At 68.2% G+C, this 56,552-nt stretch carries 42 protein-coding genes and 1 pseudogene; 18 read left to right on the forward strand and 25 right to left on the reverse strand.

All coding sequences use genetic code 11. The features are described 5' to 3' along the window. Positions 1 to 189 precede the first annotated feature (189 nt). On the reverse strand, positions 190 to 2,862 hold the full coding sequence (plsB, locus tag EX88_RS0109540; RefSeq protein WP_036148469.1) for a glycerol-3-phosphate 1-O-acyltransferase PlsB: 2,673 nt from the start codon (positions 2,860 to 2,862) through the stop codon (positions 190 to 192). Positions 2,863 to 3,231: 369 nt separating this feature from the next. After that, complete coding sequence (locus tag EX88_RS0109545; RefSeq protein WP_051884836.1) at positions 3,232 to 4,311, reverse strand: hypothetical protein; 1,080 nt, start codon at positions 4,309 to 4,311, stop codon at positions 3,232 to 3,234. A gap of 325 nt (positions 4,312 to 4,636) precedes the next feature. On the opposite strand from EX88_RS0109545, the gene EX88_RS0109550 reads away from it, so the two are divergent. From EX88_RS0109550 to EX88_RS0109565, 4 genes are read left to right on the forward strand one after another with little or no spacing between them, the layout of a single operon-like run. Continuing rightward, the gene (locus tag EX88_RS0109550) at positions 4,637 to 5,137 is read left to right on the forward strand and encodes a Csu type fimbrial protein (RefSeq protein WP_031371773.1); all 501 of its coding nucleotides are present in this window, start codon (positions 4,637 to 4,639) and stop codon (positions 5,135 to 5,137) included. A gap of 14 nt (positions 5,138 to 5,151) precedes the next feature. Beyond that, positions 5,152 to 5,904: a fimbrial biogenesis chaperone gene (locus EX88_RS0109555; RefSeq protein WP_031371774.1), complete on the forward strand. Its 753-nt coding sequence runs from the start codon at positions 5,152 to 5,154 to the stop codon at positions 5,902 to 5,904. Positions 5,905 to 5,908: 4 nt separating this feature from the next. Further along, on the forward strand, positions 5,909 to 8,236 hold the full coding sequence (locus EX88_RS0109560) for a fimbria/pilus outer membrane usher protein (protein ID WP_031371775.1): 2,328 nt from the start codon (positions 5,909 to 5,911) through the stop codon (positions 8,234 to 8,236). After that, positions 8,233 to 9,246, forward strand: a complete 1,014-nt coding sequence (locus EX88_RS0109565) for a Csu type fimbrial protein (RefSeq protein ID WP_031371776.1) — start codon at positions 8,233 to 8,235, stop codon at positions 9,244 to 9,246. The genes EX88_RS0109560 and EX88_RS0109565 overlap by 4 nt, the downstream gene beginning before the upstream one ends. Before the next feature lie 259 nt (positions 9,247 to 9,505). On the opposite strand, the gene EX88_RS0109570 is transcribed toward EX88_RS0109565, so the two are convergent. From EX88_RS0109570 to EX88_RS0109590, 5 genes are all read right to left on the reverse strand, one after another. Beyond that, positions 9,506 to 10,423: a 5'-nucleotidase, lipoprotein e(P4) family gene (locus EX88_RS0109570; RefSeq protein ID WP_031371777.1), complete on the reverse strand. Its 918-nt coding sequence runs from the start codon at positions 10,421 to 10,423 to the stop codon at positions 9,506 to 9,508. A 123-nt stretch (positions 10,424 to 10,546) separates the two neighbouring features. Next, on the reverse strand, positions 10,547 to 11,017 hold the full coding sequence (locus tag EX88_RS0109575) for a RidA family protein (RefSeq protein ID WP_031371778.1): 471 nt from the start codon (positions 11,015 to 11,017) through the stop codon (positions 10,547 to 10,549). 75 nt (positions 11,018 to 11,092) lie between these two features. Further along, entirely contained in the window at positions 11,093 to 11,593 is a 501-nt protein-coding gene (locus tag EX88_RS0109580; RefSeq protein ID WP_031371779.1) for a GNAT family N-acetyltransferase, read from the reverse strand. Positions 11,594 to 11,716: 123 nt separating this feature from the next. Then, entirely contained in the window at positions 11,717 to 12,742 is a 1,026-nt protein-coding gene (locus EX88_RS0109585) for a DUF4272 domain-containing protein (RefSeq protein WP_031371780.1), read from the reverse strand. 357 nt (positions 12,743 to 13,099) lie between these two features. Beyond that, positions 13,100 to 15,082, reverse strand: a complete 1,983-nt coding sequence (locus EX88_RS0109590; protein ID WP_031371781.1) for a UvrD-helicase domain-containing protein — start codon at positions 15,080 to 15,082, stop codon at positions 13,100 to 13,102. A 132-nt stretch (positions 15,083 to 15,214) separates the two neighbouring features. Between EX88_RS0109590 and EX88_RS25870 the strand changes: the two genes are divergently transcribed. The 3 genes from EX88_RS25870 (at position 15,215) to EX88_RS0109605 (ending at position 17,618) form a co-directional block, all read left to right on the forward strand. After that, the gene (locus EX88_RS25870; protein ID WP_051884838.1) at positions 15,215 to 16,012 is read left to right on the forward strand and encodes a sel1 repeat family protein; all 798 of its coding nucleotides are present in this window, start codon (positions 15,215 to 15,217) and stop codon (positions 16,010 to 16,012) included. Positions 16,013 to 16,102: 90 nt separating this feature from the next. Further along, positions 16,103 to 16,879, forward strand: a complete 777-nt coding sequence (locus tag EX88_RS0109600) for a sel1 repeat family protein (protein ID WP_152566193.1) — start codon at positions 16,103 to 16,105, stop codon at positions 16,877 to 16,879. 112 nt (positions 16,880 to 16,991) lie between these two features. Then, complete coding sequence (locus EX88_RS0109605) at positions 16,992 to 17,618, forward strand: thymidine kinase (RefSeq protein WP_031371784.1); 627 nt, start codon at positions 16,992 to 16,994, stop codon at positions 17,616 to 17,618. A 161-nt stretch (positions 17,619 to 17,779) separates the two neighbouring features. On the opposite strand, the gene EX88_RS0109610 is transcribed toward EX88_RS0109605, so the two are convergent. Further along, the gene (locus EX88_RS0109610) at positions 17,780 to 18,607 is read right to left on the reverse strand and encodes a nucleotidyltransferase domain-containing protein (RefSeq protein WP_031371785.1); all 828 of its coding nucleotides are present in this window, start codon (positions 18,605 to 18,607) and stop codon (positions 17,780 to 17,782) included. A gap of 146 nt (positions 18,608 to 18,753) precedes the next feature. On the opposite strand from EX88_RS0109610, the gene EX88_RS0109615 reads away from it, so the two are divergent. Further along, on the forward strand, positions 18,754 to 19,296 hold the full coding sequence (locus tag EX88_RS0109615) for a GNAT family N-acetyltransferase (protein ID WP_031371786.1): 543 nt from the start codon (positions 18,754 to 18,756) through the stop codon (positions 19,294 to 19,296). 10 nt (positions 19,297 to 19,306) lie between these two features. Beyond that, positions 19,307 to 19,924 carry a YiiX family permuted papain-like enzyme gene (locus EX88_RS0109620; protein WP_031371787.1) on the forward strand — a complete coding sequence of 206 codons (618 nt, stop codon included), beginning with the start codon at positions 19,307 to 19,309 and terminating at the stop codon, positions 19,922 to 19,924. Here the strand turns inward: EX88_RS0109620 and EX88_RS0109625 are convergent. The 6 genes from EX88_RS0109625 to EX88_RS0109650 form a co-directional block, all read right to left on the reverse strand. Continuing rightward, entirely contained in the window at positions 19,834 to 21,189 is a 1,356-nt protein-coding gene (locus EX88_RS0109625) for a hypothetical protein (RefSeq protein ID WP_051884842.1), read from the reverse strand. The genes EX88_RS0109620 and EX88_RS0109625 overlap by 91 nt on opposite strands. 24 nt (positions 21,190 to 21,213) lie before the next feature. Further along, positions 21,214 to 21,843 (reverse strand): DUF938 domain-containing protein, encoded by a 630-nt coding sequence (locus EX88_RS0109630; RefSeq protein WP_031371789.1) that lies wholly within the window; start codon positions 21,841 to 21,843, stop codon positions 21,214 to 21,216. After that, positions 21,840 to 23,138, reverse strand: a complete 1,299-nt coding sequence (locus EX88_RS0109635; protein WP_161786097.1) for an McrC family protein — start codon at positions 23,136 to 23,138, stop codon at positions 21,840 to 21,842. Before EX88_RS0109635 ends, EX88_RS0109630 begins: the two co-directional genes overlap by 4 nt. Beyond that, complete coding sequence (locus tag EX88_RS24465) at positions 23,135 to 25,183, reverse strand: McrB family protein (protein WP_051884844.1); 2,049 nt, start codon at positions 25,181 to 25,183, stop codon at positions 23,135 to 23,137. The genes EX88_RS0109635 and EX88_RS24465 overlap by 4 nt, the downstream gene beginning before the upstream one ends. A gap of 99 nt (positions 25,184 to 25,282) precedes the next feature. Next, a complete protein-coding gene (locus EX88_RS0109645; RefSeq protein ID WP_031371792.1) occupies positions 25,283 to 26,740 on the reverse strand; it encodes an Hsp70 family protein in 1,458 nt (485 codons plus the stop codon). Between the two features lie 327 nt (positions 26,741 to 27,067). Further along, positions 27,068 to 28,684 carry an N-acetylmuramoyl-L-alanine amidase family protein gene (locus EX88_RS0109650; RefSeq protein ID WP_152566195.1) on the reverse strand — a complete coding sequence of 539 codons (1,617 nt, stop codon included), beginning with the start codon at positions 28,682 to 28,684 and terminating at the stop codon, positions 27,068 to 27,070. Positions 28,685 to 29,134: 450 nt separating this feature from the next. On the opposite strand from EX88_RS0109650, the gene EX88_RS0109660 reads away from it, so the two are divergent. The 4 genes from EX88_RS0109660 (at position 29,135) to EX88_RS0109675 (ending at position 33,868) form a co-directional block, all read left to right on the forward strand. After that, positions 29,135 to 31,546: a DEAD/DEAH box helicase gene (locus EX88_RS0109660; RefSeq protein WP_430536903.1), complete on the forward strand. Its 2,412-nt coding sequence runs from the start codon at positions 29,135 to 29,137 to the stop codon at positions 31,544 to 31,546. Then, on the forward strand, positions 31,543 to 32,745 hold the full coding sequence (locus EX88_RS25195; RefSeq protein ID WP_235186229.1) for a ribonuclease H-like domain-containing protein: 1,203 nt from the start codon (positions 31,543 to 31,545) through the stop codon (positions 32,743 to 32,745). The genes EX88_RS0109660 and EX88_RS25195 overlap by 4 nt, the downstream gene beginning before the upstream one ends. A 276-nt stretch (positions 32,746 to 33,021) precedes the next feature. Continuing rightward, the gene (locus EX88_RS23665; RefSeq protein ID WP_051884848.1) at positions 33,022 to 33,342 is read left to right on the forward strand and encodes an I78 family peptidase inhibitor; all 321 of its coding nucleotides are present in this window, start codon (positions 33,022 to 33,024) and stop codon (positions 33,340 to 33,342) included. Positions 33,343 to 33,460: 118 nt separating this feature from the next. Continuing rightward, on the forward strand, positions 33,461 to 33,868 hold the full coding sequence (locus tag EX88_RS0109675; protein WP_051884850.1) for an I78 family peptidase inhibitor: 408 nt from the start codon (positions 33,461 to 33,463) through the stop codon (positions 33,866 to 33,868). Between the two features lie 94 nt (positions 33,869 to 33,962). On the opposite strand, the gene EX88_RS0109680 is transcribed toward EX88_RS0109675, so the two are convergent. Further along, positions 33,963 to 34,163 (reverse strand): KTSC domain-containing protein, encoded by a 201-nt coding sequence (locus tag EX88_RS0109680; protein WP_031371798.1) that lies wholly within the window; start codon positions 34,161 to 34,163, stop codon positions 33,963 to 33,965. A gap of 245 nt (positions 34,164 to 34,408) precedes the next feature. Between EX88_RS0109680 and EX88_RS0109685 the strand changes: the two genes are divergently transcribed. Further along, positions 34,409 to 34,903, forward strand: a complete 495-nt coding sequence (locus tag EX88_RS0109685) for a ribonuclease domain-containing protein (RefSeq protein WP_031371799.1) — start codon at positions 34,409 to 34,411, stop codon at positions 34,901 to 34,903. Then, positions 34,900 to 35,340 carry a barstar family protein gene (locus tag EX88_RS0109690; RefSeq protein WP_031371800.1) on the forward strand — a complete coding sequence of 147 codons (441 nt, stop codon included), beginning with the start codon at positions 34,900 to 34,902 and terminating at the stop codon, positions 35,338 to 35,340. Before EX88_RS0109685 ends, EX88_RS0109690 begins: the two co-directional genes overlap by 4 nt. A gap of 177 nt (positions 35,341 to 35,517) precedes the next feature. Here the strand turns inward: EX88_RS0109690 and EX88_RS0109695 are convergent, their stop codons facing one another. Beyond that, on the reverse strand, positions 35,518 to 35,754 hold the full coding sequence (locus EX88_RS0109695) for a hypothetical protein (RefSeq protein ID WP_031371801.1): 237 nt from the start codon (positions 35,752 to 35,754) through the stop codon (positions 35,518 to 35,520). 69 nt (positions 35,755 to 35,823) lie between these two features. Beyond that, positions 35,824 to 37,089, reverse strand: a complete 1,266-nt coding sequence (locus EX88_RS0109700; RefSeq protein WP_031371802.1) for a TCR/Tet family MFS transporter — start codon at positions 37,087 to 37,089, stop codon at positions 35,824 to 35,826. Positions 37,090 to 37,601: 512 nt separating this feature from the next. Between EX88_RS0109700 and gltB the strand changes: the two genes are divergently transcribed. Further along, positions 37,602 to 42,071: a glutamate synthase large subunit gene (gene gltB, locus EX88_RS0109705; RefSeq protein ID WP_031371803.1), complete on the forward strand. Its 4,470-nt coding sequence runs from the start codon at positions 37,602 to 37,604 to the stop codon at positions 42,069 to 42,071. A gap of 253 nt (positions 42,072 to 42,324) precedes the next feature. Beyond that, positions 42,325 to 43,854 (forward strand): FAD-dependent oxidoreductase, encoded by a 1,530-nt coding sequence (locus tag EX88_RS0109710; RefSeq protein WP_031371804.1) that lies wholly within the window; start codon positions 42,325 to 42,327, stop codon positions 43,852 to 43,854. 225 nt (positions 43,855 to 44,079) lie between these two features. Here the strand turns inward: EX88_RS0109710 and folE are convergent, their stop codons facing one another. The 8 genes and pseudogenes from folE to EX88_RS27405 form a co-directional block, all read right to left on the reverse strand. Further along, on the reverse strand, positions 44,080 to 44,673 hold the full coding sequence (gene folE / locus EX88_RS0109720; protein ID WP_031371805.1) for a GTP cyclohydrolase I FolE: 594 nt from the start codon (positions 44,671 to 44,673) through the stop codon (positions 44,080 to 44,082). Positions 44,674 to 44,874: 201 nt separating this feature from the next. Further along, positions 44,875 to 45,216 carry a hypothetical protein gene (locus EX88_RS0109725; RefSeq protein ID WP_051884852.1) on the reverse strand — a complete coding sequence of 114 codons (342 nt, stop codon included), beginning with the start codon at positions 45,214 to 45,216 and terminating at the stop codon, positions 44,875 to 44,877. A 155-nt stretch (positions 45,217 to 45,371) separates the two neighbouring features. Further along, the gene (locus tag EX88_RS0109730) at positions 45,372 to 47,054 is read right to left on the reverse strand and encodes a GGDEF domain-containing protein (protein ID WP_031371807.1); all 1,683 of its coding nucleotides are present in this window, start codon (positions 47,052 to 47,054) and stop codon (positions 45,372 to 45,374) included. A gap of 653 nt (positions 47,055 to 47,707) precedes the next feature. Continuing rightward, positions 47,708 to 49,159: an efflux transporter outer membrane subunit gene (locus EX88_RS0109735; RefSeq protein ID WP_031371808.1), complete on the reverse strand. Its 1,452-nt coding sequence runs from the start codon at positions 49,157 to 49,159 to the stop codon at positions 47,708 to 47,710. Further along, a pseudogene (locus EX88_RS23670) lies at positions 49,152 to 52,224 on the reverse strand (efflux RND transporter permease subunit). The gene EX88_RS0109735 and the pseudogene EX88_RS23670 overlap by 8 nt, the downstream one beginning before the upstream one ends. Before the next feature lie 231 nt (positions 52,225 to 52,455). Then, entirely contained in the window at positions 52,456 to 53,670 is a 1,215-nt protein-coding gene (locus EX88_RS0109745) for an efflux RND transporter periplasmic adaptor subunit (RefSeq protein ID WP_051884854.1), read from the reverse strand. Further along, positions 53,667 to 54,608: an SDR family NAD(P)-dependent oxidoreductase gene (locus tag EX88_RS0109750; RefSeq protein ID WP_051884856.1), complete on the reverse strand. Its 942-nt coding sequence runs from the start codon at positions 54,606 to 54,608 to the stop codon at positions 53,667 to 53,669. Before EX88_RS0109750 ends, EX88_RS0109745 begins: the two co-directional genes overlap by 4 nt. Further along, positions 54,605 to 55,042, reverse strand: a complete 438-nt coding sequence (locus EX88_RS27405) for a DUF2798 domain-containing protein (RefSeq protein WP_081930810.1) — start codon at positions 55,040 to 55,042, stop codon at positions 54,605 to 54,607. Before EX88_RS27405 ends, EX88_RS0109750 begins: the two co-directional genes overlap by 4 nt. Before the next feature lie 249 nt (positions 55,043 to 55,291). Here EX88_RS27405 and EX88_RS0109760 point away from each other — a divergent pair, with 249 nt between their 5' ends. Further along, the gene (locus EX88_RS0109760) at positions 55,292 to 56,443 is read left to right on the forward strand and encodes a LysR family transcriptional regulator (RefSeq protein ID WP_081930812.1); all 1,152 of its coding nucleotides are present in this window, start codon (positions 55,292 to 55,294) and stop codon (positions 56,441 to 56,443) included. Positions 56,444 to 56,552: the final 109 nt, after the last annotated feature.

A 56,552-nucleotide genomic window follows, 5' to 3' on the forward strand; every position in this document is an offset into this window, starting at 1 on the left:
AAAAACGGCGCACGTCCTGTGCGCCGCCCTCCGGGTCTCCAGGTGTTCTCGCGAGTCCGGTACTGCGCCAAGCTCATCACGGCAACGGCAACGGCAACGGCAACGGCAACAGCAACCGCGTCGCGGCTCACGCCGCTCCTACAGGGGGAGCGGAATCCAAAGGGACATGCAAGAGAACCAGTGGCGGACTCAGGCGTCCGCCGAAGTCTTGGGCTCCGGCTTCGCCGCCATCTCCGGGCTGATCTTCTCGATCGTATGCCGCAACTCGCGGCCCAGAATGACCTTGGCGTCCTTCGCCCAGGCATCCAGGCGCTGGTCGAAGGCGAGCTTGCCTTCGCTGTCGGGCCAGACCAGGCGGAGCTCGCGCAGTTTCTGGATGAAGCCGCGGAACAAGGTCTTGTCGAAGAACTCCGGCGCGGCCGGCGCGTACAGCAGCGACAGGCGCTGAGCGGCGAGCTGGCACAGGCTTTCGAGTTCGCCGGCCGACATGGTGCCGGGGCCGTTCTTCACCAGCACCGAAATGGCGATGTAGTAACGCTCGAAAGCTTGCTGCAAGGAGTGGCCGATCGCACGCAGGCGGAACACTTCGTCGGTCTGGCCGGCGTTGCGGGCGAGGATGCCGCCGTCGTCTTCGCTGACGCGTTCGAGCAAGCCGGAGCGGACGAATACGTCGACCGTGCGCACCAGGCGCTCGGCGAATTCGTCCTCGCTCCACGGCAGGAACAACTCGGCCTGCAGGAAGGGGTACACGCTGCGGCCCAGGCGCAACACGCCGGCCAGGCTCATGCGGCGGTTGTGCTGGAAGCAGCAGGCGATCCACGAAGCCGCGGTGAACAGGTGCAGGACGTTGTTGCGGAAATAGCTCAGCAGCACCGCCTTGTCGTCGCCGTCGACGCCGAGCACGTCGCCGAGCGGATGGGCGATGCGTTCGAGCACGTTGATCTCTTCGCCGTGGGCGACGATTTCCTGCGGCGTGTGCGGGGTGACGGTGACACGGTCGGAATACGGCAGCTCGGCCAGTAAGGTCTTGGACAGGGCGATCTGCGCGAGCAGGTCGGCCTCGCCCATCGCGTGTTTCGGCGTCGACAGCAGGGCCAGGGCGAGCAGGTTGATCGGGTTGACGTCGGCGGCGCGGTTGACGTTGACCTGGATCTGTTCGGCGACCGCATCGACCGTCGCCGACAGCCAGCTCGGCTTGTCTTCCTCGTCGAGCGGGCGGCCGTCCCACTCCGGGGCGTGCTGGGCGAGCATGTCGTTGAGCCGGATCGGCTCGCCGAAGTTCACCACCACCTGGCCGTAGTTGGAGCGCAGTACCTTGGGAATGCCCCACAGCAGCTGCCAGATCGATTCTTTTTCCTTCGGCTTGCCGGACAGCTCGTCGAGGTAGCTGTTGCCCTCCATGAGCTTCTCGTAGCCGACGTAGATCGGCTGGAACAGCACCGGCCGGGTCGGCTGGCGCAGGAAGCCGCGCACGGTCATCACGATCATGCCGCCCTTCGGCGGCAGCAGACGGCCGGTGCGCGAGCGCCCGCCTTCGATGAAGTACTCGATCGAATAACCGCCCGAGACCAGCTGGGCGACGTATTCGCTGAGGATCGCCGAGTACAGCGCGCTGCCGCGGATGCTGCGACGGATGAAGAAGGCGCCGCCCTTGCGAAGGATGGAGCCGACCACCGGCAGGTTGAGGTTGATGCCGGCGACGATGTGCGGCGGCACAATGCCCTTGGTGTAGAGCAGATAGCTCAACAACAGGTAGTCCATGTGGCTGCGATGGCAAGGCACGTAGACGACTTCGTGGCCGGGCGCGTCCTGCTTGAGCTGGTCTAGGTGATGCACCAGCACGCCGCGGTAGATGCGGTTCCACACCGGAGTCAGGATGAAGCTCAGCGAGCGCACCACCGGATGCGAATAGTCGGCCGCGATCTCGTAGGCCATGGCGTGGGCTTTCTTCCACGCTTCGGTGCTGTTGCTGCTGTCGCGACGGGCCTGGTCGGCGATCGCGTCCTTGACCGGTTCGGAAGCGAGCACGCGGTCGATCAGCATGCGCCGGGTCGACAGGTCGGGGCCGATCACCGCCGCGCGGATGCGGCGGAAGTGGGTGCGCAGCACGCGCGAGAGTTTGCGCACGGTGCGTTCGGACGGCAGGCCTTCGTCGACGATGCCGCGCAGCGACACCGGCGGCGAGAACCGCACCGTGGTGTGGCGGCCGTTGAGGGCGATCGCGAGCAGGCGGCGGAAGCGGCCGACCAGGGTCCAGTTTTCCGAGAACAACACCGAGAACCAACCGCTGCTGCGGTCCGGCGCGCGGCCGACGAAGATCGATACCGGCACCAACTGCACATCGAGCGCGGGGTCGTTGCGATGCGCGTCGAGCAGACGCGCGAGCGAACCGGAGTGAGTCTTGGCCGAGGGCGGACCGGACGGCGCCAAGGTGCCGGCGTGGCGCCGCGACAGCGCGACATAGGCGCGCTTACGGCCGAGCGGGTCGCCCGGCAACGGCTGCAGCGGCGACGGCAGGCCGCTCTCGCGGCAGGCGCGTTCGAGGATCAACGCATTCGACAGACCGTAGTCTTCGAGCACGTAGCAGACCGGGCGGCCGTGCCACTCCTCGGCGATATGTTCGGACGGCGCCTTCGGCTCGATGGTCAGCGACACCCACGGCGCCATGATCTTGCCGAGCAGGCGCGCCCACCACGGGCGATGCGCCGGCGGCGCGCCCGGACGCGACTCGCCCGCAGCCGCAGGCGGCGCGGCGATCGGCAGTTCGGGCTGATCGGGCTCGGGCTCGGCGGGCGCAGGCGAAGCGGCGAGCGCAGGCTCGGGCTGGATCTCGTCGGCGGCTTCGGCGACGCGCTCGCTCATGGATTCGGCTTCGACGGCAGGTTCGACGGTGGACTCGACCTCGGGCTCGAACGCAGGTTCGGCGAGTTCGTCGGCGATCGCACTCGCGCGCTCGTCGGACGCGGCGGCCGCTTCGGCATCGACCGGCCCAGCAGGCACGTGTTCGGCGGAAGGATCGGCGGCAGCGGCCGGGTCCGAGGCGTCGACCGGCGTGCGTGCGGAGTCGGCCGAAGCGGCGTCGGGGAAAGGCAGGGGCGTTTGTTTCGGCATCCCGATCATTATGCCTATTCGGCTTCGGCGCGCGCCTGACCTATCGGGCCGCCTGAACCGGGCCGTTCGAACCGGCCCCGCAATTACGCCGGCCGCCGCGAAACCCAGGCGGAGCCAGGCTCAGCGCGCCGGCGCGGGTGCGGCCGGAGCGGTCGCTGGCGCCTGTTTGCTGTTGGCGGGGGCGGTCGCCTGCGACGGCTTGCCCTTGACCGGGGCGGTCGCCTGCTGCGGCTTGCCCTTGGCCGGAGCATTCGCCTGCGACGGCTTGCCTTCGGCCGGGGCATTCGCCTGTAGCGGCTTGCCTTCGGCCGCCGCCGGCGGCTCCACCCGCGTCGGCTTCGGCGGTGCCTGCGCTTCGGTCTCGGCGTGACGCAGCACGTCGCTGAGGTACCAGCGGCCGTCGCGGCGCTCGACCAGCACGTAGGCATCGACCGCTTCGCCGGCGAGTTCGTAACGCACCCGCACCCGCGCGGTGTCGCCGGTCTGCTCGGCCAGGCTGGTCTGCACGCTGGCGAGAGCGGCGTCGAGGTCGAGGCCGTAGCCGTTCACGACCTGCTTGAGCCGCTCGACGAAGGGCCCGAGCCGACGCAGGCTGCGGTCCATGCCGGTGCGGGCGAAGGCGTCCGGCGCCGCCAATCCGGTCGCGCGCGCGGCCGATACCAACTGCGGAATCGCCACCCGCGCCCGCACCGAATCGCCCAGCGGCGCGCCCTGCGCCCAAGCGCTCATCGCCGCGATCAACTGGGCATGGTGGTCGCGCTCGGTGTCGCTGTAGCCGGCCTCGCTGCGCACGTACTGAATCGCGAACAGGCCCATGGTCTTGGCCGCCGAATGCAATTCTTTGTCGGCGCCGGCGAACTGGCGACGATAGGTCGCGACCAGGGTGCGCTCGGCGTCCTGCGCGGCCAGCGCGGCGATGAAGCTCGGGAACCGGTCGTCCAGCGGCAGCTCGGTCAGCGGCCAGACCGTGCGGCCTTCGCGCCAGGCCGTCTCTAGGCGGGCATGCAATTGCGGCGGCACGGCATGGCGGGCGTAGGCGGCCAGGTCGTTGCGGCGCAGATCCGCGACCAACTGGGTCACGGCCTGTGCCGGCAGGGTCGGCACCGGATCGGCGGGCGGCGCTTCGCGCTCGCAGCCGGCCGCCGCCAACAGGGCAACGGTCGACAACAGCGCGGTGCAGGCGCGTCGGACGATGGACATCGGGTGCGGCTCCCCAGTCGCGGACGGGCATCTTGGCGGCGCACTCCGGCCGACACAAGCCGTTCACCCGGGCACCACCAAGAAAGCACACTAGTTGACGCATTACGTCGACTAGCGCTCATTTTCGGCGTGACGATAAAACCGTGATTTACATCACAAAAATAGATCTGAATGGGCCTTAGCACATATTCGTGACTGCGATCACTCTGTGTCCGTTTATGTCCGACTACTGTGCCCTGAATGGCATGTTTTATGCGTTCTTAACAGGCAGATCCGGCAAAAACGCCGGACCGTCAGAGCGCGATCAGCGCAGGAGCATCGATCCATGCGTCTTTCCCCGACCCGTCTGCTCGCAGCCATCCTCGTAGCCGGCATCGCGCCGGCCTACGCCGCCGATGACACCACCCAGTTCGACGTCACCATCACCATCACCAGCACCTGCGACATCCACACCGTCGCCGCCACCGACGTCAATTTCGGCACGGTCGCCTCGACCGCGACCAACGTCGACCAGCAGGGCCAGCTGACCGTGAACTGCACGCCGGGCACGGCCTATACGATCGCACTCGACAACGGCCAGAACGGCGCCGACGTCAACAGCCGCGCGATGAGCGACGGCACCAATGAAGTGCCCTATCAGCTCTATCGCGCCGCCGCGCGCGGCGCCGGCGACGTCTGGGGCAGCACCACCGGTGGCGGCGGCAACGTCCTTGCAGGCAGCGGCACGGGTGCGGCCCAGAACCTGCCGGTCTACGGCAGGGCGCCGAGCGCCAACTTTCCCGCTGCTACTTACAATGACGTGGTAACCGCCACGGTGACCTACTGACCGGACAGGGAGAGATGAGCGGCCGCCGGCTCCTGCATGCCGTCCGTGCCGCTCTCGCCGTCGCGGCCGTATGGGGCGTGCTCGCGATGGCACCGGCGGTTGCGGCCGGGCTCCAGGTCACGCCCACCTCGCTGACTCTGCAGGCCAAGCAGAGCGCCGACGGCCTGTGGCTCAGCAACACCGGCAGCAAGCCGCTGCAGGCCCAGGTCCGCGTGTATCGCTGGATCCAGGAAAACGACGAGGAACGGTTCGAAGCGACGCGCGCGTTGGCGATCAGCCCGCCGATGCTGGAACTGGCGCCGGGGGCGCGGCAGTTGGTGCGGGTGATCCGGCTCGGTGCGCCGCCCACCGCCGAAGAAAGCTACCGGCTGATCGTCGACGAACTGCCGCCGGGCGATCAGGACCGCCCGGCCGGCCTGCAATTCGTACTGCGCTATTCGGTCCCGGTGTTCCTCGCTCCGGCGGGGGACGCGGCCCTCGCACCCGAGCTGCGCGCGCAACTGAGCTTCGAAGGCGAGCAAGCGCGCTTGAGCGTGCACAACCGCGGCGGCCAGCATGCGCAGCTGGCCGATCTGGTATTCGTCGATGCGCAGGGAGGCCGTCATGCGATCGGGTCGGGCCTGTTCGGTTATGCCCTGGCCGGCCAGCGAATGCGTTGGCCGTTGGCGGCACCGACCGAGTTGCTGCGCGGTCCGGGCACGTTCAAAGCGAGGATCAATGGCGAATCGACCGAGCGGACGCTGGCGCTGGACTCGCCGGCTCGCTGAAGCCATGTCCGCCGGCCTGCTCCTGGCATCGCCTGCGAGCCATGCGGCGGAGCTGCCGCCGTTGATCCTGGCCCGCGCCGGCGAGAGCAATGCCGCCAGCGCACCGCTGCAGCTCTATCTCGAAGTCAGCCTCAACCACACCGCCTACGGCACGCCGCAACCGTTCGAGTTGCGCGAGGGCCGTTTGTTCGCCAGCGTCGCCACCCTGCGCCAGATCGGCTTCGTCCTCGACGGCCGCGGCGAGGCCGAATCGCTCGCGCCCGACAGCCTGGACGGCGTCAGCGTGCGCTACGACGCTTCGCTGCAACGCGTGGCGATCGATGCGCCGCTGTCGCTGCTGTCGTTGGCGACCACGCGCCTCAACGCACCGGGCACCGACATCCCCACTGCCAGCGCCTCGCCCGGCCTGTTGTTCAACTACGATCTTTACAGCAGCCGCGACGACCACAGCGACAGCACCAGCGCCTTCGCCGAACTGCGCCTGTTCGGGGCCGGCCGCGGTGTCTTCAGCCAGACCGCGGTCACCCGCAGCCAACGCAACGAGGACGAACCGCGGCGGACCGATTCGGTGCGCCTGGACAGCAGCTGGCGCTGGTCCTCGCCGGCCTCGATGATCAGCGTCAGCGTCGGCGACGTGATCAGCGGCCAGCTCGACTGGACCCGGCCGCTGCGCCTGGGCGGCGTGCGCATCGGCCGCGACTTCGGCCTGCAGCCGTACCGCATCACCACCCCGCTGCCGACCTTCGTCGGCGAAGTCGCGGTGCCGTCGGCGGTGGACCTGTACGTCAACGGCATCCGCCAATACAGCGGCGAACTGCCGCCGGGGCCGTTCCAGCTCGCGACCATCCCCGGCATCACCGGCGCCGGCAACGCGCAGTTGGTCGTGACCGACGCCTTCGGCCGCACCCGTCAACTCGACTTTCCGTTCTATGCCGCGCAGCAACTACTCGCCAAAGGCCTGTCGGATTGGTCGCTGAGCCTGGGCCTGGCGCGCGAGGACTACGCATTGCGTTCGTTCTCCTACGGCAGCGAACCGCTGGCCAGCGCCGACCTGCGCTACGGCGTCAGCGACGCGTTCACCGTCGAGGCGCATGCCGAAGGCGGCGACAGCGTGGTCAACGGCGGGCTCGGCGCGATCTGGTTGCTCGGCGGCGCCGGCGTGTTCAGCGCTTCGCTCGCGCACGGCCAGGACCGCAGCGACTCCGGCTGGCTGTACGCCGCCGCCTACAACTGGAGCAACGGCCGCTTCAACATCGCCGCCGACACCCAACGCACGCATGGCGAGTACCGCGACGTCGCCTCGCGCTATGGCCAAGCCCCGGCGCGGGTCAGCGAACGCGCGGTGGCGAGCTGGAACGACACCCGCCTGGGCAGCCTGGGCCTGAGCTACGTGCGCCTGATCTATCGCGACGAAACCCCGGCCCGCTACGCCAGCGCGACCTGGAGCCGCAACTTCAAGAGCGGCGCCTCGCTGAGCCTGTCGTACAACCAGAACCTGGACCGCTCCGAGGACCGCAACCTCTATCTCGGCTTCTCGATGAACTTCGACCGCAGCCTGCAGCTCAGCGCTTCGCTGCAACGCAACCGCGGCCGCGACCAGGCCGTGCTCGACCTGAGCAAGCCGCTACCCGGCGACGGCGGCTTCGGCTGGCGCCTGCAGGCGCGTGGCGGCGACGGCGAGGAAGGCGGCCTGGCCGAAGCCGGCTGGCTGACCGGGTACGGACGCTACAGCCTCGGCTACGCGCGCCAGGGCGACATCGACTACGGCTATGCCAGCGCGAGCGGCTCGCTGGTGTGGATGGGCGGCCATGTCTTCGCCGCGCGCAACGTCAGCGATGCGTTCGCGGTGGTCTCGACCGATGGCCGCGCCGACGTGCCGGTGCTGCTCGAAAACCGCCCGATCGGCCGCACCGACCGCGACGGCATGCTGCTGGTCACGCCGCTCAATGCCTGGCAACGCAACCGCATCGCCATCGACCCGATGGAACTGCCGGCCGACCTGCGCCTGGACCGGGTCGAAGTGCAGGCCACGCCGCAGGACCGCTCCGGCACGCTGGTGCGTTTCGCCATCGAACAAGTGCGCGCCGCGGTGCTGGTGCTGCACGACGCCCGCGGCGAAGCGTTGCCGGTCGGCAGCCGCGTGCACCTGGATTCGGGCGGCAACGCGGTCGTCGGCTACGACGGCGAGACCTATCTCGACAGCCTGCAAGACCTCAACACGGTGCGCGTCGATACCGCCGACGGCCCCTGCAGCGTGCGCTTCGAGTATCCCGCCGGCGGCGGCGTGCCGCGCATCGGCCCCTTGATCTGCCAGACGCAGGTATCACCATGAATCGCCTGCAGCTCGCTGGGTTGTGCCTCGCCTTGATGTTGTCGCTGTTCGCGCGTCCTGCATCGGCGGCGACCACCTGCACCGGAACGATGACCAATCTGAATTTCGCACCGATGACCGGCGGCGTCATCGATGCCACTGCATCTTTCAGCGTTACCTGCTCGACGTTCGGCTTGGCCGTGCTCGGGAACGCCAAGGTCAACATGTGCGTGAGCATCCGCAGCGGCACCGACGGCGGCAGCACGCTCAACCCGCGCCGCCTGATCAACACGTTCAACGACCCGATGAACATGCAGCTCTACACCGACGCCGCTCGCAGCGCTATCTGGGGCTCGCGCGGCAATGCCACCGTGCCCAATCCTTTGCTACTTCAATTCAATTACTCCGTGCCGGTACTTGGTGGAAATCAGACCCTAAACGCGACCTTGTATGGTCGGATTCCGGCCCAAACCGGGCTCAACGCGGGCACCTACATCAACCGCTTTACTGCTGCGGCCGACACGCTAATCGAGTTCCGCTACGATGAATCAATAATCGGCGGTGCCACCATGCCGACCTCATGCACCTCCGGCGGCAGCGGCGGCACCTCCAGCCAATTCCCCTTCACCGTCAACGGCTCGGTGCCGGACAGCTGCACGCTGACGCCCAAGCCCGTGCCCAACATGGCCTTCGGCAACGTGCCGGGGCCGATCACCTCGAACCTCGATCAGACCACCTCGATCGGCCTGGTCTGCAGCGGCCGCACCGCCTGGCAGATCGGCCTCAACAATGGCCTATACGCCAGCGGCGCGACCCGACGCATGCGCAACGGCGCCGGCCAGTTCGTGGTCTACGAGTTGTATCGCAACAGCCCGCGCACGCTGCGCTGGGGCAACACCCTCGGCAGCGACACCTTGACCGGCACCGGTACCGGCACGTCGCAATCGCTGCCGGTCTACGGCCGCGTCGGTGCGCAAGCGCCGAGCATCGGCAGCTACAGCGACACCATCACGGTGACGGTGACCTACTGATCGCGTCGCCTGTCGATCGCGAGGCAGGCACTTCGCGATGCGTGACCGCAAAAGTGCATCAAGGAAAAAGAAAAAGGAGGCGCGAGGCCTCCTTCAAACCGGCTTGCGCCGGAAGATTACGAGTTGTGGCATGGCCCCGGCTGGCACCGGGATGGGCGCAGCCTAACGCCGCGCCAAAGTTAATGCAACACCTGAAGTATTACGATGTAACTTATTGATTTTTATCGACCGATATTCGCCAGTACGCCTGAGACTGCGGTCACGGCGCCAGATCGAGCGCGGCGCGCTTGGCCTGGCGGCGGGTGTCGCGCGGCTGGCTGAAGTCGTTGTTGAAGGTCATCGCTTCCCACGAGCCGTAGCTCGGGTTCGGCAGCATCCACCAACGTTCGCCGAACCAGTCGTGGTACTGCTGCAGCAAGGCGTCGCGGCCTTCCGGGGTGTTGGCGACGACCTGGACGAAGTCGCCGAGCTGATCGCCGAACTGCATCAGCACGCGGTACTGGCGCCCGGCCAACAAGCGGCGGCAGTTCTTCTCGCTGCCGTTTTGTTCGCAGCCTTCGACCACCGTGCCCAGGCCGAGAAAAACCTGATCGTCGGCGACCGGCAAACCGGCGCTGCGCAGATTGGCCAAGGTGGCCTCCTTCAAGTGCACGGCGCGGTTGGACAGATACAGAATCGTGATGCCCTTGGCCTGCGCGGCCTTGGCGAAATCGACCACGCCCGGCAGCGGCTTGGCCTTTTTCTCGGCGACCCAGGCGTCCCAGGTGACCTCGTCGTATTCCTTGCCGTCGCGCACCAGGCGCGCCTGGTAGGGCGAGTTGTCGAGCACGGTTTCGTCGACGTCCATGACCACGGCCGGCTTGAGGCCCTTGACCGGGTTGCCGCGTTCGTCGGGCACCAGCGCGTCCCAGTTGGGCTGCTTGAGCGCGGTGTCGAGCTTGTCCGCGGCGGCGCGGTAGACCGTTTCGGTCGCGGCGCGGTATTCGACCGAGCGCTGCATCCACAGCACCGCGTTGAGGTTGTCGTCGGCGCTGGACGCGGCCGGCGCGGCGGCCGCGGCGGCCTTCGTCTCGGCCGGGGCCGCGGGCGCCGGCGCGGCCGGCGGGGCCGCCGGCTTGCAGGCGCTCAGGGCGAGCGCGCAGGCGAGGACGGTCAGGGGCAAGGCGCGGGTCTGCATGCGCGGGCGCTCGGTCGTGGGAAGGCGGGGAGTGTAGGCCCCGCGGCAAAACCCTGTCGATTGCCGGCCCGACCGCGCCGCTTCAGGGCGCGGCGGCGGCCTGCGCCCACGGCGCCCGGCGTGTCAGCGGCGCTCGCGCGGCGGCGCCTGGGCGATGCATTCGACTTCCACCTTCGCGCCCAGGGCGAGCCCCGACGCGGCCAAGGCGCTGCGGGCCGGGAACGGCGCGCTGAAATGCTTGCGATAGACCTCGTTGAAGGCCGGCCACTCGGCGATGTCGGCCAGGAACACCGTGCATTTGACGACGTCGCTCATCGAAGCGCCGTGGCGTTCGAGCACCTGGCGGATGTTGCGCAGGGTCTGTTCGGCTTCGGCGGCGATGCCGCCCTTGGCCAGCGCGTTGTCGCCGCCGGGCACGGTGCCGATCTGACCCGACAGGAACAACAGGTCGCCGCTGCGCACGGCTTCGGAGAACGGCAGCTTGGCCGCGGCCGGATCGGGCGAGCGCAGAAACTCGGGCTTGCGCGCTTCGCCGGCGATGGCGCCGTGTGCGGCGAAGGCGAGTAGCAGCGATATCGACAGGGCCATGCGCATGAGCACTCTCCAGGATTCGTTCGGTGTCGGAATTGCGGTCGGGGATTCACTGCCGGGATGAGCGATGCCGCGCCTTTACGCCGGCACCGGCGCGACCTGCAACGAAACTTGCTTGCTGTTGCCGGCCACCCATTGCGTGCCGACTTCGCCGAAACCGTAGCGCGCATGGAACCGGCTGGAGGCTTCGTTGAACGGCACGATGTAGAACTCGCAGACGACCTGGGCGAAGCCGCGTTCGCGGGCGAACGCGAACAGATCGTCGTAGAGCAGGCCGCCGAGCTTGCGTCCGCGGTGGCTGGCGGCGACGGCGATGCGGTCGACGTACAGGAAAGTCGGATAACGCTCGGAGAACCACAGGTAGTTCGGGCTGTCGTAGTCGGCGCCGTCGCGAAACGCAAGCAGGAACGCGACCACGCTGTCGCCGTCGCAGACCACCCGGTGATACACCGACTGCCGGTCCAACTCGGCGAGCCGCTGCGCATCCAGCGGGCTCATCAAGGCCTCGGATTCGAGGTTGAGCGCGAGTACGGCCGTGTGATCGGCGGGGGTGACGTTGCGGACGATGAGGGAAGGCATTCCGGTTCTGACCCGAGTCTGAGAGAGGTTAGGAATTAGTAACCAGGAACTAGAAGTCCGCAAGCAACAGCGAGACGTCAGCACTCCCACTCGTTACTCACTCCTCTTAACTCACTTCTCGCTTCAAGTAGGCGTGCCGACCTCGTCCCACTCTTGTTCGTCGAACCGCAACAGCCAATTGAGCGCGTAATGGCGCTCGTAGACGATGCTCGGATGCAGATCCGCCGGCGGCGATTTTTCGTCGAGACGAGCCTGGCGGACCAGCCAATGACGGCGATAGACCGCATCGAGGGCGTCGAGCAATTCCGCCACCGGACGCAGTCGCGCCGCGGCGATGTGGGTTTCGTCGGCATGTTCGATTGCGGTCAGGGCGATCTCGCCGGCGTCGCAGATCGCGGTCGGCGGCGGCAGCGCCTCGGTCAGGCCTAGCGCCCATTGCAGCAGCGCCGCGCTTTCGTAGCGCCAGCCGTGGTTGGCCCAGGTTTCCTCGTCGGGTTTTTCCGCATCGATGAAGGCGCGTTCGGCCGGCGTCAGCGCGGCGACGCCCGGGCCGAGCTTGAGTGCGATCTCCTGGGTCGACAGCGGGTCGCTGCCCAGCGATTCGGCGCGCACCGCGACCGCGGTCAGCGCCAGCATGCGCCGCATGGTTTCTTCGGGCGTGCGCAGACGCACTTCGCCGGCGCCGAGCACCGGCGGCAGATGCGCCGGTACGTTCGCACCGAGCGCCTGCAGTTCGGCTTCGCTGCGCGCCTTGCGCTCGCGCGCGTCGGCCGGATACGGCAAGGCCGAATCGGCATCGACCGCCGGCTCGCCCTGGCTGACCAGCACTTGCCCGTCCGGGTCGCGCACCGAGCCGTCGGGCAGGAAGCAGACCGCATTCGCGGCCTGCGCCCACGAGGCCAAGGCCTCGAACGCGCCGTCCTCGACCTCGAAGCTGTAGTGGCTCTGGACCCGCTGCAGGTGGCGGATCACCGCGAAGGTGCGCGCGTCCATGCCCTCTGCGACCGTGCCGAGCACGTAACCGACGAAGCCCTGCAGATGCGGCACCAGTTCGGCGTCGCGGCGGTCGCGATAGGCGGGCGGCGCCTTGAGGAAATCCGGCGCCGGCGGCGCGGCGAGCGTGGAGTAGGCGTTGATCAACAGGGCCATGTCGTTGCGCGTTCGTGGACGAGTGCGGCAAGACTAGCCGATTCGGCTCGAGGGGGCGCGGCGACGGTTTGCGGTTTGCGCAGGCGGCCGGGGTGTTGCGCGCAAGAGCAAATCCCCCGGCGCAGCGGCCAACACGGCTGCGTTGGCGCGACGCCGGCGCCTGCCCCCTTTGTCAAAGGGGGCAAAGTTCTGCGCCTTCTGTAGTTCCGGCGTTACATCGGCTTGGTGTTGGCGCTGGCGTTGTGGCAACTGCCTGCGCCACATCCAATCCCAGCCGAACTATTCCCCCCTTTGGAAAAGGGGGCAGGGGGGATTTGCTCTTGTCTGCTGCAGAGCCCGCCCAACCCGAAATCCCGCTCAGCCGTTCTCCAGCAACGCCTTGATCGCCGCAAAGCCTGCGTTCGCGCGCTCGTGCTTGCGCGCCGCATCCGCGACCGGATCGGCGCCGTCGCGCTGCAGTTCGGCCGCGGGCAGTTCGTCGATGAAGCGGCTCGGCTTGAGGCGGATGCGTTCGCCCCAGCGCTGGGTTTCGCGCGCATGCGACAGGTACAGCGCTTCCTTGGCGCGGGTGATGCCCACGTACATCAGGCGCCGCTCTTCGTCGAGACGGCCTTCGTCGAGGCTGGCGTCGTGCGGCAGGTTGCCGTCTTCGACGCCGACGATGAACACGTAGCGGAACTCCAGGCCCTTGGCCGCGTGCAGGCTCATCAGCCGCACCTGGTTGCCGGCCTCGCCCTTGTCGGCATGCGACAGCAACGCCAGCTGCGCGGCCAGTTCGCCCGGGCCCGCGCCCTTGCCGCCGTCGAACCAGCCCGACAGTTCGCCGAGGTTTTCCTTGCGCCGCTGGAACGAAGCCTCGTCCTTGCACTGGGCGCGGATCGAAGCCAGCAGGCCGCTGCGTTCGGCCAGCACGCCGACCAGTTCGCCAGGGCTGATGCGCTGCGCTTCGTCGCGCAGGAAGCGCACGATCTGCACGAAGCCGTCGAGCGCGGTGCCGGCGCGCGGGCTGAGCTGTTTGATCGCGTTGATCGATTCGGCCATGCGCGACATCGGTAACTGCGCGTGCTGGGCCATCTCGGCCAACTTGGCCAGAGTGGTCGCGCCGACTTCGCGCTTGGGCGAGGTCACCGCGCGCAGAAAAGCCGCGTCGTCGTCGGGGTTGGCGATCAGGCGCAGCCAGGACAGCGCGTCCTTGACCTCGCCGCGCTCCAGGAACGCGGTGCCGCCGCTCAGGTGATAGGGCACCCGCAACAATTGCAGCGCCTTCTCCAGCGCGCGGCTTTGGTGATTGCCGCGGAACAGGATGCAGAAATCGGCCCACATCGCCTGGTTCTTCTGCGCCAGGTACTGGATTTCGGCGGCGACCTTCTCGGCCTCGTGGGCGCTGTCGCGGCATTCCCAGACGCGGATGCGCTCGCCGTCGGCCTGGTCGCTCCACAGGGTCTTGGGATGTTCGTGCGGGTTGTTGGCGATCAACGCGTTGGCCGCGCGCAACACGCGGTTGCTGCAGCGGTAGTTCTGTTCGAGCTTGATGATCTCCAGGCTCGGATAGTCCTTGCCCAGTTCCAGCAGGTTGTCGGGGTTGGCGCCGCGCCAGGCGTAGATCGACTGGTCGTCGTCGCCCACGCAGGTGAACAGGCCGCGCGGGCCGGCCAGGGCCTTGAGCAAGCGGTACTGGGCGTCGTTGGTGTCCTGGCACTCGTCGACCAGCAGGTAGCCGATGCGTTCGCGCCAGGCCAACTGCACCTCGTGGTCGGCTTCGAGCAACTGCACCGGCAAGCGGATCAGGTCGTCGAAGTCGACCGCGTTGAAGGTGGTCAACCGCGCCTGGTACATCTCGTACACCGTCGCCGCCTCGATCTCGCGCGCGCTGCGCGACTCGCGCATGGCTTCGGCGGGCGACAGGCCGGAGTTCTTGGCGCGCGAGATCAGGTTGCGCATCTCGTCGATCACGTCGGGCTTGCTGCCGGCCGGCAGCAGGTCCTTGATCTGGGCGTTGCTGTCGTCGCTGTCGAACACGCTGAAGCCGCGACGCAGGCCGAGCTTGGCATGTTCGAACTGGAGGAATTTCAGCCCCAGCGCGTGGAAGGTGCAGATGGTCAATCCGTCGGCGCCGTCGCCGCGGATCCGCTTGGCCACGCGCTCGCGCATTTCCTTGGCGGACTTGTTGGTGAAGGTGATCGCGGCGATGCGCTTGGCCGGCATGCGGCCGGACGCGATCAGGTGGGCGATCTTCTCGACGATGACGCGGGTCTTGCCGCTGCCGGCGCCGGCGAGCACGAGCAGCGGCCCTTCGGTGTTCAAAACGGCGGCGCGTTGGGGGGGATTGAGACCGTGCATGGAATGTCGGATCGCCGGCAAGGGCCGGTCAGGCCGCACAGTCTAACCGCCACGCCCGCGCCCGGACCGGGCGGCTGGAGTAGGCTAGGCGCCGCAGGCCCGGACCGCGCCGGGCCCTCGTCGGAGGTCGCCATGGAACGTGGTCTCGTCGTCCTGCTGGCTAGCGCCGGGCTGGCCCTGGCCGCCCTGGCCGGCTCTGCATCCGCCGCCGACCCGGCCACCGCCGCGCCGACCGCGGCCACGCCGGCCGAGGCGACGCCGGAGCAACTGGCCAGCGCCGAAACCGACCGCATCGGCCACCGCGATTTCGACGCCCGCCAGCGCATGTCGGCGACCCATCCCAACGAGCTGTGGCGCTTGTACGGCACCGACGCGGCCGGCCGCGGGCAATGGCAGGACGCCTCGCGCTTCTTCCGCCGCGCCGCGCGCTATGCCGACAAGTATTCGCAGCATCGACTCAGCCTGATGTACTGGCACGGCCTCGGCGTGGCGCACGACCGCGCCCTCGCCTACGCCTGGGCCGACCTCGCCGCCGAGCGCAGCTACCCGCAGTTCGTAGTGCTGCGCGAGAAGATGTGGCAGGAGCTCGACGAAGGCGAGCGCCAACGCGCCTTGCGGCAGGGCGTGGCGATCTTCGACGAATACGCCGACGAGGTCGCCAAGCCGCGCATGGAACGCCAGGTCGCCCGCGCCCGCAGCCGCATCACCGGCAGCCCGGCCGGCCTGACCACCGGCAATCTGCTGGTGTTCGCCTCGCGCGGCGGCTCGAGCCTTTTCGACCCCAGCGACACGCTCGACCTGCGCCCGATGTATGCCGACTGGCGCCTCGACACCCGCCGCTACTGGGCGGTCGAGGACGCGGTCTGGCAGAGCGGCGGCAACGTCGAGGTCGGCACACTGGAAAAGATCATGAGCAGCCAGCGTCCCTGAAGCGGAGGCCGACGCTGCGTCCTTCGCCCGGGCTTGCTACCCTCGCCGCCGCGCCGGGCCTCCGTCCGCGCGAACACCGGAGCGCATGCCGTGACAGGACGTCTGATCTTTTGTCTGTTCGCCGCCTGGTTGGCGACGGGCTCGGCTTCGGCCGCGACGCAAGCGCCAATCGGCCCCGACCCGGCCGCCGATGCGGCCCTGGCCGACGTCGGCTACATGCACCTGCATCCCGACGTGGAGTACCGCCAGCTCGGCCTGCAGTCGTATCGGCGCGGACATCACGCCGTCGCCCTCGATCACTTTCGCCGCGCCGGCTATTTCGGCGACAAGCCCGCGCAGGGCCTGGTCGCGGAGATGTACTGGAAGGGCGAAGGCGTGGCGGCCGACCGCGCCCTGGCCTACGTGTGGATGGACCTCGCCGCCGAGCGCGGCTATCGCGACCTGGTCGGCCTGCGCGAACGCTACTGGGCCGCGCTGAGCGCGGCCGAACGCCAGCGCGCGCTCGAACAAGGCCCGGCGCTGTACCGGGTGTACGGCGACCCGACGGTCAAGCCGCGCTACGCCCGCCGCCTGCAACGCCTGCGCAACCAGATCACCGGCAGCCACATCGGCACCGACGTCGGCGTGCTGGCCGGGCAGCGCGACGCCTCCGGCGCGGTCGCCCTGACCGGCGGGCTGTACGCCGACGCCAACTGGAACGCCGAACATTACTGGCAACGCCAGGACCGCCTGTGGAAGCTGAAACTCGGCGGCACGGTCAACGTCGGCGACGTCGAGGCGATGAACCCGGAAGGCGCCGTCCTGCCCCCCGCCGAAAGCGAACCGAAGGACGAGGTCGCCCCCAAGGACCCGCCGCGTCCGCGTTGATGCGGTCGGCAGCGCATCCGGCGTCGACTGAACAGGCCGGACCGCGTCTTCGGCGCTCGCGCGCCGCACGTCAAGTCTGTGGCGGCGCCGCGGCGCGCCCTAAACTGCGGCCATGGCCAAGCTCTATTTCTATTATTCGGCGATGAACGCCGGCAAGACCACGACCCTGCTGCAGTCGGCGCACAACTACCAGGAGCGCGGCATGCGCGTGGCGATCCTGACCCCGCGTCTGGACGACCGCGCCGGCAGCGGCACGGTGGCCTCGCGGATCGGCCTGCGCGCCGACGCCGTCGCCTTCGACCACGATGCCGACCTGGAGCAGCTGATCCGCGCCGACATCGCCGCGCAGGGGCAACTGCACTGCGTGCTGGTCGACGAAGCCCAGTTCCTGAGCCGCTCGCAGGTCTGGCAACTCAGCGAGATCGTCGACGCCCTGCGCATCCCGGTGCTCTGCTACGGCCTGCGCACCGACTTCCGCGGCGAACTGTTCGAAGGCAGCCAATACCTGTTGGCCTGGGCCGACGAGCTGACCGAGATCAAGACCATCTGCCATTCCGGCAAGAAGGCCACCATGACCGTGCGCGTGGACGAAGCCGGCCGCGCCGTGCAGGACGGGCCGCAGGTCGAGATCGGCGGCAACGACCGCTACGTGTCGGTCTCGCGCGCCGAGTACAAGAAGGTCATGCGCGGCGAGGGCACGATCGAGCCTTTGCAGCAGTCGTTGCAGTTGTCGAATTAGGACGGCGGGGCGGCAGTTCGAGTACCGAAGCCTGCGCCGTCGTCGCCTTGACGCGGTCGCGGCTCGCGCCGCTCCTACCCAGAAGCGGCGTCGGCAAGGGTAGGAGCGGCGCAAGCCGCGACCGCGAACCCTCGACCGCCGGCGCCCCCTAGCAGCCTCGCCTAATCCACCAAGGCCGACCGAAAAAACTCGTCGAGCCGTTCCGCCCGCCCGCTGGCCGCCGGCAGCGACTGCCCCAAGGCCTGCATGCGTTCCAGCTCGGCGGCGAGGAAGTCGCTGATCGCCGGCACGCGCTGCCCTGCCGCGACCTCGGCGCTGCGGCGTTTGCGCGCCAACAAGGCCTCGACCGCCTCGCGCACCTCGCCGTCGGGCAGCAGCCGCTCCAACAAATCCTCGAACGCCATCGGCGGCGGTCCCTGCTCGCGCTCGATCCACTGGCAGGCCAGGACCGGGCGCAGCACGTACAGGTATTTCTTGGTGCGGATGGCGTCGCCGCCCAGGTGGGCGCGGAAGGTGCCGTGGGCCAGGCTGAAGTAGTGGTGCCAGGCGGCGATCGGCGAATAGAACTCATCGGCCAGGGCGCGCAATCCGGCGCTCAGCACGCCGTCCTCGCGGTAGACGATCGGCGAGCGCAACCACTCCAACAGGGTCGGGTTGGACTTCGACAGCAACCGCAGCACCTTGCGCAGGTCCCAGCCGCTGACGTCGAGCTCGTCGTCGATCGGCAGCTCGATCACGTCGCGCTGCGGCTCGCCCAGGCCGGTGCGTTCGTTGACCGTCAGGTACCACGGCCGGCGATGGACATAGACGAAGCGGGCGTCGTAGTCGCTGTCGGGCGAGGAAAACCCCCAGCCGCGGCTGCCGGACTCGCAGGCGTAGACGATGCGCACGTCGTGCTCGCGTTCGACCGCGGCGAGGGCGGCCAGCACCGCGCTCCGCTTCTCGTCCGAAACCGGATGGATGTCCTGGGCCGCGTCCGTGGAATTCATTGCCGTGGCATGCCGATGCGTGGCCCGGCAGCGTAGCGCAAACGCCGGCGCGTTCCGATGCTGCGCGGACGCCGCGGGCTGGCGTATCGTGCACCGACCCCGGCGCGCGACGAGCGCGCCGCACTCCAGCGAACCCGATGCCGCCGATGCCGCCCAAGACGCCGTCCACGACCGCTATCCAGACCGAACGCCTGCTGTTGCGCGAACTGACGCCGGACGATGCCGGCTTCATCCTCGAACTGCTCAACGAACCGTCCTTCATCGACAACATCGGCGACCGCGGCGTGCGCGATCTGGACGGCGCCGTGCGCTACATCCTCGACGGCCCGGCGCAGAGCTACGCCCGCAACGGCTACGGCCTGTGGCGGGTCGAGCTGCGCGAAAGCGGCGAAGCCATCGGCATGTGCGGCCTGCTGCGGCGCGAGACCCTGCCCGACCCCGACCTGGGCTATGCCTTCCTGCCGCGCCACTGGTCGCGCGGTTATGCCCTGGAATCCGGCGAGGCAGTGCTGCGCCATGCGCGCGAGGCGTTGGCGCTGTCGCGGGTGCTGGCGATCACCGATCCCGCCAACCAACCCTCGATCAAGGTGCTGGAGCGGCTGGGCCTGCGCTTCGAGGGCATGGTGCGCATGAGCGAGGACGCCAAGGAACTGCGGCTGTTCTCGACCGCACCGGCGCAGGCCGACTGACGCCGGTCGCATGAAACTCCGCCTCCTCGCCTGCGGCCTGCTGTCCGCGTTGCTCGGCGCGTCCGCCAGCGGCTGCGCCGACGCGCGACCGCCGCAGGTCCGCGACGGCGACGTGATCTTCCACGTCTCGCGCTCTTCGCAGAGCCAGGCGATCCAGCGCGCGACCGGCTCGCGCTACAGCCACATGGGGGTGATCCTGCACCGCGACGGCCAGCCCTACGTGTTCGAGGCCATCGACCCGGTCACCTACACCCCCTTGCAGCGTTGGATCGCCCGCGGCAGCGGCGGCCATTACGTACTCAAGCGCTTGCGCACACCGTTGACGGCGCAGCAGGCGACGAAACTGCGCGGCGCGGCGGAAGCCTTCCGCGGCCGCCGTTACGACCTGGCGTTCGAGTGGTCGGACCAGCGCATCTACTGCTCGGAGCTGGTCTGGAAGATGTACGACCGCGCCCTGGGCGTGCGCATCGGCACGCTGCAGCCGCTGCGCAGCTTCAAGCTCGACGACCCAGCGGTGAAGGCCAAACTGCGCGAACGTTACGGCGAGCGCGTGCCGCTGGCCGAACCGGTGATCTCGCCGGCGGCGATGTTCGACTCGCCCTTGCTGACCACCGTCGCCTCGGGCTGAAGCCGCGCGCCGCGCAGGACCGCCTCGCGGCCGACGTAGTCGGTCCAGACCACGTACACCGCCTCGCCGGTCACCGCCATCTGCGCGAACCCGGTGCCGCGGCCGCGGCCCTGCAGGCGCGCGACTTCGATGCGTTGACGCTCGTGCGACAGATCCGGCGCCAGGCGCGCGAGTTGCAGGCTCTGGCCGCTGCGATCCTCACGCAACCACAGCACCCAGGCCGCATCGGCGCTCAATGCGGTTTCGACCCGCCCCTGCACCTGTTCGCCGCGGTCGAGCACGAGCGGCGCAGCGAAGCGATCGCCGGCGTCGCGGCTGTAGGCCGCCTGCACCGTCGGCACGTCGCCGGCGGCGGTGTACCAGGCCACCACGGCCGCCTCGCCGCGCGCGCTGACCGAAGGACCGTTGACCGGGCAGGCCGGCATCACCCAGCCATCGGCGTGGACCGGCTTCGGAGCGGTCCAACCGCGCTCGTCGCGGCGGGTGACGGCGATGTCGCGCACCTCGCCCTCGCTGCGGTCGCGATAGACCAGCAGCGGACCGCGCGCGGTCATGGCTGCATCGGTCTGGCAGCAATCGCAGGTCATCGTGTCGAGTTCGACTTCGTCGAAGCGATGCAGGTTGGCGCCTATGCGCACACTGCGCAGGCTCATCGCACCAGAACCGCCGCCGTGACCGCCGCCATGGCCGGCCTCGCCGCTGTTGCTGTGGCGGCCATCCAGCCAGGCCACGCCGACCGCATCGGCGCCGTCGGGCCAGATCGAGACGAAGCCGTGCTCGCTCTGGCCGCCGTCGGTATTGACCTTGAGCGGCGCCGACCATGGCGCGCTGCCGTTGGCCGAACGCACCAACACCACATCGTAGGCATACGGCGCCTGCGCCGATTTCTGCAGCCAATGCGCCCACACCGCGCCGTCGGCGCTGACCGCGAGATGCGGCGTATCGGCCCAATTGACGAACCAGTCCTGGCCCACGGCGATCGAGCGCGGCGGCTGCGGCCAACGGCCGTCGGGTCCGGCAACCGCGTAGCGCAAAGCGTATTTGCCGGCTTCGCCGGTGATCCACGACAACCACACCCGCCCGTCCGGCGTCGCGATCAAATCAGGTTGAGCCGCCGCCGCGTCGATCCGCAAGGGCCAGGCCGAAACCCGCCACGGCGCGTCCGCTATCTGCGCTTCAGCTTCGGGCGGCGCCGGCTCGCGGCTGCAACCCGGCAAGAGCAGCAACAACGGCAGCAGGGCCAGGCAAGGCAGACGAGGCATCATGGCCGGAGTCGGGAAGCCGAAGGGTCAGGCATTGTGCGGCGGCGACCGGCGCCACACCAGGCAACGGTTGTTGGCCGGCATCGCCTGATCGACGAGCAAGCGCAGCCCGATGGCTGCGGCCAAGGCATCGACCGCCTCGAAATCGCGCACCCCCGACTGCGGGTCGCGTGCCTTCAACCAGGCATCGAATTCGCGGTTGCTGTCGCTGCTGAACTCGCCGCGGTAATTGAACGGCCCGTAGACCGCGACCGTCGCATCCGCCGCCAGCACCCGGTCGAGCCCGCGAAAGAAGGCCTCGACCTGCACCCAGCCCATGATGTGCAGGCTGTTGGCGCTGAACGCCGCATCGAAACGCGCCCCGTCCGCCTCGCCCGGCCACCGCGGCGATGCCACGTCCAGCTCGACCGCGGCCGGCGTATTCGGTAACGCCGCCTCGTCCAGCCACAGCGCGATGCCGGGCAGGTACTCGGCGCGGTCGGAGCATTGCCAGCTCAACGACGGCAAGGCCGCGGCGAAATACACCGCGTGCTGGCCGGTGCCGCTGCCGATCTCCAGCACCCGCCGGCGCCCGGCGAAATGCTCGCGCAACACCGCGAGGATCGGATCGCGATTGCGGTCGCAGGAGGGGGAATAAGGCTTGTCGTTCGCGCTCATGCCGCCAGCCTGCGCAGCACGTCGCCGCTCGAACCGACCCGCACCCGCAGCACGTCGTCCATGAGGTCGACCGCGGCCACGTGCACGCGCCGCGAGCGCGGTCCGATCGAGCCGGCCAGTTCGTAGCGCATCGTCGTCTCCAGGGTGTCCGCGGCCAGGCCGTCGAAACAGGGATAGATCAGCGCCAGCTCGCCGCATTCCTGGAACGCGGTGGCATAGGCGTTGAGTTGGTACATGTCGTCGGTGGACGGGCGGATCTTGCCGTAGCGGTCGCGTTCCAGCCGCTTCCACTTGGTGTCGGCGATCATCACGATGCGGTCGGCGCGACGCACCAGCAGGTCCGGCTTGAGCCGGTAGGCCGGGCTCGAGCCCTGCTCGCCGACCAGGACCCGGGCCAAATGCCGGTCGTCATGCTGGCACTCGACCACCCAACCGGGCGGCGCCTGCCGGGCCAGCTTGATCGCGACGTAGCGCTCGAACAGCTGGTTCATGTCGAACAGCAGCGCCGGCGCGGTGGCAGCGCCGGCGCGCAGCGAAGGCGACAAGCCCTCGATGATCCAGCGCGCCCACTTCAAGGCCGCGGCATAGCGGCGACTCTGGCGGTCCAGGCACAACCGCTCGATCTCGTCGCGACGCGCCGGCGCGATGCCGTCGAACGCGGCCATCAGCTCATGCCACAGCCGGATCGACGTCGGCGCGACCAGCCAGTCGCGCAGATGCAGCAGGGCGAGCACGAGCACCCGATTCACCGCGACGTCGTGGGTGAGTTCGTCGAACTCGCACCAGGCACGATCCTGGCGGCCCGCATTGGCGCGCAGGTGTCGGGACCAGTCGATGCGGCCGCGCACCGTCGGCGAATTTTCGGAGCGCGACACATAGGACTTCAGCAGCCCGGCCTTGACCAGGCGCATGGTCTCGGCGAGGAAACGCCCGGCGAACAATTCGATCAGCGGCGAGCGGATCAGATCGTGCGAACCGGAGCCGAGCGGCGGCGACGGCAGGTCGTGCACCACTCGCAACATCCGCAGCAGCATGTCGTGGGCCGGCGCCGCATCCGCGGTGCCGCGGTCGATGCGGTCCGTTTTGGGCAGGATTTCCAGGATGCGCTCGCCGATGCACAGCACGCCGCAGTATTGGGCGAAACGCACCGTGCTCCGTCCGAATTCGCACAGCCCCGGCCGCAGCAGGCAGATCGCTTCCAGGCGCTCGACCTCGTCGAGGCCGAGACTGTTCGCGGTCGGCAGGGCCGTGATCGGCACCGGCGTGTGCTCGAAGGCCCTCAACGCGGGGTTCACGGCTCGGCTCCGTCCTCGAGTTCGGCCTCGTCGTCGTCGATGTCCTCGTCGCCCTGCGAATACAGGCTGCGGAAATCGGCCGCCGACCAGTTCTGCGAGGCGTCGGTCAGTTCGATGCGATAGCGCGGAATGCGCGGCAGGTCCGACACGTGCACGCCGAACAGATCGATCGCATCCACGTCCAGCGCCTCGACGAAGGGCGAGTGATCGGCCTTGCCCATACTGCCGAGCACGCGCTGGATACGGCCCCAGTCGTCGAAGAAGTACTCCTGCAGCAGGGGGATGATGCGGTCGCGGAAACAGTTGCGCAGATCGTCGAGCGAATGAACGTCGAGAAAATAGGCGTGGCCGATGCAGTGGTCGCGGTCGAGCAGGTACTCGATGCGCTGGTTGAGCTTGCGCAGCAACAGCGGCAGGTCCACCCGCACCCCGTCGGCGATCACGCCGCCGTCGCCGTCGCCGCCCTTGATCTCTTCCGGCAGCGGTGGCGTCTCCTCGAAGCGGAACCGCCGCCGCAGCGCCAGGTCCATCAATGCGATCGAACGGTCGGCGGTGTTCATGGTCGCGTATAGGTCGAGGTTGTCCGGCACCCCGAACAATTCGTGGCTGGCCGGCAGCTTGACCCACAGGCCGCCGCCTTCGCCCGGCTCGGCGCCGGCGGTCACCCGCTTGTCCGGTTCGATCAAAGCGATCAACTCGCCGAACACCTTGGCCAGGTTGGCGCGGTTGATCTCGTCGATGAACAAGGCGTAGCGCTGCTGCGGATGCAGATGAGCGACGCGGCAGAGCTCCTTGAACAAGCCGGGCTGGACCCGGAACTCGACGCGCCCGTCGTCGCCGTCGGCCGGCACCGGCCGGATGCCCTCGACGAAGTCCTCGTAGGAATAACTCGGGTGGAAGGTCACCAGGCTCAGGCGCGACTCGGCCATGTTGGCCTGCTGCTGAAAGTCGAGGCCGTCGACGATGGCGTCGACGGCCTCGGCCAGGTCCGGCGCGTTATCGCGCCACTGCGGCAGCAAGCGCCAGACCGAGTCGGCGTCCTTGTCGAACAACACCGCACCGGTGCGGGCGCTGGTGCGCACGGTCGCCGAGTCCAAGGGGGCGTGCGACTGCAATTGCCCCCACAGAATCTGGTTCAAGCTGCGCGGACGGCCGCGCAACCGCGCCGAGGCCTGGACCCAGGCGTGCGTGCGCAGTTGCGGCACCCGCGCCGAGCCGCCGAGGTCGAGCAGTGCCGCGGCGACGACCGCGTGCCACGGCGCCAAGCCCACGCGCCGCTCGTCGCGCGCGTCGGCCGACAGCGCCTGCGCTTCGGTGCGGTAACGCGGATCGCTGCGCAGTTCCTCGTATTTGCGGGTCTTGCCGGTGCCGGGCGGCCCGTAATAGATGGTGTTGACCGCCTTGGTCCGTGGCTGCACCACCGGCACGACGCTCGCCGGAGGCTGCGGCTTCCACAGGTCCACGAGCGTAGCCGGCTGCCGCGGCCGGCGGCGCCCGCGCGGCAGCCGTTCCATCGCCGATTCGAATTCCTCCTGGGTGATGAAGAACCGCCCTTCCACGCCTTCGTCGGCGATGATCTGCTGCGCGACCGGGTAGACGTGGTTCATGAAGTAGACGAAGGCCTCTTCCGGCGACGAGGCCGGGATCGTCTTCTTGCACTCCTTGCGCGGCGTCACCTCCATGCCCAGCGCCTGCAGCAGGCGCTCGTGCACCCGGCACAACACCGGGTCTTGGATGCTGCCGTAGACGATCTCGATGTAAGCCTTGCGAATCTGGCCGTTCTTCAACGAGAACACCAGGCCGATGGTGCGGGTCTTGTTGTTCGAGTCGCTGAGCTTGAACGGGGCGAAGAACAAGTAGTACTCGTTGCCCTGGAACCAGTAGCCGGCTTCGAGGCGATTGCGCTTGGGGTTGTCGCGCGTGCGCAATGCGAAGGTGAACCCTGGATGGTCCTTGCGCCAGCCCAGAGCCACCTTCAACAAACGTTCGTGGCGCTGCGCCACCTCGCGCATCAGCGCGAGGTCGTCTACGGCCTGTCCATGCATGCCTCGTGTCCTCTGATATCGCGCCTGCGTCGAGCGACGCAGGCATGGCGCGATTGGATCACAAGTCCTGCGGCGGCGCAGTCCTGTGCAGGCCGCCGATCAGCCCCGCGCCGCCGCGAACGCCAGCCCCGAGACCACGCCGAGCGAGGCGTCGCCGGCGACCTGGCGCGCGTTCGGGAAACACTGGCGCACGGTTTCGCGCACGTAGGGCGCGCGCGACATGCCGCCGGTCAGGAACACCGCGGCCGGGGCTTCGCCCAGCTCGGCGGTAATTTCGGCGCCGACCTCGCGCAGCAGTTCGGCCAGGTTGCCGAGGAACGGGTCGGCCGCGCGGGCCAGGTCGTCGGCGGTCGAGGCCAGGGCGAGGTCGCGTTCGATGTAGTCCAGCTTGGCCTGGCTGTCGCCCTGCGTGCTCAACTGGATCTTGGTCGACTCCACCGCGCGGCTCAGGCGCGTGGTGTTGCCGGCCTGCTGCAGCGAAATCAGGCGCGGGCCGAACGGCGCGTCGACTTCGCGGTAACTGTCGCGGCGCTGGAACTCGCGCTGACGCACCACGTCGTGCACGGTCGCGGCCTCGACGTAATGATGCGCCGGCACACGGGTCGCGCCCTTGCCGAACAGCGGCATGAAACGCGACAGGCTCAGCGACAGGTCGACGTCGACGCCGCCGCGGGCGATGCCCCAGGAGCCCAGCACCACCGGTGCCTGCGGGCCGCCGACTTCGGCCAGGGTGATGTCGGTGGTGCCGCCGCCGATGTCGACGACCAGGGTGCGGTGACGATCGGCGCTCTGCGCGTGATAGCCCAGCGCCGCCGCCACCGGTTCTTCGAGAAAGCTGACCTCGTCGAAGCCGGCGCTGGCCGCCGCCTCGGTCATGATCTCCAGGGCCTGGTCGCCGCCGGCCGCGCCGAGCGAGCTGCGGAACTGCACCGGGCGGCCGAGCACGGCGCGGCGCACGTTGGCGCCGAGTTGCTGGCCGGCGGTCAGGCGGATGTGTTCGAGGATGTAGCCGGCGATGCCGACGATGGTCTGGCGCACGTGCGGCGCGAGCTGGTAGCCGAGCATCGATTTGGGCGATTGCACCAGGTTGCCGAAGCCTTCGCTCAGATAGGCCTCGACCGCTTCTTCGCCATACACCGCGTTCTGCAACGAGGCCGCCGAGGCCCGCGCTTCGCGCACCTGCAGTTCCAGCCATTGCCGGCGCACCGCGCGGACGGCGTCGCGGCGCAGGTCCTGCTCGGAGCGCTGCGCCGGCGTCGGGATCATCGCCAGCGCCGCCTCGCGCTGATCCGCCGGCAGGCGGGCGGCATGCTCGCGCCGCGCCTGCGCCTCGTTGATCGCGCGGGTCTGCTGGGTGCGCGCATTGCGCACCTGCGCCTCGACCTCGGCTTCCAGCGCGTCGGTCAGCTCGAACTGGCTCGGGTCCGGCACCGCTTCCGGAAAATACACCGTGGTGCGGAACTGGCGCTCGTCGCCGAAGCGGATCGTGCGGACCTCGCCGTCGACGAGGGCCGCGGCGGCCGAATAGCTGGTGCCGAAATCGATACCGATCTTCATGGGGAAACTGAGGGTTCTGCGGCGCGCAAGGATACAGTGCGGCGGGCCGACGGGGCTGAACCGTCGGGCGATTGCGGGCGGAGGCGAGCGGCCCTACCGGGCCTGCACTGTAGTCCGGCGTATGCGGCGCCGAATCTGGCGCCGCATACAACAGACCCTGCAAACGAGGCGATCGGCCCCCTGTTGGTGCCGAATCGGGCAGGACGGGTTATGCGACGCTGTCGGCCCGACGCATCCCTACCTCGGCATACGACCGAACTGGCGCCCGTTCAGCCTATGGACGCGTACCCGACAGTCCCAGGGAGGTAAACACACGGTCGATCAGGTTTACGCCGTCGGTTTCTTGCAGGTGTAGGTATTTCGGACCGGCGCAGTACGCACGCCGTCCGCGTCGACCAGTGTCGTATCGACGGTGAAGGAAGCGTCGGCCGTCTGCTGCGAGTTCGTGCATAGGATCTGATACTGCAATTGCGTCTCCGAAAGCACGGTCGTCGACTTCACCATATTTGTGCAGTTCCAGCCCGACGCGCAACTCACGACTTTCGTTTCCGCCTTGATCGGCAACTGCGGGTAGCCCTGGAAGTTGACCGTTACGGGGAACGCGGTATTGGAATAGCCGGTAGCGGCCGGTATCGATGCAATCGCCTGCGTGGTGCACGGCTTGCCTTGGCGCCACATGCGATAGCCTTTTTCCACACCCCTCATGGCACCCTTCTGGAAATTCGTATCCTGAAGGGCCGCGGCATCGGTCGCGTTGGTGTGGAAGGCGGTTTCGACGATGATCGCCGGCATATGCGCCAGTTCGTTCTCGCCTTTATTGGTGAATCCAGTCGGAGCGGCCGCGACGGGAAAGCTGGCATAACCGGGGACCGCATGAATCTGCTCGGCCATGTAACACAGGACACTGCTGCCGAGCGCTCGACTGGTCTCGCGACCGGTATGGTAGGCGACGATCGTTCCGCGTGCGGTTCCGCTGCCGTCGTCGGCATTCGTATGGATGTTCAGTAGCGCGGTCGCATTGATGTGGTTGGCGAACATAGGGCGGGCATTGATGTCTTGATTGTACTGACGATCGTCGCCTTGATTGTCAGAAGTGCTCCATATGCTGGGGTTATCCGGAAACTGGCTTTCCAGATAGGTGCGCGCCGACATCTTCCACCACGGCTGGCCGGAAGGAAGATGGGTTGTGGTGGCGTGACTGCGCGGAATCCCCAGGTTCGCCGCCGAACGCGCGCCCAAGTACCCCTCGAGGTGCTGACCCAGGTACTGGGTGATGAAGTCCTCGAAGACTCCGTGGGGAGCCGTCGGACGCTGAAGCTTCCAAGTATTAGCGCCATAGAGGTAGTAATACCCATGCGCCGCAGATACGACCACCAGGTCGGCCGGCTCTACCGCCGTGGCCTTGGGCTGTCTCGGCGCAATTTCGTCTTGCGGAAAATACTTGTGGATGCTCTTTCCGTCGAACAGGAATCTGACCTCATCGATGGCGATCGTTCCGCTCAGAATCGACATCGCTGCCATCGCCAGCTCGTGCTGCTGGTCTTCGAAGCGCCCGCCGTTGTACTTCGGCACATAGGCCCTGCTCAGATCGATGACGAGAGCCTTGCTGGTTATGTCGAGGCTCGCTTTGACGCGAACGACCTTGCCCTGCCCCTCCAGACGTTTCTGTCGATCGACGATGCGCTGCAGTTCGTCGGTCAGCATCGCCTCTATCTTGAGTCGATCCTTGCTTGCAAAAATCGCCGCCGCCTTGCCGCTGCCCAGCGGCGCTACGACCTGGCCATCCGGCTTCGCTTGGGCCGCCGCAAGCGGGCTCTGCACGGCCAGCGTCGCCGCCACGATGCAAGCCGATGCCATGACGCTCAACAACGGCTGGCGACCTGCATTCGAACGCCCCTGCAAACGACGCGTACCGGTCGGATATCCTTTATTTTCATCGGTCACGATCTAATCTCCATTTAATTGGTGCTGAATCGACGGCCGTAACGATCGCCTTGCGAACGCATGCGATGCGAGATGTCGGCCATGTCCCTGCGCTCTTCCATGCGGCACTCGATCTTGATTCGGGATGTCGGCTGCCTATGCCGATCCCGATTGAGTCTTCGTAAGCGCCATGTTCGTCTTTTGAGTGCAAGTACGGTTGTCGCAACATCGTCGATGACGTTGTGGCCGAGCCATAACACCGATTCGAGTTTGCTTAGTGAAGCGCCATGGGACGAACGGCACGAGCAGGTGCCTGATCGTCAGTCCGGGTCGGCACGCCGTCTCACGGACTGAGATTGTCGTCGCGTACAACGAGACTCCGCCCCTGCAGCCGTCGCCCGCCTCGATATGTCCGCCTTGATCGATCCCTCCCAGCGCGACCTCGTCCCCGCCGCGGCCGCGCAGCGCGCCCTGGCCCGCGCCGACGAAGCCGTCGACGCCCGCCACGGCGGCGCGCTCGCCGAGCGCCTGCAGCACCGCTACCGCGACCGCATCACCGGCCGCTTCACCCTGCCCGGCCGCGAGGGCCGCTATGCACCGCTGCCGGAGGCCTTGCCGGAACCGCTCAAGGCGGCGCTGCGTGCGCGCGGCATCGACCGCCTCTACAGCCACCAGGCCGAAGCCTGGGACGCCGCCCAGGCTGGCGAAGACGTCGCCGTGGTCACCCCGACCGCGTCCGGCAAGTCGCTGTGCTACACCCTGCCGGTACTGGCCGCGGCGATGACCCAAGGCGCCAAGGCGCTGTACCTGTTCCCGACCAAGGCGCTGGCCCAGGACCAGGTCGCCGAGCTGCTGGAGCTCAACCGCGCCGGCGACCTCGGGGTCAAGGCCTTCACTTTCGACGGCGACACCCCCGGCGATGCGCGCCAGGCGATCCGCCTGCACGGCGACATCGTCGTGTCCAACCCGGACATGCTGCACCAGGCGATCCTGCCGCATCACACCAAGTGGGCGCAGTTCTTTGAGAACCTGCGCTACATCGTCATCGACGAAATCCACACCTATCGCGGCGTGTTCGGCAGCCATGTCGCCGACGTGCTGCGCCGGCTCAAGCGCATCTGCGCGTTCTACGGCGTCGCGCCGCAATTCATCCTGTGCTCGGCCACGATCGGCAACCCGCAGGCGCATGCACAGGCCCTGATCGAGCGCCCGGTGCGCGCGATCCTCGAATCCGGCGCGCCGACCGGCGACAAGCACGTGCTGCTATGGAACCCGCCGGTGGTCAATGCCGACCTCGGCCTGCGCGCCTCGGCGCGTTCGCAGAGCAACCGCATCGCCCGCATCGCGATCAAGGCCGGGCTCAAGACCCTGGTGTTCGCCCAGACCCGGCTGATGGTCGAGGTGCTGACCAAATACCTCAAGGACGTGTTCGACCACGACCCGCGCAAGCCCGCACGCATCCGCGCTTATCGCGGCGGCTATCTGCCGACCGAGCGGCGCGAGGCCGAACGGGCGATGCGCGACGGCCGCATCGACGGCATCGTCTCGACCTCGGCGCTGGAGCTGGGCGTCGACATCGGCAGCCTCGACGTAGTCGTGCTCAACGGCTACCCGGGCTCGGTCGCGGCCACCTGGCAGCGCTTCGGCCGCGCCGGGCGCCGCCAGCAGCCTTCACTCGGCGTGCTGGTGGCCAACTCGCAGCCGCTCGATCAATACGTGGTCCGCCATCCGGACTTCTTCGCCGACGCCCCGCCCGAGCACGCGCGCATCGCCCCGGATCAACCGTTGATCCTGTTCGACCACATCCGCTGCGCCGCCTTCGAACTGCCGTTCCAGCACGGCGAGGCGTTCGGCCCGATCGATCCGGAGGTGTACCTGCAGGCGCTGGCCGAGACCGGCGTGGTCCATCGCGAAGGCGAGCGCTGGGAGTGGATCGCCGACAGCTATCCGGCCAATGCGGTCAGCCTGCGCTCGGTCGCCGACGGCAACTTCGTCGTGGTCGACCGCAGCGACGGCCGCCAGGCGATCATCGCCGAGGTCGACTACTCGGCCGCCGCGCTGACCTTGTACGAAGGCGCGATCCACATGATCCAGTCGCTGCCCTACCAGGTCGAACGCCTCGACTGGGAAGGCCGCAAGGCCTATGTCACCCGCACCCAGGTCGACTACTACACCGACTCGATCGACTACACCAAGCTCAAGGTGCTGGACCGTTTCGACGGCGGCGAGGCCGGGCGCGGCGACAGCCACCACGGCGAAGTGCACGTGGTGCGGCGTGTCGCCGGTTATAAAAAGATCCGCTACTACACCCACGAGAACATCGGCTACGGCCCGGTCAACCTGCCCGACCAGGAACTGCACACCACCGCGGTGTGGTGGCAACTGCCGCAGGGCGTGCTGCTGTCGCGGTTCGATTCGAAACAAGATGCATTGGACGGCTTTCTCGGCGCCGCGCATGCGCTGCACGTGGTCGCCACCGTCGCGGTAATGGCCGACGCGCGCGATCTGCAGAAGTCGGTCGGCAACGGCGACGGTGCCTGGTTCGCGACCCAGGACGCCGGCGGGCGCGGGCAGTTACGCGCCGCCGGCCACGAACTGGTGCCGGGCACGGCGATGGCCTCGCTCGACGTGCAGCAGTTCGTGCCGACGGTGTACCTGTACGACAACTTCCCGGGTGGCGTGGGGCTCAGCGAACCTTTGTGGCTGCGCCAGGCCGAACTGGTGACGCGCGCGCGCGAACTGATCGAACGCTGCGATTGCCGCGCCGGTTGCCCGGCCTGCGTCGGCCCGATCCTGGCCGTCGACGAAACCCGCAGCGAGAACACGCCGAAATCGCTGGCGCGGCAAGTGCTGCGCTTGCTCGGCGAAGGCGAGGACGCGTGAGCATCGATATCGCCAAGCTGCGCATGTTGCAGCGGCAGGCGGGGCGCGCGGTCGCGGATGCGGGAACGCCGAGTGACAAAGCAAGTCTCCCCCAGCCCCTTTTTTTCAAAGAGGGGAGCCAACCGCTTTCGCGGGAAGAGAGCGCGACGATCGCCAGGGCTACGAGCATCGCGGGCTTGGCCCGTGACGATGACGATGTTCGTTCCGTGCTTCCTGCCAACGTTCCAACCCGGGCATCCAAGGCACCGGAAGTCATCCCCTCTCCCCGCACCGACGCCACCGCTCCCCTCTTTGAAAAAGAGGGGCTGGGGGAGATTTGCTCTTCGCTCCCCGACGCCCGCACTCCCCTGTTCGGAAAAGACGGGCTCCCCGAGATCCGCTCTGCGCGCCCCGACCTCGACGGCCTGCGGCGGTTGATCGCGCAACGCGAGCGCAAGCCAGGGACTTCGCCGCTGCCGCAACCGACCGCATTCGCTGCGCGGCCCACACAGGCGCCGGGCCCCATCGACCGCTCGGTGCCCGGCCAGGAGATCGCGCCCGGCCTTTACTTCAGCGAAGTCCACCTCAGCCTGCCGGCGCCGCAAGTTTCGCTGTCGCTGGCCTTCGCCAAACGTCCCGACGACGCGCTCGACCCGCGCCGTCTGATGTTCTTCGACACCGAGACCACCGGCCTGGCCGGCGGCACCGGCACCCGCGCTTTCATGATCGGCGCGGCCGACTGGCATCGCGACGCCGTTCACGGCGACGGCCTGCGTATCCGCCAGCTCACTATCGCCACCCTCGCCGCCGAGCCGGCGATGCTGCGCGCGTTCGCGCAGTGGCTGACACCGGACACGGTGCTGTCGAGCTACAACGGCCGCTGTTACGACGCGCCGCTGCTCAATACGCGCTACCGCCTCGCCCGCATCGCCAATCCGCTGGCCGGGCTCGATCATGTCGACCTGCTGTTCCCGACCCGGCGCCTGTATCGCGGCGTCTGGGAGAACTGCAAGTTGGCGACCATCGAACGCGAGCTGTTGCGGATCGTGCGCGAGGACGATCTGCCCGGCTCGCAGGCGCCGGCCGCGTGGCTGCATTACCTGCGCGGCGGCAGTTCGGCCTTGTTGCGTCGCGTCGCCGCGCATAACCATCAGGACGTGGTGACCTTGGCGCAGTTGATGCTGAAGCTGGTCGAGGCGCAGGCGGCCTTGCCGGTCTGAGCGACCGGCGCCGCATCGGACGGGCCCTGCGAGACATCGCCGTCGCACGCCCGTCGGTGGCGCAGCGGTAGCCACGATCGCGATCGCGGCTTGCGACCGAAGCCAATCCGCTTTGAGTACCGCCCCTGTCCAAAGCCTGCTGTTGCGGCCGCGCATAGCGCCCGATTGAGTCATCTGGGTCGCGAGCACCCCGGCTACACTGCGCAGCCCGCGGCCTTCATACGCCGCACACGTCGCCGGTCGCACTCTGCCCGCGACCACGTCCGGAGCCTCGCCATGTCCCTGTTTGCCACCGACCGCCTCATCGGATTCCGTCCGCTCGTTGCCGGCGTCGTCCTCAGCCTCGCCCTGGCCGCCTGCGCCACGCCGATTCCGCCGACCGACATCGGCCCGGCCGCCTGCAACGCCGAAGCCGCGCGCTGGGCCATCGGCCGCGCCCCGGATGCCGACGTGGTCGAACGCGCCCGCGTCGAAACCCGCAGCCGCACCGTGCGTGTGCTGACACCCGGCATGGCGGCAACCATGGATTTCCAGCAAGACCGCCTCAACATCGACGTCAACGAACGCGGCGCCATCACCGGCCTGCGCTGCGGTTGAAGGCTGTGCGCACGGTCGCGGATCGCAGGATCCGCGGCCAGCGTTAACCCTGGGCACAGCTGTGCCGGGGCAGGCTCGGGCCAACGCGCCGAGCGCGCATCCAGCGAAGGACGTCGCCATGTCGAACCGGACCGCTCTCTCCCAGCCCCTGCACCGCCTGCTGTCCGGCGCGCTGCTCGCCGTGTCGCTGCCGCTGGCGATGGCCGCCTGCGCCGGCCCCCGCCCCGCCGATGAAATGCCGAGCGCCGCGGTCGAGCCGGCCGACGCTCAGGGCGCCAGCAGCATCGCCCCCGGCGAACCCTCGCCGATGCCGTCGCGCCGCACCTGCAACGCCGAAACGGCGAAGGCCACGCTGGTCGGCAAGACCGCCGATGCGGCCACCGTCGAGCAGGCGAAGGTCAGCGCCGGCGGCCACACCGTCCGTGTGCTCAAGCCCGGCCAGATGATCACCAAGGAGTACCTGGACGGCCGCGTCAACGTGCATGTCGACGAGAAGAACGTCATCGTCGACGTCGGCTGCGGTTGATCGCAGGGCGGTTCAGCGCAGAAGCGGCGCTTATCCCTAGCGCTATCGCGTGCCGGCGAATCGAGCTTCGCCGGCACGCGAGCGATCACTCCACTCAGCTGGAGTAGTGGTCGCGGATGTGGGCGTGGTAGTAGCCGCCTTTCGAGGTGGCCGCGATCAGGCCCAGGTTCACGCTCTCGGGCACGCCGTGAAAATCGTAGTCCTGGCCCTCGACGAAGCGGATCCTCAGCAGTCCGGTCGCAAGGTCGTAACCGATCGCCTCGATGGCCGAGGAAGAAACACGGATCATCTCCATTGCATGCATCTCCTTGCGAGTGTGTGGTGGATCGCCCGGGGCCGCGGAAGGCGACGAATCGAGCGCGCCGTTCGAACCCCTCTATGAGACCACGACCCCGTCGCAGGGCCCGCGACGCTGCGAAGCGCGAGGGATAATTCAGCGACCAAGCGGTCGCTAGGACCGGCAGCGGCGCGGGTCGAAAGCTGCAAGCGCAGCCACGTCTCATGGCCTAAACTGCCGGCGTTATCCGCCAGGAGTCTCCGATGCGCCGTAATCTCTGGCTGATCGCCGCCGTGGTCTTGATCGGCCTGTGGGTCTGGAGCCAGCGCGGCATGCAGGCGCCGCAACCCGCCGTTCCCGCGCACGCACCGGTGACGCAGTCGCAACCGGCCATGCGCGATGACGCCATGCGCGATGACGCCGGGCACGGCAACGCCGGACGCGGCCACGACGAAACCCCGCCGATCGCCTCGATCGCACTGCCGCCGGAAGCGAACGACACCTTGCGCCGCATCGCCGCGGGCGGCCCGTTCGCGCATCGCCAGGACGGCGGCGTGTTCCAGAACCGCGAGCAACGCCTGCCGCGGCAACCGCGCGGCTATTACCGCGAGTACACGGTCGAAACGCCGCGTTCCGACGACCGCGGCGCACGCCGCATCGTCACCGGCGGCGATCCGCCGTCCGAGTACTACTACACCGGCGATCACTACCGCAGCTTCACCCGCTTCGACGTGCGGGCCGACGGAGGCGCACGATGAGCGGCTCGATCGATCCGCGCGAGTTGCTCGCCGATCCGGCCCAGGCAGGCGCCTACTTCATCGATGCACGCGACGCGCGTGCACTGGCCGATGCCGCAGCCGAGCTCGAGTTCGCGGTCGCCCGCGTCGATTTCGCCGGCTGCGCCGACAAGGACGACGCGCTGGCGCGCATCGCCGCGGGTCTGCGTTTCCCGGCCTGGTTCGGCCACAACTGGGATGCGCTCAACGACTGCGTCAACGACCTGTCGTGGTGGCCGGCGCCGGGCTATCTGCTATTGATCGAACATGCCGGCCCTTGGCAGGCCGAACACGGCGAGGACGCCGCGACCCTGGTCGAGATCCTCAACGACGCCGCGCAGGATTGGGCGAAGTCGCGCATCGCGTTCTGGGCGCTGCTGCCGCTGCCGCAGGCGGAGCTCGCACAGATGGCGCCCTGAGCCACCGCGACGCCGGCTTTCAGGCTAGGAGCGGCGCGAGCCGCGACCACGCAGTCACCCGTACGAACGTCCCCAGCCGCAGATTCGCGGTCGCGGCTCGCGCCGCTCCTACCCCAAGGCCGATCGCACCTCCGAGAACCGCGATCGACGGCTGCGGACGGCGCGAGCGCGCGAGGTTCAGCGCTCGTCGTCCTTTTTCTTGAAGTCGACCTTTTCCGAGGCGCCTTGCGAATCCCACTTCGCTTCGAGTTTGCGCTCGCACCAGGCCGGCGGGGTCTCGCCGGGACGCGTCGGGCCGCTCGCACATTCGGGGCGCGCATCGACCGCGGCGTTGGTGTCGCGATATTCGACGCCGCTGCAGGCGCCGAGCATGACGACGGCGGTCAGAACGGCGAGGCCGGTGAATACACGCATGCAAGGCTCCTGTCGGGATGTCGCCGCCGACCTTCGCCGACGCGGCGAGGGCCCGCCAGTGTCATTGGTTCAGGCCACGACATCGGCTGCGGCCGGCGCCACCGCCGGCACGCGCGCATAGCGCCAGGCGATCAGCAAGCCGATGCCGAGCAAGGCGGCGGCGATGTACCACGGCGCGCCCGGCAGGTGGATCGGCGCCGACTTGCCGATGAAGTAGCCGAAGCTGCTGGCGAAGATCGCCGGCCCGATCACGCCGGCCAGGCTGACCAGGCTCATCAGCGCGCCCTGGATGCGGCCCTGCTCGTGAGCGCCGACCTGACGCGTGACCAAGGCCTGGGTCGCCGGCGCCGCCATCGCCCACAAGGCGCTGATCGGCAGGCCGAGCAGGAAGATCAGGCCGGTGTCGGCGCTGCCGTAGACGATGAAGCCGATCACGCCGCAGGCCAGGCCGAACAGCAGGGTGCGGCGCTCGCCGAGCCAGGCGACGACGCGGCCGATCAAGGCGACGTTGACGATGATGTTGAACACGCCGACCACCGCCAGCACCCAGCCGACCTTGTCCAGGCCCCACTGGTACTGATAACCGGCGAACAGCACGAAGATGCTCGGATAGACGTAGTGGGCCATGTTGGCGATGAACACCACCGCGGCCAGGCCGAACACCTGCGGGTAACGCTTGAGCAGCATCAGCGAGCCGAACGGATTGGCGTGGGCCCAGTCGAAGCGTGCGGTGCGCTTCTCCGGCGGCAGCGATTCGGGCAGCACGAACCAGCCGTAGAAGAAGTTCAGCAGGGCCAGGCCGGCGGCGAACCAGAACGGCAGGCGCATGTCGATCGCGCCGAGCTGGCTGCCGATCACCGGGCCGATCACGAAACCGACGCCGAATGCGGCGCCGATCATGCCGAAACTCTTGGCGCGCTGTTCCGGCGGGGTGACGTCGGCGACGTAGGCGTTTGCGGTGGTGAAGCTGGCCGCGGTGATGCCCGAAATGATGCGGCCGATCAGCAGCAGCGGCAGGGTGTTGGCCACCGCCATCAGGATGAAGTCCAGGCCCAGGCCCAGGCAGGAGATCAGGATCACCGGGCGCCGGCCGTAGCGGTCCGACAGGCTGCCCTGGATCGGCGAGAACACGAACTGGATCAGCGCGAACACGGTGCCGAACAGGCCGACCCAGTAGGCCGCCTTGGCGGTGTCGCCGCCGACGAAGTCCTCGATCAGGTGCGGCAGCACCGGAATGATCAAGCCGAACGACAGCACGTCGATCAGCACGGTGATGAAGATGAAGACGAGCGCAGCACGACGCGCGCCCGAAGCAGGAGCGATGGGAGGAGTCATGAATGCCAAAGGGCGAAAGGCTTGCGAGTGGCGCAGTCTAGCGCGCAGGCGAGTGTGCGGCAGGGTCGTTTGTCACCGCGCGATGGTTTCTTACGTTACTAATTGCCCGACGAATCGAGAATTTTCCCATCGAGATCATTGGCTTACAAAATCGCTTGTGAGCGCGCGCGCTCACAGTTCCGTGCGCGTGTAAGCAGGGCAAATTCTGCGTCCATGGGTGAATTGCCGCATCGCACAATTTGTGCTTTAGTCGAAACACGCTCGGTTTTGACACTGCCGGTGCGGGACGAGTCCCGCGCCAGTGGCGGATGCGCCTTGCGCGTAACAGTGACCTCAAGATCCTCCAGCAACACCGCCAAGCCAACCAATCGATATCGCGAACGTCGCTTCGCGTTGGGGAACCGCCTCCAGGGACCAGTTTTAGAACATCGATGCAAGGACCCGGTCAGACCACAACGTAAAGCGATAGCGAGCTAGCGATCCACGGAACACCCCACCGGTCCGGAGATGCGATGCAAGCCAGGCAACAAAGTCTGTACGACCCCCGCGACGAGCGGGACAGCTGCGGTTTCGGACTGATCGCGCAACTCGACGATCGCCCTAGCCGCGCCCTGGTCGACCGCGCCCTCGAGGCGCTCTCGCGCATGACCCACCGCGGCGGCGTCGCCGCCGACGGGCTCAGCGGCGACGGTTGCGGCTTGCTGATCCGCCATCCCGACGCCTTCCTGCGCCTGATCGCGCGCGAAGCCAACATCCGCCCGGGCCCACACTTCGCTTCCGGCCTGGTGTTCCTGCCGCGCGACACCGCGCTGGCCGCCCAGGCCCGCGACGTACTCAACGAAACCCTGCGCAGCGAAGGCATGCGCGTGACCGGCTGGCGCGTGGTGCCGGTCGATGTGGCGGCCTGCGGCGAACTCGCCCGCCAGACCATGCCGCGCATCGAGCAGATCTTCGTCGACGCCGCCACGCCGTTCGACCCGGCCGGGTTCCAGCGCTCGTTGTTCCTGGCGCGCCGCCGCGCCGAACAGCGCCTGCGCCAGACCGATGCCGACGCCTTCCAGGACTTCTACGTGGTCAGCCTGTCCTCGGCCAGCATCGGCTACAAGGGCATGGTGCTGCCGGACCGGCTGATGCAACTGTATCCGGACCTGCAGCGCCCCGAGCTGGCCGCGAGCGCGGTGGTGTTCCATCAGCGCTTCTCCACCAACACCACGCCGCGCTGGCCGCTGGCGCAGCCGTTCCGCCTGCTCGCCCACAACGGCGAGATCAACACCATCGCCGGCAATCGCGCCTGGGCGCAGGCACGCGCGCACGCCTGGCGCACGCCGGTGCTGGACCTGCGCGAGTTCGACCAGGTGGTCGGCACCGACGGCTCGGATTCGCAAAGCCTCGACAACATGCTCGAGGTGCTGCAGGCCGGCGGCATGGACCTGCTCAAGGCCATGCGCATCCTGATTCCGCCGGCGACCCAGTCGCTGGAGTACAAGGACGCCGACCTCGCCGCGTTCTACGAGTACTACGCGCTCAACACCGAACCGTGGGACGGCCCGGCCGGCATCGTCACCTGCGACGGCCGTTACGCCGCCTGCACTCTCGACCGCAACGGCCTGCGCCCGGCGCGCTGGCTGCGTTCGCGCGACCGCCACTTCCTGATCGCCTCGGAAGCCGGCGTGTGGGAACTGCCGGTCGAGGAAATCGAGGCCAAGGGCAAGCTCGGCCCGGGCGAGATGATCGCCGCCGATCTCTACCAGGGCGAATTGCTCGACTCCGAGGCGATCGACCGCATCAACCGCGCGCGCGCGCCGTACAAGCGTTGGCTCAAGCAGGGCATGACCTACCTGCACAGCGAGTTGATCGACCCCAACCTGACCGCCGAACCCTTCGACCACGACACCCTGGCCGGCTTCCAGAAGCTGTTCCAGCTGACCCGCGAAGAACGCGAGCAAGTGCTGCGCCCGCTCGCCGAGATCGAGCAGGAAGCGACCGGCTCGATGGGCGACGACGTGCCGATGGCGGTGCTGTCGCAACAAGTGCGCTCGCTCTACGACCACTTCCGCCAGGCCTTCGCCCAGGTCACCAACCCGCCGATGGATCCGTTGCGCGAGGACTGCGTGATGTCGCTGGCGACCCAGATCGGGCGCGAGGGCAATGTCTTCGTCGACGGCCCCGGCAACGTCGGCCACATCCACCTGAACTCGCCGGTGCTCGCGCAACGCAAGCTGCGCCAGTTGTTGTCGATGGCGCCGTACGACCAGTCGCACCGCTACATCGACTTGAACTACAACGCCGAGGAAGGCCTGAAGGCGGCGATCCAGCGCCTGTGCCTGGAAGCCGAGGAAGCCACCCGCGACGGCATCGTGCTGCTGATCATCAGCGACCGCCGCCCGCGCCGCGAATGCCTGATGATGCATGCGCTGCTGGCGACCGGCGCGATCCACCAGCACCTGGTGCGGGTGGGCCTGCGCTGCGAAGCCAATCTGATCATCGAGACCGGCACCGCGCGCGATCCGCACCATTTCGCCTGCCTGATCGGCTTCGGCGCGACCGCGGTGTATCCCTACCTGGCTTACCAGACCCTGCACGACCTGGGCGCGCGCGGCATCCTGCGCACCAAGCACGGCGAGGTCGCGCAGATCGGCCGCAGCTACCGCCGCGCGATCAAGAAGGGCCTGCTCAAGATCATCTCGAAGATGGGCATCGCGACCATCGGCAGCTATCGCGGCGCGCAGTTGTTCGAAATCATCGGCCTGGACCGCGAAGTGGTCGAGCTGTGTTTCGCCGGCACGCCCTCGCGCATCAGCGGCGCCGGCTTCGATTTGTTGCAGGAAGACAACCAGACCCTGGCCGACCTCGGTTGGGACGCCAACCGCCTGCCCGAGATCGGCGGCCTGCTGAAGTACACGCCGGGCGGCGAATACCATCTGTTCAATCCCGACGTGGTCACCCGCCTGCAGCGCGCGGTCGGCAGCGGCGACTGGGCCGATTGGCAGCACTACGCCGAAGCGGTCAACGAACGCCCGACCGCGGCCCTGCGCGATCTGCTCGAACTCAACAGCGACACCGCCACCGCGATCCCGCTGGAGGAGGTCGAACCGGTCGAAGCCATCGTGCGCCGTTTCGATTCGGCGGCGATGAGCCTGGGCGCGTTGTCGCCGGAAGCGCACGAAGCGCTGGCGATCGCGATGAACCGCCTCGGCGGGCGCTCGAATTCGGGCGAAGGCGGCGAAGACCCGGCACGCTACGGCACCGACAAGGTCTCCAAGATCAAGCAGATCGCCTCGGGCCGGTTCGGCGTGACCCCGGAGTACCTGGTCAATGCCGAAGTGCTGCAGATCAAGGTCGCGCAGGGCGCCAAGCCCGGCGAAGGCGGTCAGTTGCCGGGCCACAAGGTCAACGAACTGATCGCGCGCTTGCGCTATGCGATGCCCGGCATCGGCCTGATCTCGCCGCCGCCGCATCACGACATCTATTCGATCGAGGACTTGGCGCAGCTCATTCACGATTTGCGCCAGGTCAATCCGCAGGCGCTGATCTCGGTCAAGCTGGTCTCGCACGCCGGCGTCGGCACCATCGCCACCGGCGTGGTCAAGGCCGGCGCCGACCTGGTTACCGTGTCGGGCCACGACGGCGGCACCGGCGCCAGCCCGCTGTCGTCGATCCGCTACGCCGGCACGCCGTGGGAGCTCGGCCTGGCCGAAGCGCGCCAGGCCCTGGTCGCCAACGACCTGCGCGACCGGGTGATCCTGCAGACCGACGGCGGCCTCAAGAGCGGCCTCGACGTGGTCAAGGCCGCGCTGCTCGGCGCCGAAAGCTTCGGCTTCGGCACCGCGCCGATGATCGCCCTGGGCTGCAAGTACCTGCGCATTTGCCACCTCAACAACTGCGCGACCGGCGTGGCGACCCAGGACGCCGGTCTGCGCCGCGACCATTTCACCGGCCTGCCCGAACGCGTGGAGAACTTCTTCCGCCTGCTCGCCGAGGAAGTGCGGCACTGGCTGGCCTCGCTCGGCGTGCGCACGCTCGGCGAAATCGTCGGCCGCACCGATCTGCTGCGGCAGAGCCAAGGCGAGAGCGCACGCCAGCAACGCCTGGATCTGGCACCGCTGCTCGCCGGCACCGGCCTCGCCCACGGCGGCCATTGCGGCATGCCCGCGCCGGTAGAGGCGCCCGACGGTCTGTCTGCACAACTCGAAAGCGATCTGGCCGACGCCATCGCGAACAAGTCCGGCGGCGAGTACGGCTACAAGATCCGCAACACCGACCGCAGCATCGGCGCGCGTTTGTCCGGACGCATCGCCCGCCTGCACGGCGACCGCGGTATGAGCGATGCGCCGCTGACCCTGCGTTTCAGCGGCACTGCCGGCCAGAGCTTCGGCGCCTTCCAGGCCGGCGGCTTGCACTTCGAGCTGTCGGGCGAAGCCAACGACTACGTCGGCAAGGGCATGGCCGGCGGCCGCATCGTCCTGCGCCCGCCGAGCGGCGCGCGCTACGTCGCCCACGAGACGCCGATCCTCGGCAACACCTGTCTGTACGGCGCCACCGGCGGCGAGCTGTATGCGGCCGGCCGCGCCGGCGAACGCTTCGGCGTGCGCAACTCCGGCGCGACCGCGGTGGTCGAAGGCGCCGGCGACCACTGCTGCGAGTACATGACCGGCGGCGTGGTCGCGGTGCTCGGCCGCACCGGCCTGAACTTCGGCGCCGGCTTCACCGGCGGCATGGCCTACGTGCTCGACACCGAGCGCGACTTCGTCGACCGCTACAACCACGAGCTGATCGACATCCTGCGCATCTCCGCCGACGGCTTCGAGCATCACCGCTCGCACCTGCACGACCTGCTCGAAACCCACGTCGCCCTGACCGGCAGCGCCTGGGCGCGCCGCATCCTCGACGAGATGCGCGACTACATGGGCAAGTTCTGGCTGGTCAAGCCGAAGGCAGCGAGCCTGGAATCGCTGGCCGAGACCTTGAGGAGTGCGGCGTGAGTCTTTCCTCGATGCTTACGACGGCAACAGCAAATCCCCCCTGCCCCCCTTTTGCAAAGGGGGGAACGGCGGTGGAACATCAGTCAGTGCCGTACGGGTCGCGCGAACATCCCGCGTCGGCGCACCTCCATCATGACAAACGGGTACTCCTCCCCCCTTTGAAAAAGGGGGGCCGGGGGGGATTTGCTTCTGATCTTTCTTTTGCAGCCCCAGCCACGACGCCACGACAACGCAGCCAACGGGGCCGCCACTCATGAGCAAGAAGTCCGTCTTCCAATTCCGTGATGCCTCGCGCGAGATGCCCACGCGCATCCCGCTGCAACTGCGCCTGGACGGCGACTGGGGCGAGCTGTACGGCCGCTTCGCCGAAGCCGAAGCCAAGAAGCAGGCCGGCCGTTGCCTCGATTGCGGCAATCCCTACTGCGGTTGGGCCTGCCCGCTGCACAACTACATTCCGAACTGGCTCGAATTGGCGCGCGAAGGCCGCGTCCACGAAGCCGCGGCGTTGTGCCACGAGACCAATCCCCTGCCCGAAATCTGCGGCCGCGTCTGTCCGCAGGATCGTCTGTGCGAAGGCAGTTGCACCCTCAACGACGGTTTCGGCGCGGTCACCATCGGCGCGGTCGAGAAGTACATCGTCGACAGCGCCCTCGCCAGCGGCTGGCGCCCCGATCTGTCGGCGGTGAAGCCCAACGGCCGGCGCGTCGCCATCGTCGGCGCCGGCCCGGCCGGGTTGTCCTGCGCCGACCGCCTGGCCCGCGCCGGCATCCAGGCGGTGGTGTTCGACCGCTACGAAGACATCGGCGGGCTGCTGCACTTCGGCATCCCGAGCTTCAAGCTGGAAAAGTCGGTGATGCGCCAACGCCGCGAGGTGCTCGAAGGCATGGGCGTGCAGTTCAAGCTCGGCGTCGAGATCGGCCGCGACCTCAGCCTGGACGAACTCATCGCCCAATTCGACGCGGTGTTCCTGGGCCTGGGTTCGTACCGCTACACCGACGGCGGTCTGCCCGGCCAGGATCTGCGCAACGTCCTGCCGGCACTGCCGTTCCTGGTCCAGAACGGCCGCGTCGTGCACTCCGAAGGCGAAACCGTGCGTTCGCAACCGATCGCCGGCTGGGAAGACCAGCTCGAACTGCCGGATCTGCGCGGCAAGCGCGTGGTCGTGCTCGGCGGCGGCGACACCGGCATGGACTGCGTGCGCAGCGCGGTGCGCATGGGCGCGGCACAGGTGCGCTGCGTGTACCGGCGCGACGAGGCCAACATGCCCGGCTCGGCGCGCGAAGTCGGCAACGCGCGCGAGGAAGGCGTGGAGTTCCTGTTCAATCGCCAGCCGCTGGAACTGCTCGGCGACGGCACCGCGGTCAATGCGGTGCGGGTGGCCGAAACCCGTCTGGGCGCACCCGATGCGCGCGGCCGTCAGCGCGCCGAAGTGGTCGAGGGCAGCGAATCGGTGCTCGAAGCCGACGTGGTCATCATCGCGTTCGGCTTCCAGCCCGATCCGCCGGCCTGGCTGGCGCAGCAGGGCATCGAGTTGACCGACAACGGCCGCATCAAGGTGCTGGCGACCAGCGAAAGCTGCGCGACGCGGCGCAAGAGCGCGGCCGGGCTGCCGTATCAGACGACCAATCCGAAGGTGTTCGCCGGCGGCGACGCCGTGCGCGGCGCCGACCTGGTGGTGACGGCGGCGTTCGAAGGCCGCGAGGCGGCGGCGGGCATCGTGTCGCTGTTGAGCGCGCAGGCGCCGGTGGCGGCGCGGGACGAGCAGCTCGCCAGGGTGGGTTGAGCGGCTGTCGCGCCCTCACCCCAACCCCTCTCCCGTCAACGGGAGAGGGGCTGCGATGAAGCGCAGACCGCAGTGCCTCAGCTCGTCATCCCCGCGAAGGCGGGGATCCATAGATCTCGACCGTCCTCGCCCGAAAAGAGCTGGATCCCCGCCTTCGCGGGGATGACGGCCGTGCGGATTCGCTGCGAATCCGGACTCGGGCAACGCATCAACGAGTGTCGCTACTCAGCGGCCCGGGCCGACATCGATGAAGCGCAGGAACTCGGCGCGGGTGCGGGCGTCGTCGCGGAACATGCCGAGCATCTTCGAGGTGATCATGCTGACGCCGCGCTTATGCACGCCGCGGGTGGTCATGCACTCGTGCGCGCCTTCGATGACCACGCCAACGCCGAGCGGCTGCAGCACGTCCTGGATCGACTGGGCGATCTGCGCGGTCATCTTTTCCTGGACCTGGAAACGGCGCGCGTAGGTCTCGACCACGCGGGCCAGCTTGCTGATGCCGACGACCTTGCCGCTCGGCAGGTAACCGACATGGGCCTTGCCGATGATCGGCGCCATGTGGTGCTCGCAATGGCTCTCGAACTCGATGTCGCGCAGCACGATCATTTCGTCGTAACCGGCCACTTCTTCGAAGGTGCGGGCCAGGTATTCGCGCGGATCGTCGCCGTAACCGCTGAACCAGTCGCCATAGGCCTCGACCACGCGCTTGGGCGTGTCGAGCAGGCCTTCGCGGGCGGGATCTTCGCCGGCCCAGCTCAGCAGGGTGCGAACGGCGGCTTCGGCCTGTTCGCGGGACGGCTTGCTGTCGTTGTCGGCCATGGTCCGGCCTCTTGCATGTGGGAGGGGCATCCTACTCCACCGCGCCGCGCACGCCGAGTGCGCGGGCGGAACGCCGGGTTGCCGCGGCTGCGACGCTCGCCGCCAACCGCCACGGCCGGCAAAAAAAAGGCCGCCCGGAGGGGCGACCAGTAGACTCCCCGGGGGAGAGCGCCTAGGGAGCGGTGGTCATCGCGCGAGCCGTCAGCGCAGCGACCGGTCGAGTGCGTGGGGCAAGCTGCGCTCGATGTGATGCCATCCGTCGCGCACCGCCTCGCGCGCTTCGGTCCAATGCAGTCGCGAGCTGGCGCGGTGCCGGTGCCATTCGCGCCCCAGTTCGGCCTCGACCTCTTCGAAGCGGTGCCCGCCGCACTCCAGATAGCTGTCGTAGCCGTAACGGTAGGCGGGTTCGTAGTCGGGCCATTCGCGTCCGGCGCTGTAGTACGCGGCGAAGCGGTACTCGCGGTGGAAGTGCTCGCGGTATTCGCCAGGATCGATCGCCTCGGCCACCGCCGAACCGACCTCCTTTGCGTTGAGATGTTTCATGGCCGGCGTCGGATTCCAGGGACGTCACACGCGTCCTTGGCCACCAAGCTAGGCCCTGATCCATGCAATGCAGGTGAAGATCGCGGGTAACGGCGCCGATGTTCAGAAAGCGGTGGCGCGCGGCTCAGCGGCGTCAGCGCCGCGTGAGGGCGGAATCACTCCGCCGGCAAAGCCGTCGCGAGGTCGCGCCCCTGAGCGACGCTGACCGCGTTGCGTCCGGCGACGGTGGCGCTGCGCAAGGCCTGGCGCACGCGTTCGAACAGCTCGGCGACTTGCTCGCCGCGCTGCGAGATCGCCAGGCCGATGCTCACGCTCATGGTGATCTCGTGGCCGTCGATGCGGAACGGCCGCTGGGCGAAGGTGTCGGCCAGGCGGCGCGCCAGCAGTTCGCATTCGACCCGTTCGCATTCGCTGACGATGCCGAAGCAGTCGCCGGCCATGCGGGCGATGGTGTCGTCGGGCCGCAACACCCCGCGCATGCGCGCCAGGGCCTGCTGCAGCAGGGCGTCGCCGACCGCGCGGCCGTAGCGCGCGTTGACCTCGCCGAAGCCGTCCAGGTCGACCAGCAGCAAGCCGTAGGTATTCACGTTCAGGCTGCCCGGCGAAGACCAGGCCTCGAGCATCTGTTCCAGTACCTGGGCGTTGAGCGCGCCGGTCAGCGGATCGCGTTCGACCGACTGCCGCGCCAGCAGCAGGATGCGGTGGCGGTTGGCGGCATGTTGGCTCAGAGCCAGGGCGAGCACGGCCGATTCCAGCACCGCGGTCAGGGCCAGGCCGCGTTCGGCCCATTCGGCGTCGCGCAGGCCGAGCGCATTCGCGGCGAGCGCGGCGGCGAACACCAGCATCGGGGTCCAGCCCAGCAGGTAATAACCGGCGTAGGGCGCGCCCTTGCGCCAGGCCGCGACCGCGATCACCAGCATCAGCGGCACGCCGAGCAGCAGCAACAGGTTGCCACCGATGTACCACCAGCCGTAGGAATGCTCGCGCATGATCACCAGCACCAGCAGCCAGAACATATTGGCCCACTGGATCGCCCGCAGCACCCAGGCGGTGCGCGGCATCAGCCGCGGCAGATCGAGGAAGCGCAGGCTGAAACCGAGCTGGAAGATCGTCGCCAGGGTCGCCAGCGCCCAGCCGATCGCCGGTTCGCTGGCCAGCCCGGCCAGCCCCCACATCTCCGAGGCGTCGCCGGACAACAGCAACAGATAGGTCGCGATGCAGGCCAGGTAGGCGCCGTAGCCCAGATAAACGAAGTCGCGGAACGCGACCCACACGCCGACCATCGCCACCGCCATCAACATCATCGCGGTGAAGGCCGCGGCCATGAAGCGGGCGTCGCCGCGCTCCTGCCGGGCCAGATCGGGGATGCTGGCGAACGACAGGCGGATCTCGCTCATCGCCGCGCGCCCCTTGATGCGCAGATAGGCCACCGAGGACGGCGGCCAGCCGTTCGGCAGGGCCAGCACCCAGCCGCGGCGCATCAGCGGCACGCCGCCGTGTTCGGCGTCCTCGACTTCGCGCGGGCCGGCGCCGGGCGGGTAATACAGCAGGGGGCCCATCGCGCGCGGACCACGCAGGACCAGCAACTGGCCTTCGTATTTGCCGATCGCGCGCTGGCTGGTCAGGCGCAGCCAATAGCCCTCGTTGCGGCGCGGCAGGCTGAAACGGATCGATTCTTCGGGCCGCTCGGCGACCAACTGGCGGATCACCGGAGCGCCGACCGGCGGCGCCTGCAGGTCGGTATCGGTCAGCAGGACCTCGACCTTCAACGATTGCGCGGCGGCCGGCAGGCAGGCGCAGGCCAACGCGATCAGCAGCGCCCACAGGCCTATGCGCATACCCGGATCCGCTCCCGAACCATGAAGCTGCGCAGTCTAGCCCGAGTCGGCGCGGGTCGGCATGGCCCGCGAAAACCTCATGGGGCGGCATCGGATGCGCAGCCTTGGCGGCGAAGGGCCGCGGGATCGGCAGTGGAGCCGCCCTGTCCGGCCATTCGGCCGTGCCCGCACGGGTATAAGCAATCCGGGGCTTTATCGCGACGCCACGCTGAAGTCTCTGGATCCCCGCTTTCGCGGGGATGACGAGCTGGGGACTCCGCTCCGGTCTCAGACAGAACCGCCATGCCGCGCTTTTGCCGTCATCCCAGCGCAGGCCGGGGTGAATGGATGCGTTTGCGAGCCAATGGCTCGTGCATCCGTGAACGCCAGGGCGCTGTGCGCCCTGGCCGGGTCGCAGAGGCTTCAGAGCGATGTCGCGATAACGCCTTGGACACTCGGCTCCGCCAAGGTAAAGCAGAGCCCGCCTCCGCGGGAATGACGGGACTGTTGATATCGCGGAGCCCGCCAGCGCGGGAATGACGAGCCGGGGAGCCCCCGCCGGTCGGTCGGCCCGACCGGCGGGATCGCATCAAAAAGACCAACGACGGGTCGCGGCGAATGAGAGGGGAAGGGAGCCCCGCCGCGCCCGTTTTATCGTCGGTCAAGGGGAACCATCAGCGTTGGGCCACGCCCTCGCGCACCGGCTCGCGGCCCGGCCAACCGCCGGCCATCGCCTTGTACAGCGCGATCGCGCCGGTGACGCTGCGGGTGCGGCCGTCGGCGAACGCATCCTGGGCCTGCAGCTGGGTGCGTTCGGCGTCGAGCACTTCGAACAGGTCGGCGGCGCCGGCCTCGTAGCGCACGCGCGCGAGTTGGGCGGCCTTGGCGCTGTCGAGCGCGGCGCGTTCCAGGTGCTGGTCCTCGACCCGCGCCCGCGCATAGCGCACGAGGGCGTTCTCGGTGTCTTCCAGCGCCAGCAACACGCTCTGCTGATAACGGGCGAGTTCGCCCTCGGCGGTGGCGTCGGCGGCCTTGATGCGCGCACGCACGCGGCCGATGTCGAGGAACGACCAGTCGATGCCCAGGGCGACCAGGCGGGTTTCGCTGGCGCGTTCGAACAGGGCGCTGGTGTCGATCGCCTGCGAACCGATCAGGCCGCTGAGGGTGAAACGCGGGAACAGGTCGGCGGTGGCTACGCCGATGCGCGCGGTGGCCGCATGCAGGCGGTGCTCGGCCGCGGCGACGTCGGGACGACGGCGCAGCAGCTCGCCCGGAGTGCCGGCATCCAACCTGGCCGGCAGCGCCGGCAAGGCCGAGGCCTCGTCGAGGGTGGCGATCAGCGCGTCCGGGGTCTGCCCGGTCAGCACCGCCAAACGGTGCTGGGTGACCGCGACCTGCGCTTCCAGGTTCGGCACCCGGGCCAGGGTGGCTTCGAGCTGGGCACGGGCACGCGAGGTATCGAACTCGGTGCCGCGGCCGGCGTCGAAACGCGCCTGCACCAGGCGCAGGGTTTCCTTCTGGTTGTCGGCGTTGACGCGGGCGACGCGCAGGCGCTCCTGCAGGCCGCGCAGCTCGACATAGCTGCGCGCCACTTCGCCGACGATCGACACCTGCATCGCCTGCAGGTCGGCCGCGCCGGCCCAGGCTTCGGCGCGCTCGGACTCGATGTTGCGGCGCACGCGGCCGAACAGGTCTAGTTCCCAGCTCGCATTGGCCTGGACGCTGTAGCTCTCGTTGTCGCGCGCCGAGTTCGATGCGCCCGGCATCTGGTCGGAGCTCGAACGCGATTCGCTGCCGCTGGCGCTGCCGGTGATGGTCGGGAAACGGTCGAACTTGGCGCCGCGCAACAGGGCATTGGCGCGGTCGTAATTGGCCAGGGCGATGCGCAGGTCGTGGTTGGCCGACAGCGATTCCTCGACCAGCCGCGTCAGCAGCGGGTCGTTGAAGCTCTGCCAGAACTCGGCATTGGCGTCGGCCACGGCGCTGCCGTCGGTGGCGGCGGCCGCGTCGGTGCGGGCGAACGCGTCCGGGGTCGCCAGGGTCGGCCGGACATAGTCCGGACCGACGGCGCAGGCGGCCAGGGCGAGCGTCAGCACGGCCACGGCGGGAAAGGTCAACTTACGCATGGATCTTCTCCAGAGGAGTGTGTTCGCCGTGCGAGACCAGCTTCTGGCCGACCAGCTTGCGCAGGGCGACGTAGAACACCGGGGTCAGGAACAGGCCGAACAGGGTCACGCCCAACATGCCGGCGAACACGGTGATGCCGGTGACCGAGCGGATTTCCGCACCGGCGCCGTGCGACAGCACCAGCGGCACGGTGCCGGCGATGAAGGCGATCGAGGTCATGACGATCGGACGCAGACGCAGGCGGCAGGCTTCCAAAGCAGCCTCCACGATGCCCTTGCCCTGCAGTTCGAGTTCGCGGGCGAATTCGACGATCAGGATCGCGTTCTTGCACGCCAGGCCCATCAGCACGACCAGGCCGACCTGCACGAACACGTTGTTGTCGCCGCCGGTGAGCCACACGCCGGCCAGGGCCGACAGCATGCACATCGGCACGATCAGGATCACCGCCAGCGGCAGGGTCCAGCTTTCGTACAGCGCCGCCAGCACCAGGAAGGCGAGCAGGATGGCGAGCGGGAACACGATCAAGGCGGCATTGCCCTGGCTGGCCTGCTGGTAGCTCAGGTCGGTCCATTCGATTTCCATGCCGTGCGGCAGCACCTTGGCGGCCACGTCCTTGACCACGTCCATGGCCTGGGCCGAGGACATCACGCGCGGATCGACGTCGCCGGCGATGTCGGCGGCCGGGTGGCCGTTGTAGCGCAGCACCGGGTCGGGGCCGAAGGTCTGCTTGACCGTCACCATCGAGCCGATCGGCACCATTTCGCCGCGGTCGTTGCGGGTGCGCAGGTTGGCGATGTCCTCGACGCTGTCGCGGAACGAGCCGTCGGCCTGGGCGATCACCTGCCAGGTGCGGCCAAACTGGTTGAAGTCGTTGACGTAGGCCGAACCCAGGTAGGTCTGCAGGGTGTCGAACAGATCGGTCAGCGGCACGCCCTGGGCCTTGGCCTTGACGCGGTCGACTTCGGCGTCGAGCTGCGGCACGTTGGCCTGGTAGGTCGTGTTCGCATAGCCCATGCCCGGGGTCTGCATGATCGTGCCCTGGAACGCGCTGACCGCATTCTGCAAGGCGCCGTAGCCTAGGTTGCTGCGGTCTTCGATGAACAACTGATAGCCCGCGCCGTTGCCCAGGCCGAGGATCGGCGGCGGCATCAGGGCGAAGGTGAAGCCTTCCTGGAAGCCGGCGATCTTCTGGTTGAGCTCGGCGGTGATCTCCACCGCGGTCCGGTCGCGCTCGCTGAACGGCTTGAGCGGCAGGAACGCCACGCCGGTGTTGGGCGTGTTGGTGAACTGCACCGCGTTCAAGCCCGGGAAGGCCATGGTGTTCTGCACGCCGTCGACCTTGGCGGCGACATCGGTGACCTTCTTGAGCAGGGCATCGGTGCGTGCGATCGACGAACCTTCAGGCAGCTTCACCGCGGCGATCAGGTACAGCTTGTCCTGCAGCGGGATGAAGCCGGCCGGCACGACCTTGAACATCAGGCCGGTGGCGACCAACAGCACCGCATACACCACGAACACCGCACCGCGCTTGCCCAGCGTGCGCGAGACCGCGCCCTGGTACTTCTGCGAACTCGACGCGAAGAAGCGGTTGAACGGACGGAACAACCAGCCGAACAAGCGGTCGATCAGACGCGTCGGCGCATCCTTCGGCGCGCTGTGCGGACGCAGCAGGCGCGCGGCCAGGGCCGGCGACAGGGTCAGCGAGTTGATCGCCGAGATCACCGTCGAGATGGCGATGGTCACTGCGAACTGCTTGTAGAACTGGCCGGTCACGCCCGACAGGAACGCCATCGGCACGAACACCGCGCACAGCACCAGCGCGATCGCGACGATCGGGCCGGACACTTCCTTCATCGCCTGGTGCGCCGCCGAACAAACTCAAGGTGTTGATCGAGAAACCGAGCAGGTACAGCGCGGCGAAGGTACCGACCACCGACACCGGCACGGCCAGCAGCGGGATGATCGAAGCGCGCCAGGTCTGCAGGAACAGGATCACCACCAGCACCACCAGCGCGATCGCTTCCAGCAGGGTGGTGACCACCGCCTTGATCGAGTCGCGCACGAAGATGGTGGTGTCGTACACCGCTTCGTACTTGATGCCCTCCGGGAAGCTCTCGGACAGGCGATCCATGTTGGCGATCACCTGCTCCTGGATCTGCAGCGCGTTCGCGCCCGGCGACTGGAAGATACCGATGCCGACCGCGTTCTTGCCGTCGAGCTGGGCACGCAGGCTGTAGTCGCCGGCGCCCAGCTCCAGGCGGGCGACGTCGGACAGACGAACGATTTCGCCGTCGGTGCCGCTCTTGACCACGATGTTGCCGAACTCTTCCTTGCTTTGCAGGCGGCCCTTGGCGTTGATCAGGGTGAGGAAGTCGCTGTTCGGCATCGGGTCAGCACCGAGCTGGCCGGCCGAGACCTGCACGTTCTGCTCGCGCATTGCGCGCAGCACGTCGCCGGCGGTCAGGCCGCGCGAGGCGATCTTGTCCGGGTCGAGCCACACGCGCATGGCGTAGTCGCCGCCGCCGAAGATCTGCGCGTCGCCGACGCCGGACAGGCGGGCGAGCTGATCCTTGACGTGCAGACGCGCGTAGTTGCGCAGGTACAGGGTGTCGTACTTGCCGTTCGGCGAGGTCAGGTGCACCACCATCAGGAACACCGGCGCCTGCTTCTGGGTCGTCACGCCTTGCCGGCGCACGTCCTCGGGCAATCGCGCCAGCGCCTGGCTGACCCGGTTCTGCACACGCACCGCCGCGTCGTCCGGGTCGGTGCCCGGCTTGAAGGTGACGGTGATCGCCAGCACGCCGTCGGAACCGGCGACCGACTTGATGTACATCATGTCTTCGACGCCGTTGATCGCTTCTTCAAGCGGCGTGGCGACGGTTTCGGCGATGACCTTCGGGTTGGCGCCCGGGTACACCGTGCGCACCATCACCGAGGGCGGGATGACTTCGGGATATTCGCTGATCGGCAGGATCGGTATCGCGATCAGGCCGGCGGCGAAGATCACGATCGACAGCACCGCGGCGAAGATCGGCCGATCGATGAAAAATTTGGAAAAGTCCATGACGGATTCCTTGGTGCGGCGTTGAGCCGCATGATTCCCGGGCCCACGCCGTGGGGACGTGGGCCTTGATTGCTTCGAAACCCTGAGCGCGTTCGGGTCTGCTCGTCGTTCCCGCGAATGCGAGAACCCCGGAGACTTCGAACGTCTCGCCCGAAGGGCCCCGGATCCCCGCGTTCGCGGGGATGACGGGGTGCGGGCTTCGCGGTTTCTTACCTTCGAACGCCGCCGCGGTTATTTCGCCCCGGCCGTGCTCGCGACCTGCGGGCCCGGTGCCGGCGCGCCCATCGCAATGGTCTTCGGCGCCACCGGCATGCCCGGGAAGAACACCTTCTGCACGCCGTGGACGATGACCTTGTCGGTCGGCGCCAGGCCCGATTCGACCACACGCAGCCCGTCGATCATGCGGCCGAGCACGATGTCCTTGCGCAGGGCCTCGTTCTTCGGGCCGAGCACGTAGACGTACTTGCGGTCCTGGTCGGTGAGCACGGCTTTGTCGTCGACCAACATGGCCTTGAAATCGCCGGTACCTTCGAGCTGGACGCGCGCGAACAAACCCTGGGTGAAGATGCGGTCGGTGTTGTCGACCACCGCGCGGGCGCGGATGGTGCCGGTGCGCGGGTCGACCTGGTTGTCGGTGAAGTCGACCATGCCCTGGTGCGGATAGCCGGTTTCGCTGGCCAGACCGATACGGACCGGGTTCTTGCTGTCCTTGCGCTCGCCCTTGCGGGCCAGCTCGTTGTAGCGCAGGTAGGTCTGCTCGTCGCTTTCAAAATAGACGTACATCGGGTTTTGCGAAACCAGCGTGGTCAGCTGGGTCTGGTCGGCCTGGGCGAGGTTGCCCACGGTGACCAGGGCGCGACCGGCGCGGCCGCTGATCGGCGCACGCACTTCGGTGAAGGTCAGATCGAGCTGGGCCGAAGCCACCGCGGCTTCGGCGGCGCGGACCGAGGCGTTGCCCTGGGTGGTCGCGGCGCGGCGGGTCTCGAACTCTTCGCGCGAGATCGCCTTGGCCTCGACCAGGGTCTGGGCGCGCTTGTCCTGGGTCTGGGCCAGACGCGCTTCGGCACGCGCGCGTTCCAGTTCGGCCTGGGCGCGGTTGAGCTCGGCGCGATAACGGCGCTGGTCGATCACGAACAGCAGATCGCCCTTCTTGACCTCCTGGCCTTCCTGGTAGGCCACGCGCTCGACGTAACCGCTGACGCGGGCGCGCAGTTCGACCGATTCCACCGCGGTGACGCGGCCGGTGAACTCGTCCCACTGCCGGACCTGCTTGCTCAGGACCTGGGCGACGCTGACTTCAGGCGGCGGCGGCGCGCCTTCGGGGGTGGCGGCCTGGCTGCCGCAACCGACCGCGGCCAGGGCAATGACGACGCTCGCGGCCAGCGCGAGCACGGAGAGCCCGACGCCGGCGCGGCCGGAACGGGCGAAGTAGTTGCTGGTGCTCATCGGGGGGTGGGTTCCTGTTTGGGATTCTTGGAGGTCAACGACTTCAACAGTGCGCGCGCGTCCTGCAGGCAGCGTTGCGCGGTTTCGTCGGCGGTGCTGTCCGGATCTTGCGAACACGCATCGGTTGAAGCCGATTTAGGGGTGGGACGGGCGGTGGTGGGATAGGCGGGGGCACCGGCTGGCAGGCGGCTGGCGGGCGCTGAGGGGACGCGCGCGGCACGCGGCGGCAACTGCGGCGGCGGTGCCACGCGCGAGGCGTACGGCACCACCGCATGCGGCGGTTCGCTGTCGGCGTCGTGGTCGATCAGGGCCAGCGCGCGCTGGCCGACCGACAGGGCGCTCGGCCATTCCGGACAGGCGTTGCGTTGGTTGAACTCGGTGCACACCGGCGTATCGACCGCGAGCAACTGCACGCGGACCGCCAGCTGGCGCGCTTCGTCGTGCAGCACGCGCGCGAGCATGCGCAGGGCCGCGGCACCGATCGAACGGTGACCGTAACCGGCCCAGGGATGCTCGCTGCCGGGACCGCCGATCAGCACGTAGGTGCCGCCGCGATCGTGTTCGGCCAGCAGGGGCAGCAGGTGGCGCGCTGCGGCGAGGTGGGGGAGGAGATCCTCGTCGAGCTTGCGGCGCAGGAACTCGGCCGGGTTGTCGAGCAGGCGGCCGCGTTCGGCGCTGCCGCACACCGCTGCGACCACCCCGGCCAGGGGACGGCCGAGTTTGCGCAGGGCGCGGGCGAGCTTGGCGCCGGCGGGGTCGTTGCTCACCGAACCGGCGATCGTGGTCAGGTCGGCGTGGGGGAAGCTGGCCTTGAGCACTTTCAGTTCGCTGGCCTGGCGGGCGACCGCGATGACCGGCCGGCCGCCGTCGAGGGCGGCCTGGACGACCCCGCGACCGACACCGCCGGTGGCACCGAGTACAACCAAAGGAGCTTTCATTGTCCCGCTCCCGGGACTTTCTCTCCCGTCATCGGGATGATCCCATGACGAGTGTCATTCCCGGAATGACCCCGGGTGTAATGTGCCAACACCGCGCTGACGGCCGGCAACAGCAGCATCGCCGAGGGCAGCGCGATGATGAAGGCCAGCACCCAGGCCAGCATCCAGGCCTCTTCGGCGCCTTGCGCCAGGCCTTGGCGGAACACGACCACGGCCAGCCCGATCAGGGCAGACATGGCCACCAGCATTAGTGGGAGAAACGCGAATCGGGCTTGTCGGGGGCTCAACATGGCGGGGGGCCTCGTGTCGATCTGCGGCAAAGAGTAGAGAGATGGACGGCACTTGATTAGCCACTGATTCAGGGAATAATTGTCCCGACATCGGGCCAATGCCCTCTCTGCCTCCTTGAATGCCCCACAGCCGGCCCCAGACATGACGGCAGGGACGTGGGAGACGCGGGATCGAGCTTGCTCGCAGCCCGCGACGATGCCGTTACTGTCGCCGCCGCCGTCCCGCCCGGGCAGTGGAGGGGGTCAGCAAGGCGCCATGACAGCCGTCACCCGCAACCGCACCTGCTACAGACATCGAGTTTTTGAACTGACGAGAACCCCCGCGACGCCGGTGCAAGGCGCGGCGCGCGGCAGGCTCCCGTTCGATCCACATCCCTAGGGAGGCCATTACCCATGGCTCACGATCTCAACGACACCCTGATCTTCGTCAAGGTGGTCGAGAGCGGCAGCTTCATCGCCGCCGCCCGCGTCCTGCGCCTGCCCAAGACCACGGTCAGCCGCAAGGTCCAGGAACTCGAAACCCGGCTCGGCGCGCAGCTGCTGCACCGCACGACCCGCAAGCTCGGCCTGACCGAGGCCGGCAACCTGTACTTCGAGCACTGCCAGCGCATCGCCCGCGAACTGGACGAGGCCGAGAGTGCGGTCGGCCAGTTGCAGGGCGGCCCGCGCGGCTGGCTGCGCATCACCGCGCCGTATTCGGTCGGCATCACCTGGATCGCGCCCTTGCTCGGCGAGTTCCATGCGCGCCATCCGGAAGTGCGGGTGGAGATGAACCTCAGCAACGACACTGTCGACCTGATCGACAAGGGCATCGACGTGGCGCTGCGGGTCGGCGACCTGCCCGACTCCAACCTGATCAAGCGCCGGCTGGCGATCTTCCGCACCCAGATCTACGCCAGCCCGAACTACCTGGCCCGCCACGGCGAACCGCTGCACCCCGACGACCTGCGCCATCACCGCACCCTGGCGATGCCGAAGTCGCGCCGCAACAACGAATACGTGTGGACGCTCAACGACGGCGAACGCAACGTCGACTACGTGATCGACCCGGTCATGGTCGCCAACGACCCGGGCCCGCTGCGCGGCGCCCTGCTGTGCGGCGAAGCGCTGATGCTGGCCGCCGACGTCACCGTCAAGGCCTTCGCCGAACAAGGCTACGTGCAACGCGTGCTGGCGGGGTGGACGGGACCCGAGTACGAGTTCAACGCCGTGTTTCCGCGCGGTCAGGTGCAATCGCCCAAGGTACGGGCCTTCGTCGACTTTTTGGTCGAGCGCCTGAACTTCGACGCCGACTACATGCAGGTGCTGTGTCCGGACGCCAAGCGCTTCCGCAAAGCCTCCGAAGAAGCCGAAGCCGCGCTCGCCCACGGCCTGGCGAAAGAAGCCAACGACCAGCGCACCATCGCCGTACCGGTGGTCGAAGCGATCGAGGCGATCGCCGAAGCCGTCGACCTGCGCGGCAAACCGGCCCGCGCGGCCAAGACGACCGAGGATGTCGCGCGCAAGGACGACACCCCGAGCGACGAGGATGCGGCATTGGTGTGAGCGTGGCGCCGATCTGATCCGGATCGGCGGCGTGGTTGCGACGTCGCAGCCTGGTTGCCGTTGCCGTTGCCGTTGCCGTTGCCGTTGCCGTGATGAGCTTGGCGCAGTA

Source organism: Lysobacter antibioticus, assembly GCF_000731095.1.
GTDB lineage: Bacteria > Pseudomonadota > Gammaproteobacteria > Xanthomonadales > Xanthomonadaceae > Lysobacter > Lysobacter antibioticus_B.

What these genes read in the sequence shown, in the direction of transcription:
- EX88_RS0109680 (WP_031371798.1), bottom strand. Translation starts at nt 34,163, where the DNA reads ATGGAGATGATCCGTGTTTCTTCCTCGGCCATCGAGGCGATCGGTTAC.
- EX88_RS0109610 (WP_031371785.1), bottom strand. Translation starts at nt 18,607, where the DNA reads ATGAATTCCACGGACGCGGCCCAGGACATCCATCCGGTTTCGGACGAG.
- EX88_RS0109570 (WP_031371777.1), bottom strand. Translation starts at nt 10,423, where the DNA reads ATGCAGACCCGCGCCTTGCCCCTGACCGTCCTCGCCTGCGCGCTCGCC.
- EX88_RS0109690 (WP_031371800.1), top strand. Translation starts at nt 34,900, where the DNA reads ATGAGCGGCTCGATCGATCCGCGCGAGTTGCTCGCCGATCCGGCCCAG.
- EX88_RS0109550 (WP_031371773.1), top strand. Translation starts at nt 4,637, where the DNA reads ATGCGTCTTTCCCCGACCCGTCTGCTCGCAGCCATCCTCGTAGCCGGC.
- EX88_RS0109590 (WP_031371781.1), bottom strand. Translation starts at nt 15,082, where the DNA reads ATGCACGGTCTCAATCCCCCCCAACGCGCCGCCGTTTTGAACACCGAA.
- EX88_RS0109725 (WP_051884852.1), bottom strand. Translation starts at nt 45,216, where the DNA reads ATGAAACATCTCAACGCAAAGGAGGTCGGTTCGGCGGTGGCCGAGGCG.
- plsB (WP_036148469.1), bottom strand. Translation starts at nt 2,862, where the DNA reads ATGAGCGAGCGCGTCGCCGAAGCCGCCGACGAGATCCAGCCCGAGCCT.
- EX88_RS0109750 (WP_051884856.1), bottom strand. Translation starts at nt 54,608, where the DNA reads ATGAAAGCTCCTTTGGTTGTACTCGGTGCCACCGGCGGTGTCGGTCGC.
- EX88_RS0109710 (WP_031371804.1), top strand. Translation starts at nt 42,325, where the DNA reads ATGAGCAAGAAGTCCGTCTTCCAATTCCGTGATGCCTCGCGCGAGATG.
- folE (WP_031371805.1), bottom strand. Translation starts at nt 44,673, where the DNA reads ATGGCCGACAACGACAGCAAGCCGTCCCGCGAACAGGCCGAAGCCGCC.
- EX88_RS0109685 (WP_031371799.1), top strand. Translation starts at nt 34,409, where the DNA reads ATGCGCCGTAATCTCTGGCTGATCGCCGCCGTGGTCTTGATCGGCCTG.
- EX88_RS25870 (WP_051884838.1), top strand. Translation starts at nt 15,215, where the DNA reads ATGGAACGTGGTCTCGTCGTCCTGCTGGCTAGCGCCGGGCTGGCCCTG.
- EX88_RS0109760 (WP_081930812.1), top strand. Translation starts at nt 55,292, where the DNA reads ATGGCTCACGATCTCAACGACACCCTGATCTTCGTCAAGGTGGTCGAG.
- EX88_RS0109745 (WP_051884854.1), bottom strand. Translation starts at nt 53,670, where the DNA reads ATGAGCACCAGCAACTACTTCGCCCGTTCCGGCCGCGCCGGCGTCGGG.
- gltB (WP_031371803.1), top strand. Translation starts at nt 37,602, where the DNA reads ATGCAAGCCAGGCAACAAAGTCTGTACGACCCCCGCGACGAGCGGGAC.
- EX88_RS27405 (WP_081930810.1), bottom strand. Translation starts at nt 55,042, where the DNA reads ATGTCTGGGGCCGGCTGTGGGGCATTCAAGGAGGCAGAGAGGGCATTG.
- EX88_RS0109625 (WP_051884842.1), bottom strand. Translation starts at nt 21,189, where the DNA reads ATGATGCCTCGTCTGCCTTGCCTGGCCCTGCTGCCGTTGTTGCTGCTC.
- EX88_RS24465 (WP_051884844.1), bottom strand. Translation starts at nt 25,183, where the DNA reads ATGCATGGACAGGCCGTAGACGACCTCGCGCTGATGCGCGAGGTGGCG.
- EX88_RS0109675 (WP_051884850.1), top strand. Translation starts at nt 33,461, where the DNA reads ATGTCGAACCGGACCGCTCTCTCCCAGCCCCTGCACCGCCTGCTGTCC.
- EX88_RS0109545 (WP_051884836.1), bottom strand. Translation starts at nt 4,311, where the DNA reads ATGTCCATCGTCCGACGCGCCTGCACCGCGCTGTTGTCGACCGTTGCC.
- EX88_RS0109575 (WP_031371778.1), bottom strand. Translation starts at nt 11,017, where the DNA reads ATGCGCATGGCCCTGTCGATATCGCTGCTACTCGCCTTCGCCGCACAC.
- EX88_RS0109580 (WP_031371779.1), bottom strand. Translation starts at nt 11,593, where the DNA reads ATGCCTTCCCTCATCGTCCGCAACGTCACCCCCGCCGATCACACGGCC.
- EX88_RS0109605 (WP_031371784.1), top strand. Translation starts at nt 16,992, where the DNA reads ATGGCCAAGCTCTATTTCTATTATTCGGCGATGAACGCCGGCAAGACC.
- EX88_RS0109700 (WP_031371802.1), bottom strand. Translation starts at nt 37,089, where the DNA reads ATGACTCCTCCCATCGCTCCTGCTTCGGGCGCGCGTCGTGCTGCGCTC.
- EX88_RS0109630 (WP_031371789.1), bottom strand. Translation starts at nt 21,843, where the DNA reads ATGAGCGCGAACGACAAGCCTTATTCCCCCTCCTGCGACCGCAATCGC.
- EX88_RS0109615 (WP_031371786.1), top strand. Translation starts at nt 18,754, where the DNA reads ATGCCGCCCAAGACGCCGTCCACGACCGCTATCCAGACCGAACGCCTG.
- EX88_RS0109620 (WP_031371787.1), top strand. Translation starts at nt 19,307, where the DNA reads ATGAAACTCCGCCTCCTCGCCTGCGGCCTGCTGTCCGCGTTGCTCGGC.
- EX88_RS0109555 (WP_031371774.1), top strand. Translation starts at nt 5,152, where the DNA reads ATGAGCGGCCGCCGGCTCCTGCATGCCGTCCGTGCCGCTCTCGCCGTC.
- EX88_RS23665 (WP_051884848.1), top strand. Translation starts at nt 33,022, where the DNA reads ATGTCCCTGTTTGCCACCGACCGCCTCATCGGATTCCGTCCGCTCGTT.
- EX88_RS0109585 (WP_031371780.1), bottom strand. Translation starts at nt 12,742, where the DNA reads ATGGCCCTGTTGATCAACGCCTACTCCACGCTCGCCGCGCCGCCGGCG.
- EX88_RS0109735 (WP_031371808.1), bottom strand. Translation starts at nt 49,159, where the DNA reads ATGCGTAAGTTGACCTTTCCCGCCGTGGCCGTGCTGACGCTCGCCCTG.
- EX88_RS0109695 (WP_031371801.1), bottom strand. Translation starts at nt 35,754, where the DNA reads ATGCGTGTATTCACCGGCCTCGCCGTTCTGACCGCCGTCGTCATGCTC.
- EX88_RS0109645 (WP_031371792.1), bottom strand. Translation starts at nt 26,740, where the DNA reads ATGAAGATCGGTATCGATTTCGGCACCAGCTATTCGGCCGCCGCGGCC.
- EX88_RS0109565 (WP_031371776.1), top strand. Translation starts at nt 8,233, where the DNA reads ATGAATCGCCTGCAGCTCGCTGGGTTGTGCCTCGCCTTGATGTTGTCG.
- EX88_RS0109730 (WP_031371807.1), bottom strand. Translation starts at nt 47,054, where the DNA reads ATGCGCATAGGCCTGTGGGCGCTGCTGATCGCGTTGGCCTGCGCCTGC.
- EX88_RS0109560 (WP_031371775.1), top strand. Translation starts at nt 5,909, where the DNA reads ATGTCCGCCGGCCTGCTCCTGGCATCGCCTGCGAGCCATGCGGCGGAG.